This window comes from Lutibaculum baratangense AMV1 (assembly GCF_000496075.1).
Lineage (GTDB): Bacteria > Pseudomonadota > Alphaproteobacteria > Rhizobiales > Tepidamorphaceae > Lutibaculum > Lutibaculum baratangense.
Map to the genome: position 1 here is coordinate 221072 of NZ_AWXZ01000017.1, position 54979 is coordinate 276050.

Annotated in this window: 56 protein-coding genes (2 of these 56 cut by a window edge); 30 read left to right on the forward strand and 26 right to left on the reverse strand. The window is 68.7% G+C overall.

Features of this window, described 5'->3' with window-relative positions; translation table 11 throughout:
• A protein-coding gene (locus N177_RS06640) for a Bax inhibitor-1/YccA family protein (protein ID WP_023431505.1) crosses the window boundary here: on the forward strand, nucleotides 1-326 show its 3' end. Its footprint begins 412 nt before the window's first position; the window shows 326 of its 738 coding nt (coding positions 413-738); its start codon lies beyond the left edge, outside the window; the stop codon is at nucleotides 324-326.
• Nucleotides 327-431: 105 nt separating this feature from the next.
• Here N177_RS06640 and N177_RS06645 read toward each other — a convergent pair whose 3' ends face one another.
• Nucleotides 432-2714 carry an NADP-dependent malic enzyme gene (locus tag N177_RS06645; RefSeq protein ID WP_023431506.1) on the reverse strand — a complete coding sequence of 761 codons (2283 nt, stop codon included), beginning with the start codon at nucleotides 2712-2714 and terminating at the stop codon, nucleotides 432-434.
• Between the two features lie 248 nt (nucleotides 2715-2962).
• Here N177_RS06645 and infC point away from each other — a divergent pair, with 248 nt between their 5' ends.
• Together infC and N177_RS06655 are read left to right on the forward strand one after the other, a co-directional pair.
• The gene (infC, locus tag N177_RS06650; RefSeq protein ID WP_023431507.1) at nucleotides 2963-3487 is read left to right on the forward strand and encodes a translation initiation factor IF-3; all 525 of its coding nucleotides are present in this window, start codon (nucleotides 2963-2965) and stop codon (nucleotides 3485-3487) included.
• Between the two features lie 8 nt (nucleotides 3488-3495).
• Nucleotides 3496-4146 carry a methyltransferase family protein gene (locus N177_RS06655; protein ID WP_023431508.1) on the forward strand — a complete coding sequence of 217 codons (651 nt, stop codon included), beginning with the start codon at nucleotides 3496-3498 and terminating at the stop codon, nucleotides 4144-4146.
• Nucleotides 4147-4173: 27 nt separating this feature from the next.
• Here the strand turns inward: N177_RS06655 and N177_RS06660 are convergent, their stop codons facing one another.
• Nucleotides 4174-6264: a putative bifunctional diguanylate cyclase/phosphodiesterase gene (locus tag N177_RS06660; RefSeq protein ID WP_023431509.1), complete on the reverse strand. Its 2091-nt coding sequence runs from the start codon at nucleotides 6262-6264 to the stop codon at nucleotides 4174-4176.
• Nucleotides 6265-6526: 262 nt separating this feature from the next.
• Between N177_RS06660 and rpmI the strand changes: the two genes are divergently transcribed.
• The 5 genes from rpmI (at nucleotide 6527) to pheT (ending at nucleotide 11230) form a co-directional block, all read left to right on the forward strand.
• Nucleotides 6527-6769 carry a 50S ribosomal protein L35 gene (gene rpmI / locus N177_RS06665; protein WP_023431510.1) on the forward strand — a complete coding sequence of 81 codons (243 nt, stop codon included), beginning with the start codon at nucleotides 6527-6529 and terminating at the stop codon, nucleotides 6767-6769.
• 12 nt (nucleotides 6770-6781) lie between these two features.
• Nucleotides 6782-7138: a 50S ribosomal protein L20 gene (rplT, locus tag N177_RS06670; RefSeq protein ID WP_023431511.1), complete on the forward strand. Its 357-nt coding sequence runs from the start codon at nucleotides 6782-6784 to the stop codon at nucleotides 7136-7138.
• Nucleotides 7139-7293: 155 nt separating this feature from the next.
• Entirely contained in the window at nucleotides 7294-8376 is a 1083-nt protein-coding gene (pheS, locus tag N177_RS06675) for a phenylalanine--tRNA ligase subunit alpha (protein ID WP_040485316.1), read from the forward strand.
• Entirely contained in the window at nucleotides 8373-8813 is a 441-nt protein-coding gene (locus tag N177_RS21335; protein WP_152527850.1) for a hypothetical protein, read from the forward strand. Before pheS ends, N177_RS21335 begins: the two co-directional genes overlap by 4 nt.
• Entirely contained in the window at nucleotides 8810-11230 is a 2421-nt protein-coding gene (pheT, locus tag N177_RS06680) for a phenylalanine--tRNA ligase subunit beta (protein ID WP_023431514.1), read from the forward strand. Before N177_RS21335 ends, pheT begins: the two co-directional genes overlap by 4 nt.
• Before the next feature lie 74 nt (nucleotides 11231-11304).
• On the opposite strand, the gene N177_RS06685 is transcribed toward pheT, so the two are convergent.
• From N177_RS06685 to hisB, 8 genes are read right to left on the reverse strand one after another with little or no spacing between them, the layout of a single operon-like run.
• Entirely contained in the window at nucleotides 11305-11514 is a 210-nt protein-coding gene (locus N177_RS06685; protein WP_023431515.1) for a KTSC domain-containing protein, read from the reverse strand.
• A 10-nt stretch (nucleotides 11515-11524) separates the two neighbouring features.
• Nucleotides 11525-12523: a type I pantothenate kinase gene (gene coaA, locus N177_RS06690; RefSeq protein ID WP_023431516.1), complete on the reverse strand. Its 999-nt coding sequence runs from the start codon at nucleotides 12521-12523 to the stop codon at nucleotides 11525-11527.
• Nucleotides 12520-12846, reverse strand: coding sequence for a phosphoribosyl-ATP diphosphatase (locus N177_RS06695; protein ID WP_023431517.1), 327 nt, complete (start codon nucleotides 12844-12846; stop codon nucleotides 12520-12522). Before N177_RS06695 ends, coaA begins: the two co-directional genes overlap by 4 nt.
• A gap of 34 nt (nucleotides 12847-12880) precedes the next feature.
• Nucleotides 12881-13660: an imidazole glycerol phosphate synthase subunit HisF gene (hisF, locus tag N177_RS06700; RefSeq protein ID WP_023431518.1), complete on the reverse strand. Its 780-nt coding sequence runs from the start codon at nucleotides 13658-13660 to the stop codon at nucleotides 12881-12883.
• On the reverse strand, nucleotides 13657-14397 hold the full coding sequence (gene hisA, locus N177_RS06705) for a 1-(5-phosphoribosyl)-5-[(5-phosphoribosylamino)methylideneamino]imidazole-4-carboxamide isomerase (RefSeq protein WP_023431519.1): 741 nt from the start codon (nucleotides 14395-14397) through the stop codon (nucleotides 13657-13659). Before hisA ends, hisF begins: the two co-directional genes overlap by 4 nt.
• Nucleotides 14394-15041, reverse strand: coding sequence for an imidazole glycerol phosphate synthase subunit HisH (gene hisH / locus N177_RS06710; protein ID WP_040485317.1), 648 nt, complete (start codon nucleotides 15039-15041; stop codon nucleotides 14394-14396). The genes hisA and hisH overlap by 4 nt, the downstream gene beginning before the upstream one ends.
• The gene (locus N177_RS20520; RefSeq protein WP_160170914.1) at nucleotides 15041-15520 is read right to left on the reverse strand and encodes a DUF2628 domain-containing protein; all 480 of its coding nucleotides are present in this window, start codon (nucleotides 15518-15520) and stop codon (nucleotides 15041-15043) included. The genes hisH and N177_RS20520 overlap by 1 nt, the downstream gene beginning before the upstream one ends.
• 5 nt (nucleotides 15521-15525) lie before the next feature.
• Nucleotides 15526-16128, reverse strand: a complete 603-nt coding sequence (hisB, locus tag N177_RS06720; RefSeq protein WP_023431522.1) for an imidazoleglycerol-phosphate dehydratase HisB — start codon at nucleotides 16126-16128, stop codon at nucleotides 15526-15528.
• 167 nt (nucleotides 16129-16295) lie between these two features.
• On the opposite strand from hisB, the gene hslV reads away from it, so the two are divergent.
• Genes hslV through N177_RS21995 form a run of 3 tightly spaced genes read left to right on the forward strand, consistent with a single transcriptional unit; the run spans nucleotide 16296 to nucleotide 18548 of the window.
• A complete protein-coding gene (hslV, locus tag N177_RS06725) occupies nucleotides 16296-16850 on the forward strand; it encodes an ATP-dependent protease subunit HslV (protein WP_023431523.1) in 555 nt (184 codons plus the stop codon).
• Between the two features lie 31 nt (nucleotides 16851-16881).
• Nucleotides 16882-18189, forward strand: coding sequence for an ATP-dependent protease ATPase subunit HslU (hslU, locus tag N177_RS06730; RefSeq protein ID WP_040485319.1), 1308 nt, complete (start codon nucleotides 16882-16884; stop codon nucleotides 18187-18189).
• 11 nt (nucleotides 18190-18200) lie between these two features.
• Nucleotides 18201-18548 carry an AAA family ATPase gene (locus N177_RS21995; RefSeq protein WP_081718406.1) on the forward strand — a complete coding sequence of 116 codons (348 nt, stop codon included), beginning with the start codon at nucleotides 18201-18203 and terminating at the stop codon, nucleotides 18546-18548.
• Here N177_RS21995 and N177_RS06740 read toward each other — a convergent pair.
• From N177_RS06740 to N177_RS06755, 4 genes are all read right to left on the reverse strand, one after another.
• Nucleotides 18529-18792: a PepSY domain-containing protein gene (locus N177_RS06740; protein ID WP_023431526.1), complete on the reverse strand. Its 264-nt coding sequence runs from the start codon at nucleotides 18790-18792 to the stop codon at nucleotides 18529-18531. The two genes, N177_RS21995 and N177_RS06740, sit on opposite strands and share 20 nt — an antisense overlap.
• A gap of 88 nt (nucleotides 18793-18880) precedes the next feature.
• Nucleotides 18881-19462 (reverse strand): Smr/MutS family protein, encoded by a 582-nt coding sequence (locus N177_RS06745; RefSeq protein WP_023431527.1) that lies wholly within the window; start codon nucleotides 19460-19462, stop codon nucleotides 18881-18883.
• A 37-nt stretch (nucleotides 19463-19499) separates the two neighbouring features.
• Nucleotides 19500-20702 (reverse strand): murein transglycosylase A, encoded by a 1203-nt coding sequence (gene mltA / locus N177_RS06750; RefSeq protein ID WP_023431528.1) that lies wholly within the window; start codon nucleotides 20700-20702, stop codon nucleotides 19500-19502.
• A gap of 3 nt (nucleotides 20703-20705) precedes the next feature.
• Nucleotides 20706-21416 (reverse strand): Tim44/TimA family putative adaptor protein, encoded by a 711-nt coding sequence (locus N177_RS06755; protein WP_023431529.1) that lies wholly within the window; start codon nucleotides 21414-21416, stop codon nucleotides 20706-20708.
• 138 nt (nucleotides 21417-21554) lie between these two features.
• Here N177_RS06755 and N177_RS06760 point away from each other — a divergent pair, with 138 nt between their 5' ends.
• Entirely contained in the window at nucleotides 21555-22055 is a 501-nt protein-coding gene (locus tag N177_RS06760; protein ID WP_023431530.1) for an FxsA family protein, read from the forward strand.
• A 100-nt stretch (nucleotides 22056-22155) separates the two neighbouring features.
• Entirely contained in the window at nucleotides 22156-22686 is a 531-nt protein-coding gene (gene secB / locus N177_RS06765; protein WP_023431531.1) for a protein-export chaperone SecB, read from the forward strand.
• A gap of 27 nt (nucleotides 22687-22713) precedes the next feature.
• Here secB and dnaQ read toward each other — a convergent pair whose 3' ends face one another.
• Genes dnaQ through N177_RS06790 form a run of 5 tightly spaced genes read right to left on the reverse strand, consistent with a single transcriptional unit; the run spans nucleotide 22714 to nucleotide 26353 of the window.
• Entirely contained in the window at nucleotides 22714-23424 is a 711-nt protein-coding gene (gene dnaQ, locus N177_RS06770; RefSeq protein WP_023431532.1) for a DNA polymerase III subunit epsilon, read from the reverse strand.
• Nucleotides 23421-24062, reverse strand: a complete 642-nt coding sequence (gene coaE, locus N177_RS06775; RefSeq protein WP_040485321.1) for a dephospho-CoA kinase — start codon at nucleotides 24060-24062, stop codon at nucleotides 23421-23423. The genes dnaQ and coaE overlap by 4 nt, the downstream gene beginning before the upstream one ends.
• Nucleotides 24063-24067: 5 nt before the next feature.
• Complete coding sequence (locus tag N177_RS06780; RefSeq protein ID WP_023431534.1) at nucleotides 24068-24907, reverse strand: shikimate dehydrogenase; 840 nt, start codon at nucleotides 24905-24907, stop codon at nucleotides 24068-24070.
• The gene (locus N177_RS06785) at nucleotides 24904-25512 is read right to left on the reverse strand and encodes a Maf family protein (RefSeq protein WP_425280793.1); all 609 of its coding nucleotides are present in this window, start codon (nucleotides 25510-25512) and stop codon (nucleotides 24904-24906) included. The genes N177_RS06780 and N177_RS06785 overlap by 4 nt, the downstream gene beginning before the upstream one ends.
• Nucleotides 25502-26353 (reverse strand): pyruvate, water dikinase regulatory protein, encoded by an 852-nt coding sequence (locus tag N177_RS06790; protein ID WP_040485250.1) that lies wholly within the window; start codon nucleotides 26351-26353, stop codon nucleotides 25502-25504. The genes N177_RS06785 and N177_RS06790 overlap by 11 nt, the downstream gene beginning before the upstream one ends.
• Before the next feature lie 366 nt (nucleotides 26354-26719).
• On the opposite strand from N177_RS06790, the gene hemE reads away from it, so the two are divergent.
• From hemE to rho, 3 genes are all read left to right on the forward strand, one after another.
• Complete coding sequence (hemE, locus tag N177_RS06795) at nucleotides 26720-27748, forward strand: uroporphyrinogen decarboxylase (protein WP_023431537.1); 1029 nt, start codon at nucleotides 26720-26722, stop codon at nucleotides 27746-27748.
• A 5-nt stretch (nucleotides 27749-27753) separates the two neighbouring features.
• Complete coding sequence (hemJ, locus tag N177_RS06800) at nucleotides 27754-28185, forward strand: protoporphyrinogen oxidase HemJ (RefSeq protein WP_040485251.1); 432 nt, start codon at nucleotides 27754-27756, stop codon at nucleotides 28183-28185.
• 219 nt (nucleotides 28186-28404) lie between these two features.
• Nucleotides 28405-29670, forward strand: coding sequence for a transcription termination factor Rho (rho, locus tag N177_RS06805; protein WP_023431539.1), 1266 nt, complete (start codon nucleotides 28405-28407; stop codon nucleotides 29668-29670).
• A 91-nt stretch (nucleotides 29671-29761) separates the two neighbouring features.
• Here rho and N177_RS06810 read toward each other — a convergent pair whose 3' ends face one another.
• Nucleotides 29762-31129, reverse strand: a complete 1368-nt coding sequence (locus N177_RS06810; RefSeq protein ID WP_023431540.1) for a cytochrome P450 — start codon at nucleotides 31127-31129, stop codon at nucleotides 29762-29764.
• A 147-nt stretch (nucleotides 31130-31276) separates the two neighbouring features.
• Nucleotides 31277-33457: a PBP1A family penicillin-binding protein gene (locus N177_RS06815; RefSeq protein WP_160170915.1), complete on the reverse strand. Its 2181-nt coding sequence runs from the start codon at nucleotides 33455-33457 to the stop codon at nucleotides 31277-31279.
• A 339-nt stretch (nucleotides 33458-33796) separates the two neighbouring features.
• Between N177_RS06815 and N177_RS06820 the strand changes: the two genes are divergently transcribed.
• Nucleotides 33797-34102, forward strand: coding sequence for a DUF1236 domain-containing protein (locus N177_RS06820; RefSeq protein ID WP_023431542.1), 306 nt, complete (start codon nucleotides 33797-33799; stop codon nucleotides 34100-34102).
• A 191-nt stretch (nucleotides 34103-34293) separates the two neighbouring features.
• On the opposite strand, the gene N177_RS06825 is transcribed toward N177_RS06820, so the two are convergent.
• Entirely contained in the window at nucleotides 34294-36312 is a 2019-nt protein-coding gene (locus N177_RS06825; protein ID WP_040485253.1) for a thioredoxin domain-containing protein, read from the reverse strand.
• A gap of 49 nt (nucleotides 36313-36361) precedes the next feature.
• Here N177_RS06825 and mnmE point away from each other — a divergent pair, with 49 nt between their 5' ends.
• Genes mnmE through N177_RS06850 form a run of 5 tightly spaced genes read left to right on the forward strand, consistent with a single transcriptional unit; the run spans nucleotide 36362 to nucleotide 42011 of the window.
• Entirely contained in the window at nucleotides 36362-37699 is a 1338-nt protein-coding gene (mnmE, locus tag N177_RS06830) for a tRNA uridine-5-carboxymethylaminomethyl(34) synthesis GTPase MnmE (protein ID WP_040485254.1), read from the forward strand.
• Complete coding sequence (mnmG, locus tag N177_RS06835; RefSeq protein WP_023431545.1) at nucleotides 37700-39610, forward strand: tRNA uridine-5-carboxymethylaminomethyl(34) synthesis enzyme MnmG; 1911 nt, start codon at nucleotides 37700-37702, stop codon at nucleotides 39608-39610.
• A complete protein-coding gene (rsmG, locus tag N177_RS06840; RefSeq protein WP_023431546.1) occupies nucleotides 39607-40254 on the forward strand; it encodes a 16S rRNA (guanine(527)-N(7))-methyltransferase RsmG in 648 nt (215 codons plus the stop codon). The genes mnmG and rsmG overlap by 4 nt, the downstream gene beginning before the upstream one ends.
• Nucleotides 40255-40291: 37 nt before the next feature.
• A complete protein-coding gene (locus N177_RS06845; RefSeq protein ID WP_023431547.1) occupies nucleotides 40292-41086 on the forward strand; it encodes a ParA family protein in 795 nt (264 codons plus the stop codon).
• Between the two features lie 40 nt (nucleotides 41087-41126).
• The gene (locus N177_RS06850; protein ID WP_023431548.1) at nucleotides 41127-42011 is read left to right on the forward strand and encodes a ParB/RepB/Spo0J family partition protein; all 885 of its coding nucleotides are present in this window, start codon (nucleotides 41127-41129) and stop codon (nucleotides 42009-42011) included.
• Nucleotides 42012-42055: 44 nt separating this feature from the next.
• Here N177_RS06850 and holA read toward each other — a convergent pair whose 3' ends face one another.
• Genes holA through leuS form a run of 3 tightly spaced genes read right to left on the reverse strand, consistent with a single transcriptional unit; the run spans nucleotide 42056 to nucleotide 46286 of the window.
• Complete coding sequence (gene holA / locus N177_RS06855) at nucleotides 42056-43069, reverse strand: DNA polymerase III subunit delta (protein ID WP_023431549.1); 1014 nt, start codon at nucleotides 43067-43069, stop codon at nucleotides 42056-42058.
• Nucleotides 43070-43075: 6 nt separating this feature from the next.
• Nucleotides 43076-43699, reverse strand: coding sequence for an LPS assembly lipoprotein LptE (gene lptE / locus N177_RS06860; RefSeq protein WP_081718407.1), 624 nt, complete (start codon nucleotides 43697-43699; stop codon nucleotides 43076-43078).
• Nucleotides 43686-46286 (reverse strand): leucine--tRNA ligase, encoded by a 2601-nt coding sequence (gene leuS / locus N177_RS06865; RefSeq protein WP_023431551.1) that lies wholly within the window; start codon nucleotides 46284-46286, stop codon nucleotides 43686-43688. Before leuS ends, lptE begins: the two co-directional genes overlap by 14 nt.
• A 140-nt stretch (nucleotides 46287-46426) precedes the next feature.
• On the opposite strand from leuS, the gene N177_RS06870 reads away from it, so the two are divergent.
• A complete protein-coding gene (locus N177_RS06870) occupies nucleotides 46427-47125 on the forward strand; it encodes a YggS family pyridoxal phosphate-dependent enzyme (protein ID WP_040485255.1) in 699 nt (232 codons plus the stop codon).
• Nucleotides 47126-47233: 108 nt separating this feature from the next.
• On the opposite strand, the gene N177_RS06875 is transcribed toward N177_RS06870, so the two are convergent.
• The gene (locus N177_RS06875; RefSeq protein WP_023431553.1) at nucleotides 47234-47452 is read right to left on the reverse strand and encodes a hypervirulence associated TUDOR domain-containing protein; all 219 of its coding nucleotides are present in this window, start codon (nucleotides 47450-47452) and stop codon (nucleotides 47234-47236) included.
• Between the two features lie 135 nt (nucleotides 47453-47587).
• Between N177_RS06875 and dapF the strand changes: the two genes are divergently transcribed.
• The 7 genes from dapF to dnaJ all read left to right on the forward strand — a co-directional run.
• Nucleotides 47588-48445: a diaminopimelate epimerase gene (gene dapF, locus N177_RS06880; RefSeq protein ID WP_023431554.1), complete on the forward strand. Its 858-nt coding sequence runs from the start codon at nucleotides 47588-47590 to the stop codon at nucleotides 48443-48445.
• Between the two features lie 96 nt (nucleotides 48446-48541).
• On the forward strand, nucleotides 48542-49792 hold the full coding sequence (mtaB, locus tag N177_RS06885; protein ID WP_023431555.1) for a tRNA (N(6)-L-threonylcarbamoyladenosine(37)-C(2))-methylthiotransferase MtaB: 1251 nt from the start codon (nucleotides 48542-48544) through the stop codon (nucleotides 49790-49792).
• Nucleotides 49789-51093 carry a signal recognition particle-docking protein FtsY gene (gene ftsY, locus N177_RS06890; protein WP_023431556.1) on the forward strand — a complete coding sequence of 435 codons (1305 nt, stop codon included), beginning with the start codon at nucleotides 49789-49791 and terminating at the stop codon, nucleotides 51091-51093. The genes mtaB and ftsY overlap by 4 nt, the downstream gene beginning before the upstream one ends.
• The gene (locus N177_RS06895; protein WP_023431557.1) at nucleotides 51090-51686 is read left to right on the forward strand and encodes a septation protein A; all 597 of its coding nucleotides are present in this window, start codon (nucleotides 51090-51092) and stop codon (nucleotides 51684-51686) included. The genes ftsY and N177_RS06895 overlap by 4 nt, the downstream gene beginning before the upstream one ends.
• A 248-nt stretch (nucleotides 51687-51934) precedes the next feature.
• Complete coding sequence (locus N177_RS21615; protein ID WP_023431558.1) at nucleotides 51935-52078, forward strand: hypothetical protein; 144 nt, start codon at nucleotides 51935-51937, stop codon at nucleotides 52076-52078.
• A 214-nt stretch (nucleotides 52079-52292) separates the two neighbouring features.
• A complete protein-coding gene (dnaK, locus tag N177_RS06900; RefSeq protein ID WP_023431560.1) occupies nucleotides 52293-54212 on the forward strand; it encodes a molecular chaperone DnaK in 1920 nt (639 codons plus the stop codon).
• Between the two features lie 148 nt (nucleotides 54213-54360).
• Nucleotides 54361-54979 carry the 5' portion of a molecular chaperone DnaJ gene (dnaJ, locus tag N177_RS06905; protein WP_023431561.1) on the forward strand. It continues 512 nt past the right edge of the window, so only the first 619 of its 1131 coding nucleotides appear in the window; its start codon is at nucleotides 54361-54363; the stop codon falls past the right edge of the window.

Genomic DNA, 54979 nt, shown 5'->3' on the forward strand with positions numbered 1-54979 from the left:
CGCTGAGCCTCTACGGCTACACGACGGCGAAGGATCTGAGCGGCTGGGGCTCGTTCCTGTTCATGGGCCTGATCGGCATCATCATCGCCTCGATCGTGAACCTGTTCATCGGCTCAAGCGCCGTGCAGTTCGCGGTGTCGGTCATCGGCGTGCTCGTCTTCGCCGGCCTGACCGCCTACGACACGCAGCAGATCAAGGAGATGTACTACGAGGGCGACTCCGCGCTCGTCTCCAGCCGCAAGGCGATCATGGGCGCCCTGCGGCTCTACCTCGACTTCATCAACCTCTTCGTGATGCTGCTCAGCCTGTTCGGCAACCGCGAGTGAGCTGGCAGACCGATCCGAAGACCTGATCTTCAGGGGCCCCGGCGCGAGAACCGCGCCGGGGCCTTTTTCATGGGGCGGGTGCGAGAACGCCGCCCGCGCCGGCCGCTACCCGCCGATGTCGTAGGCCGCGATCGAGGCGATGTTCACGAGGTCGCTGTCGGTGGCGCCCATCGGCGCGATCTGCACCGCCCTGTCGAGCCCGACGAGGAGCGGGCCCAGCACCCGCGAGCCGCCGAGCGCCTTCAGGAGCTTCGTCGAGATCGAGGCGGAATGGATCGCCGGCATGACGAGCACGTTCGCCGGGCCCGAGAGGCGGCAGAACGGGTAGGACGCCATGAGGTCGGGATCGAGCGCCACGTCGGCGCCCATCTCGCCGTCATACTCGAAATCGACCTTGCGGCGGTCGAGGATGCGCACGGCCTCCCGCATCTTCTCCGAGCGCTCGCTGTCGGGGTTGCCGAAGGTCGAGTACGCCACCATCGCGACGCGCGGCCGGTAGCCGAGCCTCCTGGCGGCGGCGGCCGCCTCGACGGCGATCTCCGCGATCTCCTCGGCTTCGGGCATCTCGTGGATCGCGGTGTCGGCGACGAGGACGGTGCGGCCCCGCGCGACGATCAGCGAGACGCCGATGACCCGGTGGCCGGGCTTCTCGTCGATCACGAGGCGGACGTCGCGCACGGCGGCGGCGTAGTTGCGCGTGACCCCCGTCACGAGCGCGTCGGCGTCGCCCATCGCGACCATGGAGGCTGCGAAGACGTTGCGGTCGGTGTTCACGAGCCTCGTGCAGTCGCGCAGCAGATAGCCCTGCCGCTGCAGCCGGACGTAGAGCCGCTCGGCATATGCCGTGCGGCGGTCGGAGACGCGGGCGTTGACGATCTCGATTCCCTCGCGCGCCGACAGGCCCATGTGGTCCATCGTGCGCTCGATCTCCTCGTTCCGGCCGACGAGGATCGGCTGCCCGAGGCCCGCCTGGGAGAAGGCGGCGGCGGCCCGGATGACCTGCTCCTCCTCGCCTTCCGCGAAGACGACGCGCTTCATCGCCTGCCGGTTCGAGCCGCGGACCTGGGTCAGCATGCCGGCGAGCGGATTGCGCCGGACGGCCAGGCGCTCGTGATAGGCGTCGAAATCGTCGATCGGCTTGCGCGCGACGCCCGATTCCATGGCGGCCTTCGCAACCGCCGGCGGAACGGCGCTCAGGAGGCGCGAGTCGAACGGCGCGGGGATCAGATATTCGCGGCCGTAGCGGGGGCGCTGGCCGCGATAGGCCGCCGCCACCTCGTCGGGCACGTCCTCGCGGGCGAGCTCCGCCAGGGCCCGCGCGGCGGCGATCTTCATCTCGTCGTTGATCGTCGTCGCCCGCACGTCGAGCGCGCCGCGAAAGATGTAGGGAAAGCCCAGCACGTTGTTTATCTGGTTCGGGTAGTCCGAACGGCCCGTCGCCATGATGGCGTCGCCGCGGATCTCGGCGACCTCCTCCGGCGTGATCTCGGGATCCGGGTTCGCCATGGCGAAGATGATCGGGTTCTCCGCCATCGAGCGCACCATGTCGGCCGTGACCGCGCCCTTGACGGAGAGGCCGAAGAAGACGTCCGCCCCGTTCATGGCGTCCTCGAGCGTGCGCGCGTTCGTGTCGACGGCGTGCTCCTCCTTCCAGCGGTTCATCCCCTGCTCGCGGCCCTTGTAGACCACGCCCCGCGTGTCGCAGAGGAGGACGTTCTCGTGCCGGAAGCCGAGCGACTTCAGTAGCCTGAGGCAGGCGATGCCGGCCGCCCCGGCGCCGTTGCAGACGAGCTTCGTGTCCTCGATCTTCCGGCCCGTCAGCTCGAGCGCGTTCAGGAGCCCCGCGGTCGCGATGATCGCGGTGCCGTGCTGGTCGTCGTGGAAGACCGGTATGTCGAGCTTCTCGCGCAGGGCCTCCTCGATGACGAAGCACTCCGGCGCCTTGATGTCCTCGAGGTTGATCCCACCGAAGGACAGGCCCAGGAGCCGGACGCAGTCGATGATCTCCTGCGGGTTCTCCGAGTTCACCTCAAGGTCGATCGAATCGATGTCGGCGAAGCGCTTGAAGAGCACCGCCTTGCCCTCCATCACGGGCTTGGCGGCCAGCGCGCCGAGATTGCCGAGGCCGAGGATCGCCGTCCCGTTCGTGACCACGGCCACGAAGTTGCCCTTGGTCGTCAGCTCGAAGGCGAGGTCGGGATCGGCGGCGATGGCCTGCACGGGCACGGCCACGCCCGGCGAATAGGCGAGCGAGAGGTCGCGCTGCGTCGCCATCGGCTTCGTGGCCTGGATCTCGAGCTTGCCCGGCCGGCCGTGCGCGTGGAAGTTCAGCGCGTCCTGGTCCGTGAAGCTCGGCCGTTCGCGGCCGCCGGTCTTTTGCTGCGTCATCTTGGGGTCCCTCGCCTTCCGTCGCGTCGTGCTCATCAACCTCTGGGGGAGGCGGACGATATGGGGCGGGCGGACGCGGTTCAAGCTGGCGCCTTCGAAGGCGCCGAATTCCTTGACTTCCCTCACATCCCGAACGATCTTATTCACTGCGCCTCGCGGCAGCCGTCGCGGGCGCTTTTCGTCATGCCGGTCCCGAATGCCGGCATCGCCGCAACGGTAGAGGAGCTACAGCGATCGCCCGTCGTCCCATGAAAGCCGCGCCGGTCCAGAAGGAAGGGCCGCGCGTCAACGATGAAATCGACTCCCCGCGGGTCCAGCTGATCGACCACACCGGCGAGAACCACGGTCAGATCAGCATCCAGGAAGCGCTCGACATCGCCGCCGAGGCGGGCCTCGACCTCGTGGAGGTCGTGCCGAACGCGCAGCCGCCCGTCGTGAAGATCCTCGATTTCGGCAAGTACAAGTACCAGTCGCAGAAAAAGGCCGCCGAGGCCCGCAAGAAGCAGCGGACCGTCGAGGTCAAGGAAATCAAGATGCGGCCGAACATCGACACCCACGACTACGAGGTGAAGATGAAGGCTATGCGGCGGTTCTTCGACGAAGGCGACAAGGTCAAGGTGACGCTGCGCTTCCGTGGCCGCGAGATGGCGCATCAGGAGCTCGGGATGCAGCTCCTCCAGCGGGTGAAGGGCGAGACCGAGGAGTATGCCAAGGTCGAGGCCGAGCCGAAGCTCGAGGGCCGCCAGATGATCATGGTGCTCGCACCGCGCTGAGGTGTCCCGTGGCTGCGATACAGCCTCCGATCGCGGGCGGCGACGAGAGCGCCGCCCTTCAGCTTCTCCAGCGCCGCCGGAAGGTGTTTCTGGCTGGCCTGTGCACGGTAGCACTTCTCTTCTCCCTGCTCGGCGCACCCGGCATTCCGGCCGGGAGCTATCCGCACGAATGGATCGAGTATGGCGGGATGCTGCTGATCGGCGTCTGCATCCTCGGCCGTGTCTGGGCGACGCTCTATATCGGCGGACGAAAGAAGACGGAGCTCGTGCGACACGGGCCCTATTCGCTGTGTCGGAATCCGCTTTATCTGTTCTCCTTCCTCGGAGCCGCGGGCCTCGGCGCCCTCTTCGGCAGCCTGATCTTCAGCCTCGTCCTCCTCGCGGGCTGCTGGGCGGTGTTCCACCTCGTGACGATCCGGGAGGAGCGCTTCCTGCGGAGCCGCTTCGGCCAGGCCTACGAAGAGTATTGCCGGGAAGTACCGCGCTTCCTGCCGCGCTTCGCAGGGTGGCGGGATCTGGGGACGGTCGAGGCGAGCCCCCGGCTCGTCCTCGTGGCGATGCGCGACAGCTCGGTCTTCCTCGCCGCGGTGCCGGTGGCCGAGGGCATCGAGTATCTCCACCAGGCGGGCCTTCTGCCCACGCTCTTCCAGCTCGTCTGACGGCGGCTCGCGGCGACGCTCCCGCCTTCAGGCGGCGCCGCGGATGCCTGCCGCGGCGGGCACCGCCGACGCGACGCCCTCCCCCTCATCCGCAACGCGCCGAGGCCCCCCATGCGCCGGCAGGTCTTCGACCGGCATCGGGCGGCCCATGAGGAAGCCCTGCGCACCGTCGCATCTCTCCGCCTTCAGCAGATCGAGCTGCGCCTTCGTCTCGATCCCCTCCGCCAGCACCGCGATCGTCAGGCTGCGGCCGAGGGCGGTGACGGCGCGGACGATCGCGAGGGACTGGGCGTCGGTGCAGACATCCTGGACGAACGAACGGTCGAGCTTGATCTTGTCGAACGGGAAGCTCCGCAACGTCTCGAGGGACGAGTACCCGGTCCCGAAATCGTCGAGCGCCACGCTCACGCCGAGCGCCTTGATCTGCCGGATGGCGTGGAGCGAGCGCGCCCGGTCGCGGATGAGCGCCGTCTCCGTCAGCTCGAGCTCGAGGCGCGCAGGGCTGAGGCCCGAGGAGACGAGCACCTCGTGCACGAGGTGCGGCAGATTGGCGTCGACGAGCTGCACGGCCGAGAGGTTGACCGCCACGCCGTAGGGCGGGCTCCACCGCGCCGCGTCGGCGCAGGCCCGCCGGAGCACCCATTCGCCGAGCTCCAGGATCAGGCCGCTCTCCTCGGCGAGCGGAATGAACTCGTCGGGCGGCACCAGGCCGCGCACGGGGTGGCGCCAGCGCAGGAGGGCCTCGTAGCCCATGATCTCGCCTGTCTCGACCGAGGTCTGCACCTGGTAATGGACGGCGAGACTGTCGGTGTCGATCGCGGCGCGCAGGTCCCTCGCCAGCATCCGGCGCTCGCGCACGAACTGGCCCATCTCGGTGTCGTAGAAGCAGACGCTGTCCTGGCCGGCGCCCTTTGCCCGATACATCGCGAGGTCGGCGTTGCGCACCAGCACGTCCGCGTCCGCCCCGTCGCGGGGATAGACCGCGACGCCGAGGCCCGCCCCGAGCGAGACGCTGCGTCCGCCGACGTCGAGCGGCGTGGTGAGCATCGCCTCGATCTCCCGCGTCGCGCGGCGAAGCTCGTCCTGCGTGTCGAACGGCAGCGCCACGAAGAACTCGTCTCCGCCGACCCGCGCGAAGCACGCCTCCGCCCGCTCGAACTCGCGCATGCGCGCGGCAAGCGCGCACAGAGCTTCGTCACCGGCCTCGTGGCCGAACGTGTCGTTCAACTCCTTGAAACGGTCGAGGTCGATTCCGATCAGCGCGCAGGATGTCTGACCGGACCGGCAGTCAGCCACCAGGCGCTCGAGATGCGTCGCGAACTGCGTCCGGTTCGGCAGGCCCGTGAGCGGATCGTGGAGCGCCATGTGACGGAGCTGCTCGCTCGATTCCGCGCGCGTCCTGGACTCGATGAGCTGGCTCGTGATGCCGGTGCCGACGATGATGAAGCCGACGAGCGCGACCGCGAGCGCCATGGCGCGGAAGGCCTCGCTGTCCGCGCCGACACCCGCGCCGGGCAGCGGAGAGACCTCGAAGGCCGCCATGCCGGTGAAGTGCAGCGTGACGATCGCCGTGACGAGAAGGCCGGGCGCGACGTGGCGGGCCCACCCCCGCCGCAGGCGGGCGGCCGCGCAGGTGAAGGCGGCGCCGAAGCCGCTCGCCAGCGCGATCGACGCCACGACGTGGTCCGCCCGCCACGAGACGATGCCGTCGACCCGGTAGGCGAACATGCCGGTGTAGTGCATCGCCGCGATCGACAGTCCGAGGACCGCGCCGCCGACCGGAAGGAAGGCCGTTCCGCCTCGTCCCGCCGCGGCGAGAGCGAAGCCGGCGGAAGCACCGATCACCGCGACCAGAACCGACAGCACGGTCAGCGTCGCATCGAAGGTGACGGGCGCCGGAGGCGCGTAACCGAGCATCGCGATGAAGTGCGTCGACCAGATGGCCGAGCCGGCGCAGACGCCGGTCAGGAAGACCCATCCGGCCCGGGACAGGCCGCCGCAGCCGAATGCCTGACGGAAGAGACCCGTCGTCGCGAGAGCCCCGAGGAAGCAGACGAGCGAGGCGAGCGCGACCAGATAGAGGTTGTGCTCGTAGATGAGACAGCCGACGACACGCAAACCCTCTACTCCGGCGATCGGGGCCCTAAGTCGCAACAGCCGTAGCCCGGAACGGGTTAAGACGAGGTACCCGGCCCGTCGCCGGGCACGCGCCGATGTTGCGCTGGCCCTTCGCTCCCGCTATAAAGCGCGCCTCACTCGAGCGGTCCGGCGACCAAGGGCATGCCGTGGCTGCTCAGAATGCTCAAGCAATTCACGTTCGACGCGACAGCGCCTCGAAGGCGCCGCCTCCTCGGCGTGGCAGTTTCAGGAGACGAGCAAAATGCCCAAGCTCAAGACGAAGTCGAGCGCCAAGAAGCGCTTCAAGATGACGGCCTCCGGCCGGGTCAAGGCCCAGCCCGCTGGCAAGCGCCACGGCATGATCAAGCGCACCACGAAGTTCATCCGCCAGGCCCGCGGCACGTTCGTGCTGTCTGAGGCGGATGCCGGCATCGTGCGCCAGTTCATGCCCTACGCCCGCACGAAGCGTCGCAAGTCGACCGCTTCCGAGCCCAGCCAGGACTAAGGAGAGCCCGCCATGGCACGTGTGAAGAGGGGCGTCACCGCCCACGCGCGTCACAAGAAGGTCCTGAAGAAGGCCTCCGGCTATTACGGCCGCCGCAACAACACGATCCGCGTCGCGATGCAGGCGGTCGACAAGGCCGGCCAGTACGCCTATCGCGACCGCCGCAACAAGAAGCGCGTGTTCCGCAGCCTGTGGATCCAGCGCATCAACGCCGCCGCGCGCGAGAACGGCATGACCTACGGCCGATTTATCGAGGGCCTCGGAAAGGCCGGCGTCGAGATCGACCGCAAGGTGCTCGCCGACATCGCCGTGCACGAGCCCGCGGCCTTCGCGGCCCTCGTCGAGCAGGCGAAGAAGGCGATCGCCTGAAGCGAGGTCTCTCCGGCACTTCCGGGGCCAGCCGTCCGCGTGTAACCACTCACGCGGACGGTTTCGCTTTGGCCTCGAGGGATGATCGCCCCGACCTTTCCCCTCGAACGGCCGACAGACGCTGAACGACGGGAAAGACGGGAGACGTTTTGAAGATGTCCGAGATCGAGCAGCTCGAAGCCGATCTTAAACGACGCATCGACGGTGCCGACAGCGAGGCCGCGCTCGAGAAGGTGCGCGTCGAGGCGCTCGGCAAGAAGGGCTCCGTCAGCGAGCTCCTGAAGGGCCTCGGGAAGATGAGCCCCGACGAGCGCAAGGTCATGGGGCCGGCGCTGAACGGCCTGAAGGACCGGCTGAACGACGGGATCGCCGCCCGGCGGCAGACCCTCAAGGCCCAGGAGCTCGAGCGCCGGCTCGCCACCGAGACGGTCGACGTGACCCTGCCGGTGCAGGAGAGCGCGCTCGCCCTCGGCCGGATCCATCCCGTGAGCCAGGTGATAGACGAGCTGACGGCGATCTTCGCCGACATGGGCTTCGCGGTCGCCGAAGGTCCTCACATCGAGGACGACTTCCACAACTTCACCGCGCTCAACATCCCGGCCGACCACCCGGCGCGGGCGGAGATGGACACGTTCTACTTCCCCGCCAAGGAAGACGGCACGCGCAGGCTCCTGCGCACGCACACGAGCCCGGTGCAGATCCGCACGATGGTGCATCACGAGCCGCCGATCCGCATCATCGCGCCCGGACGCGTCTATCGCTCCGACTACGACCAGACCCACACGCCGATGTTCCACCAGGTCGAGGGCCTCGTCATCGACGAGAAGGCGCATCTGGGGCACCTCAAATGGGTCCTGCAGGAGTTCCTGAAGGCGTTCTTCGAGGTCGACGACGTGAAGATGCGCTTCCGCGCCTCGCACTTCCCCTTCACCGAGCCGTCGATGGAGGTCGACATCAACTGCGACCGCTCCGGCCGCGAGATCCGCATCGGCGAGGGCGACGACTGGCTCGAGATCCTCGGCTGCGGCATGGTCCACCCGAACGTGCTCAGGGCCTGCAAGCTCGACCCCGAGCGCTACCAGGGCTTCGCCTGGGGCATGGGGATCGACCGCATCGCCATGCTGAAATACGGCCTGCCCGACCTTCGCGCCTTCTTCTCCGGGGACCTTCGCTGGCTGAGGCACTACGGCTTCGCCACGCTCGACATGCCGTCTCTCGCCGGAGGACTGAGCCGATGAACGCGGCAGTCCTGACAGCACTAATTGCCCTTGTTTCATCCGTGGTGGGAGGTGCAATAGTTGCCGCAGTGAATCACCACTACTCTGTTAAAGAAGATTTGCATGCCAGGAGACTCGATCTGAGTGTCGACCGCTTGTCTGAGGCGTATATGTTCATGCTTCTTAATCTGACAATCGATAAAGATAAGCACCGAGAATATCAAATACATCTGGCTAACATACAGTTATTTGGAAGCCCTACCACAGTTTCACTAACTAACAACTTGATGCGGCGTCAAGCAGGCGAACCTGTAGATGTGACTACGGGAGCCCTACTTTCTGATATACTAAATTCTATTCGGAATGATCTGGGTCTTGATCGCATCGACACCGCCGATCTTGTGAGGTTGAACCTCGGGGACGAGGTCGACTTGCTCAAGAGGGAATCAAGTAAATGAAGTTCACCCTGTCCTGGCTCGAGGAGCATCTGGAAACCGACGCGAGCGTGGCGGAGATCGCCGAGAAACTGTCGCTGATCGGCCTCGAGGTCGAGGAGGTCGTCGAGCCCGCGAAGAAGCTCGCGCCGTTCCGGACCGCGCGCGTCGTCTCCGCCGAGCAGCATCCGAACGCCGACCGGCTGCGCGTCTGCGTCGTCGACACCGGCACGGAGAGGCTGCAGGTCGTGTGCGGCGCACCGAACGCGCGGGCCGGCATGATCGGCGTGTTCGCGCCGTCGGGCACGCACATCCCGGGCACCGGCATCGACCTGAAGCCGTCGAAGATCCGCGGCGTGGAGTCGAACGGCATGCTCGTCTCCGAGCGCGAGATGGGCCTGTCGGACGAGCATGCGGGCATCATCGATCTGCCCGAGGACACGGAAATCGGCGTGCCCTTCGCCGAGGTGCTGGGGCTCGACGATCCGGTGTTCGACATCGCGATCACACCGAACCGGCCGGACGCGCTCGGCGTCGCGGGGGTTGCACGCGATCTCGCGGCGGTCGGCCTCGGCCGCGTGAAGACGAAGGACGCGCCGCGCGTCCAGGGCTCCTTCCCCTGCCCGGTGAACGTGACCCTCGACCTCGGCGACGACCGCGATCTCTGCCCGGCCTTCGCCCTCCGTCTCGTGCGCGGCGTGCGGAACGGCCCCTCCCCGGACTGGCTGAAGCGGCGGCTCGAGGCGATCGGGCTGAGGCCGATCAACGCGCTCGTCGACATCACGAACTACATGACCTACGACCGCAACCGGCCGCTGCACGTCTTCGACGCGAAGAAGGTCAAGGGCGATCTCGTCGTCCGCCGCGGCGTCAGCGGCGAAAAGCTCCTCGCGCTCGACGAGCGGACCTACGAGGTCGACGAGGATGTCGTCGTGATCGCCGACGAGCGGGGCATCGAATCCCTCGGCGGCATCATGGGCGGCGAGGAGTCGGGCTGCGACGAGGGAACGACCGATGTTCTGATCGAATCGGCCCTCTGGGACACCGGCAACATCGCCCGCACCGGCCGGAAGCTGAACATCAACTCCGATGCCCGCTACCGCTTCGAGCGCGGCGTCGACCCGGCCTTCACCCTGCCGGGCCTCGACATGGCGACGCAGATGGTGCTCGACCTCTGCGGCGGCGAGGCGAGCGAGGTGACGCTCGCGGGCCAGATCCCCGACCCGTCGACGATCATCGCGTTCAGGCCGCAGGAGGTGAAGCGCCTGACGGGGCTCGACATCTCCTTCATCGAGATGCGGCAGATCCTGAGCGACCTCGGCTTCTGGGTCACCGGCGAGGCGGAGAACTGCCGCGTCGCGGTGCCGACCTGGCGGCCGGACGTGCACGAGCTCGCCGACCTCGTCGAGGAGATCACCCGCATCGTCGGCGTCGACCGCGTGCCGACCGTGCCGCTGACGCGGGCGCCGGGCGTGGCGAGGCCGGTGCTGACGCTGCTCCAGACGCGCGAGCGCCTCGCACGCCGGACGCTCGCGGCGCGCGGCCTCGTCGAAGCCGTCACCTGGTCGTTCATCGCGAAGCCGCATGCGGAGGCCTTCGGCGGCGGCAGCCCCGAGCTCGCCCTGTCGAACCCGATCTCGTCGGAAATGAGCGACATGCGGCCGAGCCTCCTGCCCGAGCTCCTGCTCGCCGCCCAGAGGAACGCCGACCGCGGCTCGGCCGACGCCGCGCTCTTCGAGGTCGGCGCGACCTATCGCGGCGACCGGCCCGAGGACCAGGAGGCGGTCGCCGCCGGCGTCCGCCGGGCGAGCGCGAAGCAAGCGGGCCGCGGCCGGCATTGGACGAATGGCGGCAAGCCTGCCGCGGTCGACGTCTTCGAGGCGAAGGCCGACGCCCTCGACGTGCTCCGCGAGCTCGGCGCTCCGGTGGAGTCTGTGCAGATCGAGGCCGGCGCCGCGGCGTGGTACCACCCCGGGCGCTCCGGCACGATCCGCCTCGGCCCGCGCGTGATCCTCGCCCAGTTCGGCGAGATCCACCCGGCCACTCTCGAGGTGCTCGACATCGCCGGGCCGGTCGTGGCGTTCGAGGTGTTCCTCGACCGGCTGCCCGCGCCGAAGGCGAAGCCGACGCGGGCGAAGGCGCCGCTCGACGCCTCCGATCTCATGCCGGTGACGCGCGACTTCGCCTTCGTGGTCGATGCGGGCACGCCCTCGGCCGAGATCCTGAAGGCGGCGCGCGGCGCCGACCGCCAGGTCGTGACCGCGGGCAGCGTGTTCGACGTGTTCGAGGGCGCCGCGATCGGCGAGGGCAGGAAGTCGGTCGCGATCGAGCTGACGCTCCAGCCGCGCGAGCGCAGCTTCACCGAGGAGGAGCTCGACGCGATCTCCGCGAAGATCGTCGCGGCCGTGGAGAAGAAGACGGGCGGCAGCCTCCGAGGCTGACGGCCCATCGCCGATCGTGCGACGAGGAACGGGCCGGGGCGACCACCCCGGCCGTTGCACCGTTCCGGCCGCGGTCAGCGCAGTCGCCGGAACTTGTAGGTGTCCTTGATGTGCTCGCTGTAGTAGGCGCCGGCCGACGGCGCCTCGAGCAGCGCCTCGTACACCTCGCGCGGCACGCGGAAATAGTCGTAGCGTCGGCCGCCATCGTGAAACCAGATCGTCAGCACCTGCGACTGGGGATCGTGCTCGACCTGGCTGATGACGGAGGAGTCGATCTCCGGCATTTGCTCCCTTTCAGAGTTTTCTGAGCCAGACTTCCTCGATGAGGTGGTCCGGCCCTTTTTTTAGGATCAGGTCCGCGCGCTGGCGGGTCGGCTGGATGCTCTCCAGGAGGTTCGGCAGGTTGATGCGGCGCCAGATGCCCGTCGCCGTCTCGACCGCCGCCTCGTCCGACAGTGATGCGAAACGATGAAAGTAGGCGCCCGGGTCCCGGAACGCCGTCTCGCGCAACGTCATGAAGCGCTGCACGTACCACTTCTCGAGCTCGTCGAGCTCGGCATCGAGGTAGATCGAGAAGTCGAAATAGTCGGAAACGAAGGGAATCGCCTTGCCGTCGCGCGGCGGGCGGCTCGTCTGCAGCACGTTCAGCCCCTCGACGATCAGGATATCAGGCCGGTCCACCGTCACGGTCGTGTCCGGCAGCACGTCGTAGACGAAGTGCGAGTAGAGCGGCGCTCGCACCGCCGGCTCCCCCGCCTTCACGCGCGCGAGGAACCGGAGCAGCGACTGGATGTCGAAGCTCTCCGGAAAGCCCTTCCGCTCCATCAGCCCCTCGCGCTCGAGATGGGCGTTCGGATAGAGGAAGCCGTCCGTCGTCACGAGGTCGACGCGCGGGGTGCCCGGCCAACGCGCCAGGAGCGCCTGAAGGACGCGTGCGGTCGTCGACTTCCCCACCGCCACGCTGCCGGCGACGCCGATGACGTAGGGCACCTTGTGCCCCGCCGTGCCGAGGAAGTTCTGGGTCGCCTCGAACAGGCGCTGCGTCGCGCGCACATAGAGGTTCAGGAGGCGCGACAGCGGCAGGTAGATCTCCACGACCTCCTCGGTCGAGAGCCGCTCGTTCAGGCCGCGCAGCCGTTCGATCTCCCGCTCCTGGAGCGGCTGTGGCGTGTCGGCGCGCAAGGCGGCCCAGTCGTCGCGGCGGAAGACACGGTACGGCGAAAGCTCGCCGTTCGTCGCCGCGATCGACTTCAGGGCCCGCCCGGCCGTGCCGCCGCGGGGTCTGCGGCTCATGCCTTGCGGGCCGCCTTCTCGGCCAGACCCGACATGGCGCGCCGGCGGCCGAGCTCGGCATAGACGTCGTCGAGCGTCACGCCGGCCGCTTCGAGCAGCACGGCGAGATGGTAGAGCACGTCGGCCGCCTCCGCCTTGACGTTCGGCCGGTCTTCCGCCGCGGCCGCGATGACGAGCTCGACGGCCTCCTCGCCGAACTTCTTCGCACACTGCCGCACCCCCCGATGGAGGAGCTGCGCCGTGTAGGAGGCGTCGGGACTCTCACCGCGCCTCGAGGCGACGGTCGCCACCAGATCCTCGATCGTCACCCGTTCTTCGCTCACGCGGGCCTTCTCCCTGAGGTCATTCTTCTTCTTGTCAGTTCTCGAGCCGCATCGGCAGCCCGGCGCGGGCCATGTGCTCCTTCGCCTCGCCGATCGTATGCTCGCCGAAATGGAAGATCGAGGCGGCGAGCACGGCGCTCGCATGGCCGTCGCGCACGCCGGCCACGAGGTGATCGAGATCGCCGACCCCGCCGGAGGCGATCACCGGCACCGGCACGGCATCCGCCACCGCGCGCGTCAGCTCGAGGTCGAAGCCAGACCTCGTGCCGTCCCGGTCCATCGAGGTGAGCAGGATCTCGCCCGCGCCGAGCGCCACGACCCTCTTCGCGAACTCCACGGCGTCGATACCGGTGGCGGTGCGGCCGCCATGTGTGAAGATCTCCCACCGCGCGGGCTCGCCGTCTGCGGACACGCGCTTGGCGTCGATCGCGACGACGATGCACTGCGCCCCGAACTTCTCGGCCGCCCGGCGCACGAAGTCCGGATCCTTCACGGCGGCCGTGTTGATCGAAACCTTGTCGGCGCCGGCCTTCAGGAGCTCGCGTATGTCCTCGACCGTGCGGACGCCGCCGCCGACCGTCAGCGGCATGAAGCAGCGCTCCGCCGTCCGCCTGACGACGTCGAGCAGGATGCCGCGGTCGTCGCTGCTCGCCGTGATGTCGAGGAAGCAGAGCTCGTCCGCTCCGGCAGCGTCATAGGCCGTCGCGGCCTCCACGGGATCGCCGGCGTCGCGCAAGCTCACGAAGTTCACGCCCTTGACGACGCGGCCGTCCTTCACGTCGAGACAGGGGATGACGCGGGGGGCGAGGGTCACGGCGTCACCTCCGCCCCGGCGATCACCCGAAGCGCTTCGGCGGGGTCGATGCGCCCGTCATAGAGGGCGCGGCCGGTGATCGCGCCCTCGAGGATCGCGGCGTCGGGCTCCATCAGCCGCTTCACGTCGTCGATCGAGGCGAGCCCGCCCGACGCGATGACGGGGATCGACACGGCGCGGGCGAGGCTCAGCGTCGCCTCGATGTTGAGGCCCGTGAGCACGCCGTCGCGGTCGATGTCGGTGTAGACGATCGCCGCGACGCCCGCATCCTCGAAGCGCCTCGCGAGGTCCTCGGCCTCGAGCTCGGAGGTTTCCGCCCAGCCCTCCACCGCCACCTTGCCGCCGCGCGCGTCGATGCCGACGACGATGCGGCCCGGAAACCGGCTTGCCGCCTCGATGACGAGGGCGGGGTCGCGCAGGGCCACCGTGCCGAGGATGACGCGGCGTATGCCCTTGCCGAGCCAGGTCTCGATGCCGGCCATGTCGCGGATGCCGCCGCCGAGCTGGACGGGGATCGTCACGCTCTTCAGGATCTCGTCGACCGCCGCGCCGTTGACGCTGCGGCCCTCGAAGGCGCCGTTCAGGTCGACGACGTGGAGATGGCTGAACCCCGCCCTCTCGAAGGCCGCCGCCTGGTCGCCCGGGCTGTCGGAGAACACGGTGGCGGCCGCCATGTCGCCCTTAACGAGGCGGACGCACTGCCCGTCTTTGAGGTCGATCGCGGGAAAGAGGATCATGGATTCCACTTGAGGAAGTTCGAGAGAAGCTTGAGCCCCACCCTCTGGCTCTTCTCCGGGTGGAACTGGCTGCCGATCATGTTGTCGCGCGCGACGATCGCGGTGACCGGCCCGCCATAGTCGACGGTCGCGACGACGTCGCCGGGGTCGCGGGCCTTCAGGTGGTAGGAATGGACGAAATAGGCGTACGCGCTGCCGCCCGCGTCGAGCCCGTCGAGAATGTGGTGTTTCCCGTGAAACACGAGCCGGTTCCAACCCATCTGCGGGATCTTCAGCGACACGTCCGCCGGCTCGAGCCTGACGACGTCGCCGCCGATCCAGCCGAGGCCGTCGCTCGTCTCGTGCTCGAGCCCGCGCTCGGCCATCAGCTGCATGCCGACGCAGATCCCCAGGAAGGGCCGGCGCTTGCCGCGCACCGCCTCCTCAAGCGCCTCGCGGAGGCCCGGGACGGCCGCCAGGCCGCGCATGCAGTCGGCGAAGGCGCCGACGCCCGGCAGCACGATGCGGTCGGCGGCCGCCACCGCGTCCGGATCGTCCGTGACGGCGATCGACGCCCCGATCCCCGCCTCGGCGGCGGCGCGCTCGAGCGCCTTCTCGGCCGAGCGGAGGTTGCCCGAGCCGTAGTCGACGACGGCCAGTTTCATCATCGGCCGGCCTCCGGGAACAGGCCGCCGACCACGGGAACCCCACGTGCACGCCGGCCGGCGCCGTGGGGGGAGGCCGCGGACGTGAACGGCACGGCCGTCTCCGCCCGGCGGAAATGCGAGAGCTCCGCCTGCCAGCGATCCTCGCCGCTGACGATGTCGACGATCTCCCAGCCCTTGCGGCCGAGGCTCCAGCGCCGGAGCGCGTTCGCCTCGAAGGCGAACCAGATCGAGACGAGGATGGTGACGATCGTGACGCTACCCTCGTGGGCCTCGCCGAGCCACGAGCCGAGGACCCCGATCAGCACCGTCACGGCGAGCCAGGCGAGCGTGACGAGCCACATCCGCCGGAAGAGGAGCCAGATCAGCGGAAAGAACAAGGCGGGCCAGTTGAAGCCCTCCTTCACGAGGATGATCCGCGCCTCCTCGTCGTCCGACGAGAAGGCGTCGCGGCGCCGGTGCACCGTGTAGGTCTTCATGCCCATCAGCCTGCGAGCGAGCCCTTGGTCGAGGGGATGCGGTCTGCCTCCCGCGGGTCGATCGTGATCGCCGCCCGCAGGCAGCGCGCCAGGCCCTTGAAGCAGCTTTCGGCGATATGATGCGAGTTGACGCCGTAGAACGTCTCGACGTGCAGCGTGATGCCGGCATTCATCGCGAAGGCCTGGAACCACTCGCGGAAGAGCTCGGTGTCCATCGCCCCGACGGTGGCGGAGGGGAAGTCGACCTTCCAGACGAGGAAGGGCCGCCCCGACACATCGACGACGAGCCGGGTCAGCGTCTCGTCCATCGGCAGGTGCCAGACCCCGTAGCGCGTGATGCCGCGCCGCTCGCCCAGCGCCTCGCGCACCGCCTGGCCGAGGACGATCGCCACGTCCTCGGTCGTATGGTGCATGTCGACGTGTAGGTCGCCCTTCGCCTCGACCTCGAGGTCGATCAGGCCGTGCCGCGCGAAGAGCTCGAGCATGTGGTCGAGAAAGCCGATGCCCGTCGATATCTTCGCCGCGCCCGTGCCGTCGAGGTCGAGCGCGACGGTGACGGTCGTTTCCGCGGTCTGGCGGGACTGGCGCGCCGTCCGGTTCTGTGCCACCGGCCTTACATCCTGCAGAGACAAAGTGTTGCCGAAGGGGGCTATCTAGCACCGCCGGCCCGCGCATGCCAGCGGCAGCCTCTCGCGTTGAACGGCGCCGGCGAATGCATACATGGGTCAGCGACCCACAAACGAAATCAGCATTTCCCCCGGAGTTCATGAGAGCCGTGGAACGCGAGAAGCAAGCAGGCTGGCACGCCACGACCATCCTGACCGTCCGCAAGGGCGGCAAGGTGGTCATTGCCGGCGACGGACAGGTGTCGATGGGCGACACGGTGGTGAAGAACACGGCGCGGAAGGTGCGCCGCATCGCCGACGGCTCGGTGATCGCGGGCTTCGCCGGCGCCACCGCCGACGCCTTCACGCTCTTCGAGCGGCTGGAGAAGAAGCTCGAGCAGTATCCGGGCCAGCTCCTGCGCGCCTGCGTCGAGCTCGCGAAGGACTGGCGGACCGACCGCTACCTCCGCCACCTGCAGGCGATGCTGATCGTCGCGAACAAGGAGATGACGCTCCTCGTCTCGGGCAACGGCGACGTGCTCGATCCCGAAGGGGGGCTGGCGGCGATCGGCTCGGGGGGCAACTATGCGCTGGCCGCCGCCCGGGCGCTCTACGACACGGACATGGACGCAGACGCGCTCGCCCGGAAGGCGATGAAGATCGCCGCCGACATCTGCATCTACACGAACGACAACATCGTGGTCGAAACGCTCGAGGAAGCCTGACAGCGCCATGACCTCCACCGAGACAGAGCACATGACCGACTTCTCTCCGCGCGAGATCGTCTCCGAGCTCGACCGCTACATCGTGGGCCAGGCCGAGGCGAAGCGCGCCGTTGCGATCGCGCTCAGGAACCGCTGGCGGCGCCAGCAGCTCCACGAAGCGCTGCGCGACGAGATCCTGCCGAAGAACATCCTGATGATCGGCCCGACGGGCGTCGGCAAGACGGAGATCTCGCGCCGCCTCGCCAAGCTCGCGAAGGCGCCATTCCTCAAGGTCGAAGCGACGAAGTTCACCGAGGTCGGCTATGTCGGCCGCGACGTCGAGCAGATCGTCCGCGATCTTCTGGAGATCGCGATCGGCCTCGTGCGCCAGGCGAAGCGCAAGAGCGTCGAGGCGAAGGCGCACCTGGGCGCCGAGGAGCGCGTGCTGGACGCGCTGGTGGGCCCGGGGGCGGGGCCGCAGACCCGCGAGGCCTTCCGCAAGAAGCTGAGGAACGGTGAGCTCGACGACAAGGAGATCGAGATCGAGCTGCGGCAGACCGCCGGCGGCCTCGGCCAGATGGACATTCCGGGAATGCCGGGCCAAGTCTCGATGATCAATCTCGGCGAGATGTTCGGCAAGGCGTTCGGCGGCCAGAAGAAGGCCCGCCGCACCACGGTGAAGGACAGCCACGACCTCCTGATCGCCGAGGAGAGCGACAAGCTCCTCGACGACGAGCAGATCGTCCAGGAGGCGATCTCGCTCACCGAGAACCACGGCATCGTCTTCCTCGACGAGATCGACAAGATCACCGCGCGCTCGGAGCAGGGCTCGGGCTCGATCAGCCGCGAGGGCGTGCAGCGCGACCTCCTGCCGCTGATCGAGGGCACGACGGTCGCGACGAAGCACGGCACGGTGAAGACCGACCACATCCTCTTCATCGCCTCGGGCGCGTTCCACGTCGCGAAGCCTTCGGACCTCCTGCCCGAGCTCCAGGGCCGCCTGCCTATCCGGGTCGAGCTGAAGCCGCTCACGGAGGAGGACTTCCGCCGCATCCTCACCGAGACCGAGGCGAGCCTCATCAAGCAGTACGTGGCGCTGATCGGCACGGAGGGCGTGGCACTCGACTTCACAGACGACGCGATCTCGGAGATCGCGCGCCTCGCCGTGGAGGTGAACTCGAACGTCGAGAACATCGGCGCCCGCCGCCTGCAGACCGTGATGGAGCGGATCCTCGACGACATCAGCTTCGAGGCGCCCGACAAGGCGCCGGGCGAGGAGCTGACGATCGACGCGGCCTATGTGGAGAAGCATGTCGGTGACCTCGCCCGGAACGCCGATCTGAGCCGCTTCATCCTGTAGGCGAAGGCCCCGTGGCCTCAGCCTCCGCCAGCCGCCCGGGCGCCGGAAACAGGTTCCTCATCATCTCCGGCTGCTCCGGCGGCGGCAAGTCGACGCTCCTGTCCGCCCTCTCCCGGCGCGGCCACGCGGTGATCGAGGAGCCCGGCCTGCGCATCGTGCGGAAAGAGACCTCCTCGGGCGGTGGCGCACTGCCCTGGAGGACCGGGTGCGCGCCCCGGCGATCGGCGGCACCGTCTTCTTCGATCGTGGCCTGGTCGACATGGCTGAGGCGGGGAGGCCTGTGCGGAACGGCCTCCCCTTCGGGTTCTTGGCCGATCCGCACCGGGGCGGATCCCGGTGTCAGTCCTCTTCCTGCTTGAGGATCTCGAACGTCTCGGGCGCCAGGTGCAGGTCGTATTCCTTGCCGTCCGCACCGACCGCGTCGTCGACCTCCCAGTAGCCGTCGTCGTCGAACTCGATGTCGTCCCAGGAGGTGAAGCCGTGGCCGCGCAGCGCGTCCTCGACGGCGGTTCGCTCCTCGGGCGTCGGGTCGCGATCGGCGAGGGCGGGCGCGGTGGCGAAGGCGGCCGCGACGACACCGATGACGAGGGTCCGGGTATTCATGGTCTTCAGTCTCCGATCGTGAAAGGGACACGAGGCTAACCCCTGGACCTTCCTCCTGTTCCCCACTGCGGCGGGAGGTCGCCCCTCCTCAGCCCTTGCGCCGCCTGATCTGGATGTAGAGCGCCCCCTCACCGCCCTTGCGGTGGACCGGGCTCTCATAGGCGGAGACGAGGTCGCGGAACGGCGGGGTCTCCAGCCAATGAGGGACGCTGCGCCGGAGGATGCCGGCCGGCGCGTCCCACCAGTCGCGCTCCTCGATTGCCTGGGGGCGGCCTTTCCCCGTAACGACGAGGACGACGCGCAGGCCCTGTGCCTGGCTCGAGCGCAGGAAGCCCAGGAGTCGGTCATGCGCCATGCGCTGGGTCAGGCCGTGCAGGTCGATCACGGCCTCGGCCCGGCGCTGGCCACGGTCGAGGCGGCGCTTCGTCTTGCGGTCGAGCGCGGCGGGCCGCGGCTTGGCGAGGGCCTGCGGCGCGGTCGCGGCGGCCGGCGGAACCGGGCGCGCGGGCTTCGAGGGCGTCTCCGGCTGCTCCGCCGGAGGCTCCGGCGCCTGATCGTCGAGCACGGTCTCCGGCCCGGCCCGCGCCTTGAGCGGGCTCACCGTCCTGGCGACCCGCTTCCACAGGGCCAGGTCGTCCGGGTCGAGCTCTTTCTTGCGGCGGCGGACCACGGCTGGCCTTTCCCGTTCCTTCTTCGCGACGTCGTATCTAGAGCGGCAGGAGCGCCACGAAACGGGCGGGTGCCTGGATCTGACCCGCCTCCTCGCCCGCTTCGGGTCCCGTGCCCCAGAAGATGTCGCCGCGCGCCACGCCCCTGATCGCGCTGCCGGTGTCCTGCGCGATCGTCAGCTGCCGAAACCGGCCGAGCGGCCCGAAATCGGCGTCCACGAAGATCGGCAGGCCGTAGTCGTAGAGCGTGTCGTCGACGGCGATCGATCGTTTCGCCGTCAGTGGCACGCCCTCCGCGCCCACCGGGCCGAGTTCGTCGGAGAGCCCCTCCACCTCGCGGAAGAATATGAAGGAGCGGTTCACCGCCATGATCTCCCTTCCCTCTTCCGGATGGGCGAGGAGATAGCCGCGAAGGCCCGTCATGCCGAGCCCGCCCGGCGGCTCGATCCCCGCCTCGCGCATGTGCCGCCCGATCGACGTGTAGGGGTGGCCCGTCTTGCCGGCATAGCCGATCCGCATCGTCGATCCGTCCGGCAGTGCGATCCGCGTCGAGCCCTGCACGTGGACGAAGAACGCCTCGACCGGGTTCTCGAGCCAGACGAGGGGCTCCAGCTCGTCCGCCAAGGCACCGGCCTCGATCTCTCCCCGCGTCGGATAGGCCACGATGCGGTCGCCTTCCTCCCGTCCGGCGACGAGGGCGGGATCGAAGTCTTCCGGACGGTTCCCGTCGGTGACGACGACGTGGCCCTGCGGCAGGCGGTAGAGCGGCGTCGTGAAGCGCTCAGTCCGCTCCCGCGAGCCGGGAATGACGGGCTCGTAGTAGCCGGTCAGGAGCCCCGGCGCGCCTTCGTTGCCCGGCGGCTCGAGGGCGAAGGGCGCGAAATTGTGCTCGAAGAACGATCTGGCGGCGTCCCGTTCCGCGTTGGCCGGCACCTCGGCAAGCCGCCGGCAGACCCTGTGGAACGGCGTGCCGTCGCGGGAGGCGCCATCGAGGCACGAGCGGCGAAGGGTTTCGAGCGCAGCCCCGTGATCGTCCTCCTCCCACCCTTCGATTTCGGAGAACGCGAGCGGAGTGAGGCCCACGCCCGTCGTCTTGAGCGGTGCCGGCGGTGGGACGGTCAGGCGGGCGTGCAGGAACAGGGCGGCGGCCACGACGACGGCGAGGCCCAGGAGGGCACCGGCAACCGCCCGCGGCCCGAGCCTCGCCCCGCCCCCGGGCGGTCGACCCGGAGCGGCCGGCATGGGCTAGTCCGCGCTCGAGGTTTCCACGAGCCTCCAGTTCGGATCGCGCGACGAGGTGTCGCGCGCGAAGGTCCAGACATCGACCGTCTCGTCGACGCGCTTCGGGTCGCCTGCGATGATCTCGCCGTCCCTGTCGCGCGTCACCGTCACGAGCTCGGAGACGAAGCGGACGGTCACGAAGGCGTCGCGCCCGCTCACGCCCGCGTCCTTGATCTCCGCCTTGTCTATCCCGACGAAGGACGACGACATCGTCTCGCCGCGGCTCTCGCGGTCGGTGATCGCCCGCTCGAAGTTCTCGTAGACCTCGGGGCTGAGCAGGTTCTTCAGCGTCTTGCGGTCGCCCTCGGCGAAGGCCGTCACGATCATCTCGTAGGCCGCGCCGGCACCCTGCAGGAAGCCCTTCGGGTCGAAGGTGCGGTCAGCGGCGTGGATCGCGTCGAAGCCCTTCGCGAGCGGCGTGCCCGCCGGCGCGAACTCGCCCCAGTCGTGGCGCGCCGCCGCGGCGTCGCGGCTCGCGGGCCGGGTGTCGCCCTGCCGCTGCGGCAGCGTCACGACCTTGTCGTTCGACGCCGGGGCTTCGGACGTGCGGGAATAGGGGTCGAAAGGCGGGCGCTCTTGGCCCGTTCGACGGCCGAGCACGCTGCGCAGCCGCAGGAAAACGACCACCGCCAGGACGAGGAATAGGAGGGTATAGATGTCGAAGAAGCCGTTCATCGGTGCTCGCTGTCGGAATTTTTTTGCTTCGGGAATGCGTGTCCTGGCTCCCGTCCCTACTATGTAAGAACGATCGCCGAACGGTCTAGACCGAAACCCCCGGACGAGCCCCGACATAGCGGACCGGACCCTAACAGAATGCGCCTCATCCCCTTCCTTCTCTTTCTCGTGATCCCGGTCATCGAGATCAGCCTGTTCATTCTCGTCGGCCAGCATATCGGCGTTTGGCCCACGATCGGCATCATTCTGATGACCGCGCTCATCGGCGCGACGCTGGTCCGCCATCAGGGCCTGGCCACCCTCGCCAGGCTGAGGTCCGAAGTCGAACGCAACGAGATGCCGGCGAGGACGCTCGCGGAGGGCGCGGCGATCCTCGTCGCCGGGCTCCTTCTCGTGACGCCCGGCTTCCTGACCGACACGATCGGCTTCAGCCTCCTCGTGCCACCGGTCCGGCGCGGCCTTCTCGACCGGATCGGCAAGGGCATCATGCGCTTCGTGCGGGTGGTCGACGTCGGGGGGACGGCGGCCGGGCCGCGGCGCCAGCCGCCCGGGCAGGGCCCGGTCATCGAGGGCGAGTTCGTCGAGGTCAGCGAGGAGGAGACACGCGAGCGCGACCCGAACTCGCCCTGGCGGGGCTAGCCGCCCCCAGCACGGGCTTCGCAACTTGCCGCTCATGGGCCGCCGTGCTAGCCGTCCTGCACCTACGTACACGGACTATTCTGGCAATCCGGAGAAGATGATGGCCGACCAGGGAACGAACGGCGAGGGCACCGCGGCCGCCGCGCCGCAAGAGGGGCAGCAGCAGGCTGCGCCGTCGATCAACGTCGTCGGGCAGTACATCAAGGATCTCTCCTTCGAGAACCCGCGCGCGCCGAACTCCTTCCAGCGCAGCGAGAAGACGCCGCCCCTCAACGTCACCGTCAATGTCGGCGCGAAGCCGATCAACGAGACCGACGTCGAGGTCGAGCTGAAGATCGACGCGAAGGCCGGAGAGGGCGAGGAAGTGATGTTCGCGGTCGAGCTGCTCTACGGCGGCATCTTCCGGGTGCGCAACGTGCCGCAGCAGCAGCTTCACCCCTTCATCCTGATCGAGTGCCCGCGGCTGCTCTTCCCCTATGCACGGCAGATCATCTCCGAGACGGTCGCGGCAGGCGGCTTTCCGCCGCTGATGCTCGACCCGATCGACTTCGTCTCGCTCTACCGGCAGCGCCAGCAGCAGGCGCAAGCCGCACAGGCTGCGCAGGGCGGCCAGACGCCGGGCCAGGCCTGATCCGACGGCGTTTCGCCGTCACGCCGCCTATGCCGGGAGACCCTGAGGGGCCTCCTGGTACTTCTTCCAGAGGGCGCCCTCGCCGATCGTCTCGACGAAGGCCGCGTGCGCCTTCTCCTCGGCTTCCGAGATGAGGCTCGGAAGCGGCTGCGGTCGCACCTGCGGCCGCCGCGCGACCGACGCCCCCGCATCCGACACCGCCTCGACGAGACCGAGAGCGGTCTGGCGGCCGCCGATCAGCTCGATATAGACCTCGGCCAGAAGCTCGGCATCGAGAAGCGCCCCGTGCAGCGTGCGGCGCGAGTTGTTGATGCCGTAGCGGCGGCAGAGATCGTCGAGATTGGCGGGCGCGCCGGGGTTCTTCTTCTTCGCGAGCATCAGCGTGTCGATCGCCCGCGCCGCCGGCAGGACCGGCCGGCCGCACAGCCCGAACTCGTGGTTCAGGAAGTTCATGTCGAAGACGGCGTTGTGGATGATCAGCGGCGCGTCGCCGATGAAGTCCAGGAACTCCTCGACGAGCTCGGGAAAGCAAGGGTGAGAGGACAGGAACTCCGCCGAGAGCCCGTGCACCGCGAAGGCCTCGGCCGGCATGTCGCGTTCCGGGTTGAAGTACTTGTGGAACGTGCGCCCGCTCGGGACGTGGTTCAGGAGCTCGACGCAGCCGATCTCGACGAGGCGGTGCCCTTGCGTCGGCTCGAGGCCCGTGGTCTCGGTGTCGAGCACGATCTCGCGCTTCATGCCGCAGCTCCGTGTCCGTCGCCCATCTGCCTCGCATAGGCGCTGCCGGGCCGCCCCGCAAGGGCCAGCACCACGTCTTCCACCTGTTTGGCGGTGACGGGAAGCGCGGCGCCCGTGTCGATCACGAAATGCGCCCTTCGCCTCTTCTCGCCGTCACCGATCTGGCGCGACAGGATCTTCATGAACTTCGCCTCGTTCATCTCCGGCCGCGCCAGGACCCGCGCCTTCTGCACCTCGGCCGGCGCCGAGACCACCGCCACCGCGTCGCAGCGCAGATCCGCCCCCGTTTCGAGGAGCAGCGGGATCTCCAGGATCGCCAGCCCGCTGCGCGCCGAGAAGGCCTCGGCGAGGAACGCCGTCTCCGCCCTCTGCACGAGCGGGTGGACGACGGTCTCGAGCCGCCGCATCGCGGTCTCGTCGCCGACCACCTTCGAGGAGAGTATCCTGCGGTCGACAGCGCCGTCGACGACGGCTTCCGGGTGGAGCGCGGCGACCGGAGCCACCGCCGCACCGCCCTCGCCGTAGAGGCGATGCACCTCCGCATCGGCGTCGTGCACGGGAACGCCGAGGTCGCGGAACATCCCGGCGACCGTCGACTTGCCCATGCCGATCGAGCCCGTCAGGCCTAGAACGAACATCGCGCTCATCGAGCCTCGAGGGTCGCGACGACGCGGCGCCTGAGCTCCTGGTCGACCTGCGGCCGCACGCCGAACCAGCGCTCGAAGCCCGGCACCGCCTGGTGCAGCAGCATGCCGAGGCCGTCCACCGTGCGCAGCTCTCGCGCCCGCGCCGTGCGCAGGAGCTCGGTCTCCAGCGGAACATAGACGATATCGCTCACGACCGCCCGCGGCGGCAGCTCCGAGATCGACATCTCGAGCGACGGCTTGCCCTCCATGCCGAGCGACGTCGTGTTCACGAGGAGATCGGCGTCGACGAGGAGGGCCTGGACGTCGCCCCAGCCCGCCACCTCGACCGGACCGGCGACCTGGCTCGCAAGCTCGTTCGCGCGTTCTGCGTTGCGGTTGACGACGCTGATGCGCCGCGCGCCGCGGCCCGAAAGGCCGTGCACGATCGCCCGGGCCGCCCCGCCGGCCCCGAGAACGACGGCATGGGCGAGATCCTCGTCCCATCCCGGCGCGCCCTCGTCGAGACTGGCGAGGAAGCCGTAGCCGTCGGTGTTGCCGCCGACGAGCTCGCCGTCCTCCCGCCAGATCGTGTTGACGGCGCCGAGCGCCTGCGCGGCCTCGTCGAGCCGGTCGACGAGGCTCGCGGCGGTGACCTTGTGGGGCACCGTCACGTTGCAGCCGCGCCACGGCTCCTCGCGCAGCCCCCGCACGAAGGCGGCGAGGTCGTCCTCGGCCACGTCCTCGGCGGTGTAGCTGCCCTGGAGCCCGTGCCTTTCGAGCCAGTGTCCGTGGATGACCGGCGAGCGCGAGTGCCGCGCCGGCCAGCCGATCACGCAGGCCTTGGGTGCCGCCGTCATGCGACGAGCAGGTCGCGGCGCCTGAGCTCGTCCATCAGCGGGATGAGCGGCAGGCCCTGGATGGTGAAGACATCCCCCTCGATGCGGGAGAAGAGCTGCACGCCCGGCCCCTCGATCCGGTAGCAACCGACGCTGCCCAGGACGTCCTCGCCCACTTCGTCGACATAGGCGCGCAGGAACGTGTCGGAGAAGTCACGGACGGTCAGCCAGGCCGTCTCGAGCGTCGACCACACCGTCTCGCCGTCGAGCGCGAGCGCCACAGCGGAATGGAGGGCGTGGGTGCGGGCGCGCAGTTGGCGCAGGGTCATGATGGCGCCCGCCAGGTCCTCCGCCTTGCGGAACAGCGCGCCCTCGAGCTCGAGCGTCTGGTCGGCGCCGATGACGAGGCGGCCCGGCATCGCGGCCGAGACGGACTGGGCCTTGGCCTCTGCGAGTATCGCGGCGACGTCGGCGGGCGGCGGGCGGTCGCCGTCGATCGAGAGCGCGTCGATCACCGCCCCCTCGTCGGTCGCCGGCGGCACGAGGTCGATCGCCACTCCCGCGTCGTTCAGCACCTTGCGCCGCGTCTGGCTGGACGACGCCAGAACGAGACGGTTACGGCTCAAGTCCACCATCGTCGGCAGTCCTCTTTTCCCTGTAGAGCGCCATGATGGCGGCAGCCGTCTCCTCGATCGAACGCCTCGTGACGTCGATCATCGGCCAGCCGTGGCGGGCGCACAGCTTTCTCGTGTAGGCGATTTCCTCGGCCACCGCCGCCTTGTCGACATAGGCGCCGAGGTCGGCGGCACCCATCGTGAGGACGCGGTTCTGGCGGATCTGGACGATCCGCTCGGGGCTGGCGAGCAGGCCGACCACCAAGGGCCCACGCAGCTCCTCGAGCTCGGCCGGCACGGGGATGGACGGGATGAGCGGAACGTTCGCCGCCTTGATGCCCCGGTTGGCGAGGTAGATCGAGGTCGGGGTCTTCGAGGTCCGGCTGATCCCCGTCAGGACCACGTCGGCGTCCTTGAGCCCGTGCAGGTTCTGCCCGTCGTCGTGGACGAGCGTGTAGTTGAGCGCGTCGATGCGACGGAAATAATCGCTGTCGAGCACGTGCTGGCCGCCGACGCGCGGCGTCGATTCCGTGCCGAGATAGGAGCGGAAGATGTTCAGCACGGGCGACAGGACGGAGACGCAGGGAGCGCCGATCGCCTCGCAATGCTGCTCGAGCCTTTCGACGAGCTCCGGGCTCACCAGCGTGTAGAGCACGATGCCGGGCGAGATCTCGATCTCGTTCAGGACACGCTCGAGCTGCTTCGTGGAGCGGATCAGCGGATAGACATGCTCCACCGCGCGCACCGAGACGTATTGCGCGGCCGCCGCCCGGCCCACCGCGATCAGGGTCTCGCCCGTCGAATCCGAGATGAGATGGAGGTGAACGTAGCTTTTCACACGGTCGCGCGTCATCTGTGGACGGATGTGGAAGGAATGGACCGCCAGCTGCCCCGGCTCGCATTCATGCGCCCATCTAGCCCGTCATGCACAGGGGCTTCAACAGATTGCCTCTCGGGGGACGTCCAGATCCACAAATGCGAGTCATTTGAATCGATTAGCCAGCCTTCCGAGCAGGCGCGGCAGCGCCGATCGTTAACGCATCCTTAACGATTCCGGCACCCGGGAGGGGCGTTGCCCTGCCGCATCCCGGGCCGGGAAAGCCACGGGAGAAGCGCGGGACGACGTTGTGGAGAAAGCGGAATCCCGGTAGTTCGCCCCCTAAGAGAGTCAGAGTCGAAGACAAGATAGATTCTCTCTTTGGAGGCGGGGTGTGGATTGATGGCCGAGCGAAAGATGCTGACGGTGCTGGGCGGGCAGACATGCGACGTGCCTCCCATCTGGCTCATGCGGCAGGCAGGCAGATACCTGCCGGAGTATCGCGAGATCCGTGCCCGCTACCCGTCCTTCCTCGACCTATGCTACGCCCCGGAGTCGGCTTGCGAGATAACGCTCCAGCCGATCCGGCGGTTCGACTTCGACGCCGCGATCCTCTTCTCCGACATCCTCGTCGTGCCCGACGCCCTCGGTCAGGACGTGAGGTTCGAGGTCGGCGAGGGACCGAGGCTTCAGCCGATCACCACCGAGGCACATCTCAGCACCCTCGATCTTAACGGGGCGTTAAGGCGCCTCAGCCCGGTGCTGGAGACCGTCGAGCGGGTTCGGGCGGCCCTCGCCCCCGAGAAGACCCTTCTGGGCTTCTGCGGGGCTCCCTGGACCGTTGCGACCTATATGATCGCCGGCCATGCAACGCCCGACCAGGCGCCGGCCAGGATGCTCGCCTACGAGAACCCTGGCTTCCTCGAGCGGCTCCTCGACATGCTCGTCGAGGCCTCCGCGCAATATCTCGTCGCCCAGCTGAAGGCGGGCGCGGATGCCGTTCAGATCTTCGAGAGCTGGGCCGGTCCGCTGCCGGAGCGCGAGTTCCATCGCTGGGTGATCGAACCGACCCGCGCGCTCGTGCGCCGGGTCCGGGCGGAGGTGCCGGGCGCCAGGATCATCGGCTTTCCCCGCGCCGCGGGCCTGAGGCTCGAGCCGTATCTCGACGGTGTGGCCCCCGACATGGTGGCGCTCGACTGGACGGTGCCTCTCGAATATGCGCAGCGCATCCAGTCGCGCATCCCGATCCAGGGCACGCTCGATCCGCTGGCGCTGCTCGTCGGCGGCGAGGCACTCGATGCGGAGGTCCGTCGCATCCTCGGCGTGCTCGGCGGCGGCCCCTTCGTCTTCAATCTCGGCCACGGCATCATCAAGGAGACGCCGATCCCGCATGTCGAGCGGCTGGTCGCGCTCGTGCGCGGAGAGGCGTGAAGGCAATGGACCTCTATCCCTGGATCAAGACGGCCCACATCCTGTCGCTCATCGCCTGGATGGCGGCGCTGTTCTACCTGCCCCGGCTCTACGTCTATCATGCCGACGCATTGCAAGGCGGCGAGGCGTCGGAGACCTTCAAGGTGATGGAGCGGCGGCTGCTCCGGGCGATCGCCAACCCGGCGATGATCGCGACCTGGATCTTCGGACTCTGGCTCGCCGTCGCCTATGTCGGCTTCGCCGGCAATGGCTGGCTGCACGCCAAGATCTTCCTCGTCGTCCTGCTGACCGGCTACCACATGATGCTCGCCCGCTGGCGGCGCGGCTTCGCCGGCGACGCGAACGAGAGGAGCGCGCGCTTCTACCGCATCATGAACGAGGTGCCGACGCTCCTCCTGATTGCCATCGTCATCCTCGTCGTCGTGAAGCCGTTCTGAGCGTCTCCGCGCTTTTACGGGCTTGTCTCGCCACGGCGAGGCGTCTATATCTGTCTTGCCTACCTTCCGTGGTGGCAGGCTAGAACGCGCCTGCGTCCGCTCCCGACCCGCGAGTTTGAAACGATATCCTCGACGCGTATGAGCGAGGAGCGGGCTCGTCACAGCACCATCTTCCCCGATATCCGACAATCGCCAGACAGGGCACGTGAGGAATTCCCGATGAGGGAAATCAAACTCCAGGAACTCAAGGCCAAGAGCCCGGCCGATCTTCTCGCCTTCGCCGAAGAGCAGGAAGTCGAGAACGCGAACTCGCTCCGCAAGCAGGAGTTGATGTTCGCGATACTGAAGCAACTCGCGGCGCGCGACATCGACATCGTCGGCGAAGGCGTCGTTGAGATCCTTCAGGACGGGTTCGGCTTCCTGCGCTCGCCGGATGCGAACTACCTGCCGGGCCCGGACGACATCTATATCAGCCCGAGCCAGATCCGCCGCTTCTCCCTGCGCACCGGCGACACGGTCGAGGGGCACATCCGCAGCCCGAAGGAGGGCGAGCGGTACTTCGCGCTCCTGAAGGTCGGCCTCATCAACTTCGAGGAGCCGGAGAGCGCCCGGCACAAGATCCACTTCGACAACCTGACGCCGCTCTACCCCGACGAGCGACTTCACATGGAGCTGCAGGCCCCGACGGGCCGCGACATGTCGCACCGGGTGCTCGATCTCGTCGCGCCGCTCGGCAAGGGCCAGCGCGGGCTGATCGTCGCGCCGCCGCGGACCGGCAAGACGGTGCTCCTGCAGAACATCGCCCACTCCATCACCTCGAACCACCCCGAGTGCTACCTGATCGTCCTCCTGATCGACGAGCGCCCGGAAGAGGTGACCGACATGCAGCGCTCGGTGAACGGCGAGGTCGTGTCCTCGACGTTCGACGAGCCGGCGGCCCGCCACGTGGCGGTGGCGGAGATGGTGATCGAGAAGGCCAAGCGCCTGGTCGAGCACGGCCGCGACGTCGTCATCCTGCTCGATTCGATCACCCGCCTCGGCCGCGCCTACAACACCGTCGTGCCGTCCTCGGGCAAGGTGCTGACCGGCGGTGTCGACGCGAACGCCCTGCAGCGGCCGAAGCGCTTCTTCGGCGCGGCGCGCAACATCGAGGAGGGCGGCTCGCTCACGATCATCGCCACGGCGTTGATCGACACCGGCAGCCGCATGGACGAGGTCATCTTCGAGGAGTTCAAGGGCACCGGCAACTCCGAGATCATTCTCGACCGCAAGGTCTCCGACAAGCGCATCTTCCCCGCCCTCGACGTCACCCGCTCCGGTACCCGCAAAGAGGAGCTCCTGGTGTCGGGCCCGCAGCTCAAGAAGATGTACGTCCTCCGCCGCATCCTGAACCCGATGGGCACCGTCGACGCGATGGAGTTCCTCCTCGACAAGATGCGCCAGACGAAGAACAACGACGAGTTCTTCGACTCGATGAACACGTGATCGGGGCGGGCTGAAACCGTCGCCGTTCTCTCAGATGTCCGGAAAGGGTCCGCTCGCGGGCCCTTTTCTTTTGGATCGAGGCCTGGCGGCGTCACCCGGTGGCGTCACGCGGGCTTGCGGTCTCGCGCAGCCGGAAGCGCAGGGCGAAGTTGTCGAGCGTGCCGGGCAGGGGATGGTCTGGGTGGAGCGTGTCCGGCTGGACGAGCTCGAATCCGGACGCACTCAACAGTTCCGCCAGCATGAGGCTGCCCACGGTCGGCACGAGGTTGCGCGCGGGGCAGATCGCGGGGCCGCCGCTGAACGGTATCAGCGGCCAATCTCCCTGCCTTTGCGGATTAAGCCAGATGTCGGGCTCGAACCGGTGCGCGAAGGGCAGGTTCTCGTCGTCGCGATGGAAGAACGGCGCGTAGATGAAGACGCCCGTGCCGGCGGGCATCGTGCCGGCGTCCCACTGCGTGTCCCGCGTCGTCTGGCGCAGCACGGCCGGCGTTGTCGGCCAGAGGCGCAGCGATTCGAGGATCGTGGCGCGCAGGAATGGGAGGTCCAGCTTCTCCGTCGCTGCCCGGTCCGCGGCCTCGTCGCGGGCGCGGGCCTCGGCGGCCCGGTGGCTCGCGAGAAGGACCAGCGCCCTCGCGGTCGCCATTCCCGCCGGGCCGAAGGCGAAGAGCCATTGCGCGACCTGGTGGGATGGCGCTGTTTCAGGTTCCTGCGGCGTCCGGGCGATGGTCTCCGCGAGGCTGCCGCTCTCCGCCCGGTCGAGATGATCCTGCACGCGCTGATGAAAGCGCGCGCGCATCGTCCTGTCCTTGGGGGCCAGAAACGCCCAGTTGGCGCGCGAGCGGAGCGACGTCATCATGTCGGACAGGGCGGTGTCGTCGGCTGCTCCATCGCCGAAGATCACGCGTCTCACGATGCGGCCCCAGGAAGCCACGAAATCGTCCCAGCCGAGCTCTCCGGCCGGCGCGACATTCGCCATGAGCCTCTCGGCCTCCTCGGCTACGATCCTCGCGAAATGTCCTGTCTGCCGGTGCACCGGCCGTTCCGCTTCCAAAGCGCGCTCGTTGAACTGCCGGCGCTCAGCCCTCTTCGCGCCTTGGGAGACGAGGGCGTTCTTCGGCTCGAAATGCGACAGGGCGGCCCGCTTTTCGCTCGAGGCGGTGGCGAAGGGCTCCGGCGACTCGTCGAGCACCCGGCGGACATGCTCCGTGCCGAGCACGATCGCCTGGTTCCTGACCGGAAGCCTCAGCAGAAGCGGACCGTCGCCATACTTGCGTCGCAGCGCCTGCATCTGCCTGACCGCCCGCTCGTCGAGGCGTGCGCGCTCCGCCAGCGCGACCGCTCCCGGCCGGCGGACGATGAGGCCCTTAGACCAGGTGGGCAGGGCCACCTGCGTGGCGAAGGCCACGCTGTCGGCGATGCTCGCCTGGGGCAGTGAAGCTGCCTTGTTCCGCTTGGCCATGTGCTGCTCCTGTTCCACACCGCCATTGCGGGGGCCGCTATGTCCGGGGAATGCCGGGCACGGCGGGTAGGCCACCTAGACGCGGTGGCCTTCGCGACGGTTCCGCAGACGCGGCGGCGGGGGCGTCGGCGCCCTTTGGAACCCGATCTACCGCTCGCAGAGCTTGCGGGGTCCCCGGTAGGGCTGGAAGGTGCAGTCGGCCGCGCGGAACGAGCGATAGGCACGGGAGCAGGCGCGAATATTGCAGGTCGGCCCGTCCGTCCGTGCCGCCGGCCGCGCGGCGAAGCCCGCGCGCGCGGGCACTTCCTCCAGGGACACCGTCACCTCTCCCTCTTTCGCGGGCGGGCCGTCGTCGCGCGGCATCGGCTGGCTTTCGAGGTCGCGCAAGACTGTGTCGGCACCCGTCATGAAGCGCCGCCAGATCTCAGCCGGCAGCGTCCCGCCGGTCACGCCGTTCATGGGGGAATTGTCGTCGTTGCCCAGCCACACGCCGGCGACGAGCTGTCCGTTGAAGCCGATGAACCATGCGTCCCGGTACTCCTGGGTGGTTCCAGTCTTGCCAGCGGCCGGCTCGCTCAGGCGCGCCGCCTGCCCCGTTCCTTCCTCCACGGCGAGCATGAGCAGTTGCGTGAGTGGTCGCTGAAGCGCGCCGAGGGGCTCGGAATCCGCCTGGGTGCCGATCCCGAAATACTGTCCGTCCTGCATGCTGAACCCTGCCAGCCCGTGGGCCTCGATCGGCGCTTTCCCGGCGCGGATGGCCGCATAGGCCTCCGTCATGTCGAGAAGCGTAACCTCCGAGGCGCCCAGCGCGAGGCTGGGCGTGGCGGTGAGGTCGGATTCGATGCCGAGCTCGCGCGCGGCCTCGATCACGGCGTCCAGCCCGACATCCATGGCGACATTGACCGCCGCTGCGTTGAGAGATTTCGCGAAGGCTTCGGCGACGGTGACCCTCCCCGAATAGCGCTCGCCGAAGTTGTTCGGGACGTAGCCGTCGTAGTCCACCGGCGCATCCTCGATGACGCTGGCCGGCGCCAGTCCCGCCTTCAGCGCGGCGAGATACACGAAGAGCTTGAACGTGGAGCCGGGTTGGCGCCGTGCCTGTACAGCCCGGTTGAACTTGCTTCCGGCATAGTCTCGGCCGCCGACCATGGCGACGACGGCGCCGTCCGGACGCATCGCCACGAGTGCCGCCTCCGTCGCTTGGGTCTCGGCCCCGAACTCGTCGAGCACCGCGTTCACGGCATCTTCCGCGACCGCCTGCAGCCGTAGATCGAGTGTCGTGCGTACCGTCACGGGTCCCCTGAAAGTACCGGCGACCTCGCGTGCGGGAACGATCGCCCAATCGGCAAACCAGTTCCCGCCGCCAGTGGAGGGGACGGCCGGCTGGAGCCGCTCGATCTTCGCCACGGCTTCTTCAGCTTCTTCCGGCCTAAGGTGCCCCTCTTTCGCCATGACGGCGATGACGGTCTTCGCGCGCTCCTGCGCCGCCTCGAGGTTTACCAGCGGGTTGAGGCGGGCCGGCGCACGAATGATGCCGGCGAGCATGGCGCTCTCATCGACCCCGAGATCTGCGACCTCCTTGTCGAAGTAGCGCCTCGCTGCGGCGGGCAGACCGTGTGCGCCGGAGCCCATGTAAATTTCGTTGAGGTAGCGCTCCAGGATTTGTGGCTTGCCCATCCGCTTCTCGGCAAGGAAGGCGAGAACGGCTTCCTGCACTTTGCGCCGGAATCTCCGTTCCGGCTCGAGGTGGCGAATCTTGACGAGTTGCTGGGTGATCGTGCTGCCGCCCTCGACCACGCGCCCGGCCCACAGATTGTTAACCGCCGCCCGGGCGATGCCCCGCCAATCGATCCCGAGATGCTCCCAGAACCTCCTGTCCTCGATGGTCAGCACGGCCTGGATCGTGTGCTGTGGAAAGGTTTCGAGAGGGGCATCCGGTGCCCTGAAGGCGCCGTCGCGCAGCAGGAGTTCGCCGTCGGATGCTTCGAGCACAACCACGGGAGAGGCGCCCGTACCCGTCAGAGCCTCGTAGGAAAGATCGTGCAGCGCCCAATAGGCCGATCCTGCCAACGCCGCCGCGGCGGCGATCAGGACGGCAGCCGGGCCGTAGACCCAATATGCTCGGGAGCGGGTCTGGCCTTGGGCAGGTGATGTGCGGGGATCCGCCGACCGCCGGTCGATGTTTCTGGAGCTCCACTGCAAAGGTCGCGGAAGCCTGAGCTGCAACGGCCGCGTCGATTTGGGAATTGAATCCAGAATAGATTCAAGACACGCTTTTCCTCGACCTAACAAGTACATGATATCGCGGCCAGTGGATGCGAAGAACATCTTGAGAGCCCGCGCAGTGTGGCTTCTGTGTCTTCGCATGCCGACCGTGTCTACGGGTTCCGAGCGATTGCCGTGTCCCTCGGGGGCAGCCATGGTGGTGGGTATCTCCGGCCGTGTTGTCGCGATCCGCCGCAGTTGTGGATGCCGGAGGGAACGGGTCCGACGGGAGAAAGATCCAGCGGCTGGTCGCGTTCTTCCGCCGCGATCTTCTTTGGGGGCGACGCCGGAGTCGGATGGGGAGACCGGCGGCATTTGCGGCGAGTCAGGAACCGCATCTTCCAGCGGGGCGTTCTCCGACGCGGGCGGAGGGCTCAAACCATTGTACTGGAGATCCCCGACATGAAGATGCATGTCCTCGCCGTTGCTGGCGCTCTTGCGATCGGTGCTCCCGCACTGGCTCAGACCGTCGTGATCCAACCCGAGCAGGAGACGGTCATCCGCGAGTATGTCACGACGCATCAGGTCCAGCCGATCGAACCGCCAGCCGATGTGCAGATCGAGGTGGGCGCGACGCTGCCGGACACGGTGGAAGTGTATCCGGTCGAAGCTCAGGATCTCGACAGGGACTACAGCTACGTGGTGGTCGGTCAGCGCACGGTGCTGGTCGAGCCCGAGACGCGCCGGGTCATTCACATCATCGAGTGACTGCTGGTGATCGCCAGCCTCGTGCGGTGAGGCCGGGGCTGGCGGTTTCCATCCAGCGAGTCAGCTCTGGTCGTTGACCGCCGTTCAGACGCTTGAGCAGGGGCAGGAGCAGGACCTCTGTCCAACCGCCGAATGACGCCTCTCGCCAGCAGGGAGGATGCGAGCCGCCGCACCATGAGCGGCCGTGGCCGTTAGCGGACGGCTTGCGGGTTCTCCAGCGCCTCTCGGAGCGCCGCCGGGTCCTGGAGCGGAAGCGAACATGTCGTGCCGCGGCAGACGAAGGCTTGCGGCGCGCCGTCGGAGGCCTTGCCGTTCGCGGGGTGACCGGCGGGCAACTCGTGGCCCGCGCCGATGACCTGGAGGACGAGGTTCGGGTCTGCCACGCTCCGGGCGACACGTTCGAGCTCATCGCGCTCCGGGCCTTCCGGTCCCACGACGACGATCTGAAGCGCGCCGATCCTCAGGTCGAGCGCGGCGACCAGGGAGGCGTGCGCGAACGGGTTCTGCATGATCGCGGGCGTCAGCACTTCGAACAGCCTGTCGGCCCGCTCAAGCCACCTCCCCTCGCCCGTCGCGTGGTAGAGCCTGATCATCGCCTCGGCCGCGAGCCCGTTCGCGTTCGGCACGGCGTCGTCTGCCGCGGAGCGGATGCGCATCGTCACGTCGTCCGCGTCGTCGGCTGCCATCACGTAGCCGAAGCCCTCCACCCAATGATGCGCGTGCAGGTGGTCGAGCCATCGCGCCGCGTCCCCGAGAAAGGCCTGAGCGCCCGTCGCCTCGCGCAGGTGCAGGGCGGCCCGCGCCATGGCGGCGTGGTCGCCGGCGATGCCCGGGAAGACGAGGGCGCCGTCGCGGTAGGAATGGCCGAGGCGCGTTTCACGTGAAACGGCGTCCGAAATGAACCGGTAGGCCCTGAATGCGGCCTCGAGCCAATCGGGCCTCTCGAAGGTCATGGCCGCGTCGGCGAGGGCCGCGATCATCAGCCCGTTCCAGTCGGCGAGAACCTTGTCGTCGCGCCCGGGGCGCACCCTTTCCTCGCGACGGGCGAAGAGCCTGTGCCGCATCCGGTCGAGCAGCGCCTCTTCGCCGGGCAGCCCGGGAAAGGGATCGCCGAGCCGGTTCGGGATGTTGTGGCCCTCGAAGTTGCCGCCCTCGGTGATGTCGTAGGCCCGCGCGAAGAGCGGCGCCTCGTCGCCCAGCACCTCGGTCACCTCGTCGAGGCTCCAGACGTAGAACTTCCCCTCCTCGCCTTCCGAATCGGCGTCCAGGCTCGCGGCGAAGGCGCCGCCCTCGGCGATCATCTCCCGGAGCAGCCAGTCGACCGTCTCCTCGACGGCGCGGCGGAACACGGGCTCGCCCGAGCGCAGGTAGGTGCGGGTCAGGAGCTCGACGAGCTGCGCGTTGTCGTAGAGCATCTTCTCGAAATGCGGCACGAGCCAGCGCTCGTCGACGGCGTAGCGCGCAAACCCGCCGCCGATGTGGTCGTTGATCCCGCCCCGGCAGATCTGGCGCAGCGTGTGGTGCAGCGCGCCCAGCATCCGCTTCTCCCCCGTCGCGTGGCCCGCATGCTCGAGGAGTTCGAGGATCGAGCATTGCGGGAACTTCGGTGCGCCGTTAAGGCTCCCGTTCACGGGATCGAAGGCCTGCAGCAGGCGCTCGCCCGCAGCCGCGATGATGCGCGGGTCGAGCTGGGGCTTTCCCTCCGGCGCCTTCGGCGCCAGCGCCTCGGCGATCGCGGCCGTGTTGTGCTCGACCCGCCCGCGCTCCTCGCGGTAGAGGCGGGAGATCTCGGTCAGCACCTGCACGAAGCCGGGGCGGCCGTAGCGCGGCTCCTTCGGGAAGTAGGTGCCACCCCAGAAGGGCTTGCCGTCGGGCGTGAGGAACATGGTCAGCGGCCACCCGCCCTGCTCGCCCAGCGAGTGCAGCGCCTGCATGTAGAGCTGGTCGATCTCCGGCCGTTCCTCCCGATCGACCTTGATATTGACGAAGCCTTCGTTCATCACCGCGGCGACGCCGTCGTCCTCGAAGCTCTCATGCGCCATGACGTGGCACCAGTGGCAGGCGGCATAGCCGACCGACAGGAGGATCGGCTTGTCGAGCCGCTGAGCCTCTTGAAGCGCCTCACGCCCCCAAGCCCGCCAATGGACCGGGTTTTCGGCGTGCTGCAGGAGGTAGGGGCTCTTCTCGTGCCTGAGGAGGTTCTCGCTCATGTCGGGGCTCCGTGCTGCTGCTCGACCGAAGTGAACTAGGGGAACAGTCTTGACCGGGAACGGGTCCGGCACGCCAGACACGATTTTTGCAGCCGCCACGCCGTTCGGCCGCTCCGCCATCGGCGTCTTACGCCTGTCCGGGCCGGCTTGCCGGGCAGTGTGCGAGAAGATCGCCGGCAAGGTGCCGGAGCCGCGCCGGGCAGCCTTCCGCCGGCTGCGCGACGAAACGGGCGAGGTGATCGACGAGGCACTCGTCCTGTTCTTCGCCGGCCCGAACAGCGAGACCGGCGAGGACTGCCTGGAACTCCAGGCCCACGGCAGCCCGGCCGTGCTCCAGCGCCTGGCCGCGCTCCTCGGCGACTTCCCCGGCTGCCGGCCGGCCGAGCCCGGCGAGTTCGCGCAGCGCGCCTTCCTGAACGGCAAGGTCGATCTCACGGCCGTCGAAGGCCTGGCCGATCTCGTCGATGCCGAGACGGAGGCGCAGCGGCGCCTCGCCGTGCGCCAGATGGGCGGCTCCCTGCGCGACCTCTACGAGGGCTGGCGCACCCGCCTCGTCGAGATCCTGGCGCTCGCCGAGGCCGGCATCGACTTCGTCGACGAGGGCGATGTCGGCGGCGACATCGGCCACACGATCGCGCCCATTCTCGAGGAGCTGAGGCGGGAGATCGAGGCCCACCTCTCCGACGCCCGCCGCGGCGAGCGCATCCGCCACGGCGCGGTCGTCACGCTGGCCGGGTCGCCGAATGTGGGCAAGTCGTCGCTGATGAACGCGCTGGCGCGGCGCGAGGTGGCGATCGTCACCGACGTGCCCGGCACGACGCGGGACCGGCTCGAGGTCAGGCTCGACCTCGACGGCATGGCCGTCACCGTCATCGACACGGCGGGCCTGCGCGAGACGGCCGACGTCGTCGAGCGCGAGGGCGTGCGCCGGGCGCGGCTCGCCATAAAGGAGGCCGACCTCGTCCTGCTCCTCGGCGCCGGCGGCCCGCCGATCTCGACTCACGACGGCGAGGTCGAGACGTGGCGGGTCGAGAGCAAGGTCGACCTCACCGGCTCGCTCCCCGGCCGCCGCGACGACGGCACGTTCGGGATCTCGGTGAAGACGGGCGACGGCGTAGCCGACCTGCTCGACGCCCTCGCGGAACGGTTCCGCCACGACGTGGCGTCGAGCGGCGACGTGCTGTTGACGCAGGCCCGACACCGTCGCCATCTCAGCGAGTGCGTCGACGCGCTGGCGGCGGCGGTGCGCATCGGCTACGACGGCGAGCCCGACCTCTTCGCCGAGGAGTTGCGGCGCGCGGCGAGGAGCCTCGGCCGCATCACCGGCCGCGTCGACGTGGAGGAGGTGCTGGGCGCGATCTTCGAGCGGCTCTGCATCGGGAAGTAGATGTTTCACGTGGAACAGGACCGGAAGCCCATGGACGGCAAGAGCTTCGACAGCTTCGACGTCGTCGTGATCGGCGGCGGCCATGCCGGCTGCGAGGCGGCCGCGGCCGCGGCGCGCACCGGCACGGCGACCGCCCTCGTCACGCTGAAGGCCGACGCGATCGGCGTCATGTCGTGCAACCCGGCGATCGGCGGCCTCGGCAAGGGCCACCTCGTGCGCGAGATCGACGCGCTCGACGGCGTGATGGGCCGCGTGGCGGATGCCGCAGGCATCCAGTTCCGCCTCCTCAACCGCCGCAAGGGCCCGGCCGTGCGCGGGCCCCGTGCCCAGGCCGACCGGGCGATCTACCGCCGCGAGATGCAGGGCGCCCTCCGAGCCCGGCCGAACCTGGAGATCGTCGAAGGCGAGGCGGCCGATCTCGTGGTGGAGGAGGGACGCGCCCGCGGCGTCGTCCTCGCCGATGGCCGCACGCTCCGCACAGGTGCGGTGGTGGTCACCACGGGCACCTTCCTGCGCGGCCTCATCCATCTGGGCGAGCGTTCCTGGGCCGCCGGCCGCATCGACGAGGCGCCGAGCGTCAGGCTCGCCGAGCGCTTCGAGGCGATCGGCTTCGAGATGGGCCGCCTGAAGACCGGCACGCCCCCTCGCCTCGACGGGCGCACGATCGACTGGCAGGCGCTCGAGGAGCAGCCGGGCGACGCAGAGCCGGAGTTCTTCTCCTACCTCACCTCTTCCGTGCAGGCGCGCCAGGTGCCCTGCCACATCACGCGCACGACGCCCGAGACGCACGAGATCATTCGCGCTAACCTCGAGCGCTCGGCCATGTGTTCCGGCCGCATCTCCTCGCGGGGCCCGCGCTACTGCCCGTCGATCGAGGACAAGATCGTCCGCTTCGCCGACCGGGAGAGCCACCAGGTCTTCCTCGAGCCCGAAGGGCTCGACGATCCGACCGTCTACCCGAACGGCATCTCGACCTCCCTGCCGGAAGACGTGCAACTTGCCCTCGTGCGCTCCATGCCGGGCCTTGGACGGGTGGAGATCCTGCGGCCGGGCTACGCCATCGAATACGACTATGTCGACCCGCGCGAGCTCGACCCGACGCTCGAGACGCGGCGCATGGCCGGCCTCTTCCTCGCCGGCCAGATCAACGGCACGACGGGCTACGAGGAGGCGGCGGCGCAGGGCCTCGTCGCCGGCCTCAACGCGGCGCGCCGGGCGGGCGGGCTCGACGGCGCCGTCTTCGACCGGTCGGAGGCCTATCTCGGCGTGATGATCGACGACCTCGTCACGCGCGGCGTGTCGGAGCCCTACCGCATGTTCACCTCGCGCGCCGAGTACCGTCTCAGCCTGCGGGCCGACAATGCCGACCTCCGCGTCACGGCGAAGGGAGCCGGCCTCGGCCTCGTCGGGGCGGAGCGGCTCGAAGCCTTCGCGCGGCGCGAGGACGCGCTGCGCGCGGCCGAGGACGTGGCGCGCTCGCTGACGATCACGCCGAAGGATGCTAACGCGCGCGGCCTTTCGGTGAACCAGGACGGAAAGCGCCGCTCGGCCTACGAGCTCCTCTCCTATCCCGACATCGGCTTGGATGATCTTTCGGAGGTCTGGCCGGAGCTCGCCGCGCTCGACCCGGCGACGGCGCGCCAGCTCGAGATCGAGGCGTCCTACGCGGTCTATCTCGACAGGCAGCAGGCGGACGTCGCGGCGTTCCGGCGGGAGGAGGCGATGGTCATCCCGGCAGACTTCGACTTCGACGCCCTGAAGGGCCTGTCGAACGAGGTGCGCGAGAAGCTGAAGCGTGCGGGCCCCCGCTCCCTCGGTCAGGCGTCGCGTCTGGACGGTGTGACGCCGGCCGCCATTCTCCTCCTCGCCGCGCGGCTGCGCGGCATGGCGCCGGCGCGTCGTTCGGCATGAGCGACCGCGCAGAGGGCGAGAAGCTGCTGCAGCAGCTGACGGGCGGTGTTTCACGTGAAACGCTGGAACGTCTCGAAGCCTATGTCGAGACGCTGCGCCAGTGGCAGTCGGTGAAGAACCTCGTCGGGCCGGAGACGCTGGCGCATATCTGGACGCGCCACGTGGCGGATTCCGCGCAGCTCGTTCCCCACATCCCGCCGGGTGCCCGCATCGCCGATCTCGGCAGCGGGGCCGGCCTGCCCGGCCTGGTGCTGGCCTGCTGCCTCGAAGGCACCGGCGCCCACGTCACGCTCGTCGAGGCGAACGGCCGCAAGTGCGGCTTCCTGCGCGCCGCCGCCCGCGCCGCCGGCGTCAAGGTCACGGTCGTGAACGCGCGCATCGAGGACGCTCTGGCAGCACCCGATCTTTCTGTGGATATCGTCACGGCGCGCGCGCTGGCGCCGCTGCCGGAGCTTCTGCGGCTGGCATTTCCGCTGCTCGCGCAAGGTGCTATCGGGCTCTTCCACAAGGGCCGAGATGTTGATGAAGAATTGACCGACTCCGCAAGATATTGGAGTATCGAGCATGAGCTCCTGCCGAGCGGCACCCACGAGGACGGCAGGCTGCTCCTGATCCGCGGCTGCCGGCCGAGATCGGCCGCATGAGCCTGCGACGCGACCTGCCAGAGGAGGCCCGAGAGCGGTGAGCCCGCGCGTCATCACTGTTGCCAATCAGAAGGGTGGCGTGGGCAAGACGACCACCGCCATCAATCTCGGCACGGCCCTGTCGGCCGTCGGCCAGCGGGTGCTCGTCGTCGACATGGACCCGCAGGGCAACGCGTCGACGGGCCTCGGCGTCGGCCGTGCCGACCGCTCGACCTCGATCTACGACGTCTTGAGCGGCGACATGGGGCTCGACGAAGCTGCGGTCGAGACGGCCGTGCCGCGGCTCCACGTGGTCCCGTCCACGCTCGACCTTCTCGGGTTCGAACAGGAGGTGATGGGCGCACGCGACAGGGCCTTCCGGCTGAAGCGGGCCGTCCAGGCGCTCGGTCCGGCCGAGACGGGCCCTTACGACTACGTCCTCGTCGACTGCCCGCCCTCGCTCAACCTCCTCACGATCAACGCGCTCGCCGCCGCCTCCTCGGTGCTCGTGCCGCTCCAGTGCGAGTTCTTCGCCCTCGAGGGTCTGAGCCAGCTCCTCCAGACCGTCGACCACGTGAAGGAGACGCTGAACCCCGAGCTCACCATCCACGGCATCGTGCTGACCATGTTCGACCGCCGCAACAACCTGTCGACGCAGGTGATGGAGGACGTGCGGGAATATATGGGCGGTCGGGTCTACGAGACGGTGATCCCGCGCAACGTGCGGCTCTCCGAGGCGCCGTCCTTCGGCAAGCCGGCCCTGCTCTACGACATCAACTGCACCGGCAGCCAAGCCTATATTCGCCTGGCCTCCGAAATCATCCAGCGCGAGCGCAGCCTCCGCGCTGCGTGATCGACCGCTCGGCCGGAACCGTTAGGGATAGGTTAACCACATGATTTCGCAGGATAAAGCGCCTTCTCGCCTCGGCCGCGGCCTCGCCGCGCTGATCGGCGACGCCGACGCGACGGAGCTTCAGGCGGAGCCCCGGCCGCGCGGCCAGAAGCGCGTGCCGATCGAGCACCTGACGGCGAACCCACGAAATCCGCGCAAGGTGTTCGACGCCGACGAGCTCGCCGATCTCGTCGCCTCCGTGAAGACGCGCGGCGTGATCCAGCCGATCCTCGTGCGCCCTGCCCCGGGCCAGAGCGGCCACTACGAGATCATCGCCGGCGAGCGCCGCTGGCGCGCCTCGCAGGCCGCCGGGCTGCACGAGGTGCCCGTCGTCGTCATCGAGGCGGACGACCGGCTGGCGCTCGAGATCGCGATCATCGAGAACGTCCAGCGCACGAATCTCAATCCGGTCGAGGAGGCGGAGGGCTTCCAGCGGCTCGTCGACGAGTTCGGCTACACCCAGACCGAGCTCGCCCAGTCGATCGGCAAGAGCCGCAGCCACCTCGCGAACACGCTGCGCCTCCTGAAGCTTCCGACCTCCATCCGCGCGCACCTGGCCGAAGGGCGGCTGTCTGCCGGGCACGCCCGCACGCTGATCAATGTCGAGGATCCCGAGCGCCTCGCCGACGAGATCCTGAAGAACGACCTGAGCGTGCGCGAGGCGGAGAAGCTGGCGCGCGATCCTGCGAAGCCGGTGCGGGCGAAGTCGGCCACCGCGCAGGGCAAGGACGCCGACACCCGTGCGCTCGAGCGGCAGCTGGCCGAGCTCCTGGGTCTTTCGGTCGATCTGCGGCACGACCAGTCAGGCTCGGGCGAGCTGCGCATCCGCTACAGGTCGCTCGAGCAGCTCGACGATGTGGCGCGCAGGCTCGGCTACCGCTCCTGAGGGAGCCTTCCTGTCAACTTCTTTAGCCGACGAAGCTTTGGCGTTCAGCGCCGGCTCGGCACGCTGGCGACCGCCATGATCAGCCGGCTAACGATCTCGGTCGAGATCTCGGCCCTCAGACGCGTGTCGGCCTCCGCCCGGCTCATATGCGGCAGCATGCGACCCAAAGCATCGGCCGACCAGAGGCTGAGTTGTCGGCGGAAGGAGGGCTGCCGCTTGAAGAAGACGGGCGGCCGGAGTTCCCGCATGGCTGCATCGGCCGTCGCACCGCCGTCGATCCTCTCGCGCGCGACCATCAGCTGCATGAGGTGACGCGTCAGCCCCCCGACGATCGAGGCGGGCGCGACGCCGGCCTCGAGCGCCCGGTGCAGGCCGTGCTCGGCGCTTCTCACGTCGCCGATGAAGGCGGCGTCGGTAATCTCGTCGAGCTCCAGAGCGGAGGCGTCGCCGCACACCGCGACGACATCGGCGAGCTCGATCGTCTCGGACCCCATGCAGTAGGTCGCGAGCTTCGCGAGTTCGCCGCGCGAGGCGAGCCGGTCGCCGCCCAGCAGGTGGCGCAGCGCCGAACGGGCCTCATTCGCAACCCTCAGACCCGCGGCCTCGGCCTCCTGCGTGATCAGCCGGTCGACCGCCGCCTCGTCGTCGACATAGCAGGGCAGGGCGACCGCCGCGTCCGACGCCTCGACCATCTTGCGCAGCGGCGCCGACGGCTTGAGGTCGCCCGCCTCGAACACGACGATCGTCTCGGCCGGTGGCTGGCCGAGGATCGCGGCGAGGGCGGGGGCGATATTCTTCGAGGTCGGCGTCACGCGGATCGCCTGCCGGCCGCCGAACATCGGCACCGAATGCGCCTCGTCGACGAGCTTCCCGGGATCGCCCGACAAGCTGTCGCCGTCGATCACCACCCGGCCCATGTCGTCGCCGCGGAGGTGCTTCTTCACGAGAAGGCCCGCCCGCTCGGTCACGAGTCCGGTGTCGGGCCCGTAGACGAGCACCACCATTCGGTCCGGCCGGTCTAGGAACCTGTCGATCGCGGGGCCTTTCAGGGCGACCATGCGCCGTCAGTCCCAGTCGGTTCCGAGATCCGTCTCGCCGATGTCGACGCCGATCGCCCTGCCCGAGCGGTTGATGATCGGCGGGCTCATCTGTGGCGTCGCGTTCGCCCCTTGCGCGAAGAACGCGGCGAGCCGGACCCGGATCTCCTCGGCAACCTCGGCCGCGGCGCGCTCCCGCGCATCCTTCTCCGCGCGGTCGTTGGCGAAGCGCTGGTTCGTCCACTCATATGTAGCCTGGCGGGTGACCGAGCCCTGGAAGATCGGCTGGGAAAGGTCGTCCCGCCTGAAAAGCACGAACTCCGCCCGCACGTTGAGGAGGCGTCCCTGGGGCTCCCCGCCGACGAGGCGCACGATCACGTCGCCCGTCGTGGCGTTCGCCCTGAGCCGCAATTCGTAGGCGTTGCCCTCCTGGCCGCCGCCATTCAGCAGGAAAAGCAGGTCGTTTCGGATGATCTGGCCCATCCGGCCGGGCGCCGGAGCTACGTAGATCGAGGTCAACTCGGCGGTCAGCGGCGCGCCGCTCGCCGATGTCGCCTGATAGAGCGGCTGCACCTGGCAACCCCCTAGAAACGCTGCGATTCCGAGAACCGCGAGCCCCGCCCGCAGGCGGTGCCGGTCAGCCGACGACATTCACGATCCTCCCCGGTACCACGATGATCTTCCGCACCGGCCGGTCGCCGAGCGCGCGCTTGACCGCGTCGAGCTCGAGCGCCGCCTTCTCGACCGTCTCCTGGTCGGCGTCGGCGGCGACCCGCAACTCGTCGCGGCGCTTGCCGTTGACCTGCACCGGCAGGACGATCTCGTCCTCGACGAGGAGCGCGGCCTCGGCCTGCGGCCAGGGGGCCAGCGCGAGGAGCCCTTCTCCGCCCAGCGCCTCCCAGGCCTCCTCCGCGAGATGCGGCACCATGGGCGCGGAGACGCGCACCACAGTCTCCGCCATCTCCCGGAGCGCATAGGCCATGTCGGGGCCGGGCGCGCCATGGAGCTTCGCGACCTGGTCGCCCCAGGCGTTCACCGCCTCGTGCACCCGGGCGATCGCCCGGTTGAACCTCAGCTGCTCGATGTCTTCGGACACCGCGGCGATCGTCTTGTGCGCCACCCGGCGCAGCGCCAGGGCCTCGTCCCCGAACTCCGCAGGCTGCGCGATCTTCTCCGGCACCAGTTCGATCACCTGGCCGACGAGGCGCCAGACGCGCTGGGTGAAGCGCCACGCGCCCTCGACGCCCGATTCCGTCCACTCCGAATCGCGCTCGGGCGGCGTGTCCGACAGCATGAACCAGCGCGCCGCGTCGACGCCGAAGGTCTCGAGGATCGTCTCCGGCGAGACGACGTTCCGCTTCGACTTCGACATCTTCTCGGGCGCCCCGACCTTCGCGGGCAGCCCCGTCGCCTTCACGATCACGCTCCCGTCGGCCTGCCGCTCGACATCCTCGGGGAAGAGCCACCTGCCGTCCGGGTCGCGGTAGGTCTCGTGGGTGATCATGCCTTGCGTGAAGAGGCCCTTGAACGGCTCCCTGATCGCGCCGAAGCCGACGCGGCCCATCGCGCGGGTGAAGAAGCGCGAGTAGAGGAGGTGGAGCACGGCGTGCTCGACGCCGCCGATATACTGGTCGACCGGCAGCCAGGCATCCATCAGCGCGCTATCGACCACGTCGTCGGCCGCGGGGCTCGCGAAGCGCGCGAAGTACCACGAGGAGTCGACGAAGGTGTCCATCGTGTCCGTCTCGCGCCGGGCGGCACCACCGCATTTCGGGCACGACACGTCTTTCCAGGTCGGATGGTGGTCGAGCGGGTTGCCCGGCCGGTCGAAGGTCGCGTCGTCGGGCAGGAGGATCGGCAGCTGATCTTCAGGCACCGGCACGATGCCGCAATGGTCGCAATGGACCATCGGGATCGGGCAGCCCCAGTAGCGCTGGCGCGAGATGCCCCAGTCCCTCAGGCGGTAGTTCACCTTGCGCTCCGCCCGGCCCGAAGCCTCCATGCGACGGGCGATCTCCTCCTTCGCGTCCGGCACGGAGAGGCCGTCGAGAAACTCCGAGTTCACGAGCCGGACGGCATCGCCTTCCGTGTCGGTGAAGGCCTCGTCGCCCACCTCGAGGTCCGGCTCGTCCTTCGGCGCGACGACCGGGAGCACCGGCAGGCCGTATTTCCGTGCGAAGTCGAGGTCGCGCTGGTCGTGCGCCGGGCAGCCGAAGATCGCGCCCTCGCCGTAGCCCATCAGCACGAAATTCGCGACATAGACCGGCAGGCGCGCGCCCGTGAACGGGTGGACCGCGTATAGCCCCGTCGCCACGCCGCGCTTCTCCGCCCGCTCGATCGCTTCCTCGCTCGTGCCGAGCGCGGCGCAGTCTCGGCGGAACTGGGCGATCTCCTCGTTCCGCGCGCCGAGATCCTTCGCCAGCGGGTGGTCTGGCGACACGGCGCAGAAGCTCGCGCCGAAGATCGTGTCGTGGCGCGTCGTGAAGACGGTGAGGTTCTCCTCCATCTGCACGCCCTCGCCGTCCACGAGGTCGAACGAGAACTTCAGGCCCTCCGATCGGCCGATCCAGTTGCGCTGCATCAGCCGCACCTTGTCGGGCCACTGGTCGAGCGTCCCGATCGCGTCCAGAAGATCATCCGCGAAGTCGGTGATCTTGAAGAACCACTGGGCGAGCTCGCGCTTCTCGACGACGGCGCCCGAGCGCCAGCCGCGCCCGTCGACCACCTGCTCGTTTGCGAGCACCGTGTTGTCGACCGGGTCCCAGTTGACGAGCGAGGTGCGCCGCTCGACGAGCCCGGCTTCGAACATCTTCACGAAGAGCTTCTGCTGCCGCGAATAATAGGCGGGGTCGCAGGTCGCGAGTTCGCGGCTCCAGTCGAGCGAGAGGCCGAGGAGCTTCAGCTGCTCGCGCATCGCCGCGATGTTGTCGTAGGTCCAGCCCTTGGGGTGGATGCCGCGCTCGATCGCGGCGTTCTCGGCCGGCAGGCCGAACGCGTCCCAGCCCATCGGGTGCAGCACGTTGAAGCCCTTGGCCCGCTTGTAGCGCGCCACCACGTCGCCCATCACGTAGTTGCGGCCGTGCCCGATATGGATCTTGCCGCTCGGATAGGGGAACATCTCCAGCACGTAGTATTTCGGCCGGGGGTCCTCGTCGATCGCCTTGAAGACCTCCCTCTCGTCCCACACGCGCTGCCAGCGGGCCTCGGTCCGGCGGGGGTTGTAGCGTTCGATGGCCATCGCGTGATAATCGCTCTTGAACTTGAAAAAACGCGGGAAACGCGGGGCGTAGATGGCCCCGAAAACGGGCGGTGGTCAACAGCGCCGGCCGGCCCGCCCCCCGTTCCCTTTCCCTCACAGGCGAAGCGTAGACCGTGACCATGACCGACGACCAGCGCGACGAGGCCACACCGGCCGGGCTAGACGAGGTGCGGGCGAGGATCCGGGCGGCCGAGGAGGAGGCGGGGCGCGAGCCGGGCTCCGTCACCCTCGTCGCCGTGTCGAAGACCTTCGAGGCCCCTGACATCCGCCCGGTGCTCCAGGCCGGCCAGCGTGTCTTCGGCGAGAACCGCGTGCAGGAGGCGATGGGCAAGTGGCCTGAACTTCGCGAGGAATTCCCCGACATCGAGCTGCAGCTCATCGGGCCGCTGCAGACGAACAAGGCGAAGGAGGCGGTCACCCTCTTCGACGTCATCTCCTCGGTCGACCGGGAGAAGCTAGCCGGTTCCCTTGCGAAAGAGATCGAAAAGCAGGGCCGGGCGCCCCGCCTTCGGGTGCAGGTGAATATCGGCGAGGAGCCCCAGAAGGCCGGTATCCCCCCCGCCGAGACGGAAGAGTTCGTGAGGCGCTGCCGCGAGGAGCACGGGCTAGAGATCGAGGGCCTCATGTGCATCCCCCCCTTCGACGAGGCGCCCGCTCCGTTCTTCGCGCTGCTGGCCAAGCTCGCCGACCGGCTCGACCTGCCCGTCCGCTCGATGGGCATGAGCGGGGATTTCGAGATCGCCGTGGCGCACGGGGCGACCGAGGTGCGGGTGGGGAGCGCGATATTCGGGGGGCGGCCGCCGCTGAAGAGCGATTAGCGGCCGCCAGCCGTAAGGTTCCCCCGTGCCGCCCCTGGGCCCCGGCTCGGAGGCCGGGGCACGCCAAATGTGGCGCGGCCGGCGGGAAGGTCGCGGACCGCCCCCCCCTCACGCCTTCTCCACCTCGCCGTGCGACTTCAGCACGCGGTCGCCGTCGTCCTGCTCGATCAGGTAGGCGGGATCGTCGGCGGTGGCGTTGCGGGTGATCTCCTTGCCCTTGATGGTGCGGGTCACGCGCTCGCGGAAGATCTCGGTCACCTTGCCCTCGCCGGTGCCGTTGCCCCAGTTCCACTTGACGCGGCTGCCCTTGCCGAAGGATTGCGCCATTCTTCCAGGCTCCCGAGAGGTTGCGGTGCGGCCGGGGCGCGGGGGATCCGTTTCGGGTGCTCTCTTGGCGACGGCGGCCGGGAGAGAGCATATACTGCGCATCGACGCGTTTTCGAGTCCGGCCGCGAGTGCCCCATGACCACGATCCCCTTCCGCAAGATGAACGGCCTCGGCAACGAGATCGCGGTGGTCGACCTCAGGCAGGCGAAGGCGCGGCCGCAGGCGGTGGTGGGGGCGCTGTCGGCGAAGGCCGGGCTCGCCTTCGACCAGGCGATGGTGCTTCTGCCGCCGAAGGCGCAGGGGACCGACGCCTTCGTCGAGATCTACAATTCCGACGGCTCGAAGGCCGGCGCCTGCGGCAACGGCACGCGCTGCATCGCCGACCACGTGATGGCGGCGACCGGCCGTGACAGCGCGGTGTTCCAGACCGCGGGCGGCCTCCTCGTCTGCCACCGCAACGAGGACGGCTCGATCTCGGTCGACATGGGGGCGCCGCGTTTCGAGTGGCACGAGATCCCGCTGTCGGAGAGGTTCGCCGACACGCGCTTCATCGAGTTCGAGGTCGGCCCGCGCGGCGCGCCTGTCATGCACTCGCCGGCGGTGGTGAATGTCGGGAACCCGCACGTCGTGTTCTTCGTCAACGAGCTCGAGGCGATCGATCTCGGCCGGATCGGGCCGATGATCGAGTATCACCCGATGTTCCCGGAGCGGGTGAATGTGGGCGTGGCGGAGGTCGTCTCGCCGGAGCGGCTGAGGCTCAAGGTGTGGGAGCGCGGGGCGGGGCTGACGAAGGCCTGCGGCTCGGCCGCCTGCGCCGCCGCCGTGTCGGCCGCCCGCAGGCGGCAGACGGGGCGCTCGGTCCATGTCGAGCTGCCGGGGGGCGAGCTCCACATTCTCTGGCGCGAGGACGACGACCATATCGTGATGACCGGCCCCGTCGCCCACGAATATGACGACGAGGTGGAGCTCGACGCCACGCCAGCCGGGGCGTGAGGCGCGCCGCTCGAGCCCCCGCACTTTGCGGCCAGGGCGCCGGGCGCGTATAGGGACGGGCGAAAGCAAGCCGCCCCGCACCACCGGAACGCCGATATGCCAGACGTCGTCACCTTCGGATGCCGGCTCAACATCGTGGAATCGGAAGCGATGCGGAAGGCCGCCGATGAGGCGGGCCTTCACGACGCGGTGCTGATCAACACCTGCGCGGTGACCGGAGAGGCCGTGCGCCAGGCGCGCCAGGCGATCCGCCGCGTCGCCCGCGAGCGGCCGGGCGTGCGGATCGTCGTGGCGGGCTGCGCGGCGCAGACCGAGCCGCAGACCTTCGCGGACATGCCGGAGGTCGATCTCGTGCTCGGCAACCGCGAGAAGACGCGGCCCGCGAGCTACCGGCCGGAGGCGTTCGACCTGCCGCGCCACGAGCGGGTGCGGGTCGCGGACATCTTCGCGGTGGAGGAGACGGCGGGGCACCTCGTCGAGGGCTTCGAGGGGCGCACGCGAGCCTTCCTGCAGGTGCAGAACGGCTGCGACCACCGCTGCACCTTCTGCGTCATCCCCTATGGCCGCGGCAACTCGCGGTCGGTGCCGATGGGCGCGGTGGTCGACCAGGCGAGGGCGCTCGTCGAGCGGGGCTATGCCGAGATCGTGCTGACGGGGGTCGACCTCACGGCCTACGGCGCCGACCTGCCGGGGACGCCGCGGCTCGGCACGCTCGTGCGCCAGGTCCTGCGCCACGTGCCGGAGCTGAAGCGCCTGAGGCTCTCCTCGATCGATTCCGTCGAGGCGGACGCCGACCTGATGCGGGCCCTGCGGGACGAGGAGCGGCTGATGCCGCATCTCCATCTGTCGCTGCAGCACGGGCACGACATGATCCTGAAGCGCATGAAGCGGCGGCACAGCCGGGCAGACGCGGTTTCCTTCTGCGAGGAGGCGCGGCGCCTGCGGCCGGAGATCGTGTTCGGCGCCGATTTGATCGCCGGGTTTCCGACCGAGACGGAGGAGATGGCGGCCGAGAACCTCTCCGTCCTCGAGGCCTGCGGGATCACGAGGCTTCATGTCTTTCCGTTCTCGCCGCGGGCGGGGACGCCGGCCGCGCGGATGCCGCAACTTCCCCGCCACGTCGTGAAGGCGCGGGCCGCCGCCTTGCGCGAGGTGGGAGAAGCGCGCCTGAAGGCCCATATGTCCGGTGAGATAGGCCGCAGGCGGATGGTGCTCGCCGAGCGCGGGGGCCGCGGCCGCACGGAAGATTTCACGCCGGTGCGGATCGAGGGCGTCGAGGCAGGCACGCTTCTGGCGGCCACGATCACCGGCCATGACGGCAGGAACCTGGAGGCAAGCCCGGCATGAGCGCCGAGGAGAAGAAGCGCGGCTGGTTCGGCCGGCTGTTCGGAGGCGGCAGGCCCGAGGAGGCCGAGCCCGCGCCGGAGGCCGAGGAGCCGGCGGAGGAGAGCGCTACCGGGGAGCCGGAGGCGTCCGGCGAGGAGGCGCGTCCGGCGGAGGCCCCCGCCTCCCGCGACGAGGCGGCAGCGGCCGCGGCCGAGGCGGAGGCGGAGGAGCCCCTCGCGCCGATCGACGCCATTCCGTCCGCGCCGGAGCCCGAGACCGGGCCCGCGCTCGACGTCGAGCCTGAGGCGGAGCCCGAAGCCGAACCGCAGCCCGAGCCGGTCGCGGTCGCGCCGGTTGCGCCCGAAGCGCCCGCCGAGCCGAAGCAATCCTGGTTCCAGCGCCTGCGGGCCGGGCTCTCGCGCTCCTCGAGCGCGCTCGGCCAGTCGATCACCGGGCTCGTGCGCAAGCGCAAGCTCGACGACGAGATGCTGCAGGATCTCGAGGACGCGCTGATCCAGGCCGATCTGGGCGTTGACACGGCGATGCGCATCACCGAGGAGCTCGCGCGCCGCCGCTACGACAAGCAGGTGACGGCGGACGAGGTGCGCAGCGTGCTCGCCGAGGAGGTCGAGAAGGTCCTGAAGCCGGTGACGAAGCCTCTTCAGCCCGATTTCTCGCATAAACCCCACGTCCTCCTGATGGTGGGGGTCAACGGCTCCGGCAAGACCACGACGATCGGCAAGCTCGCGGCGAAGTTCCGAGCGGACGGCCGCAAGGTCGTGATGGGGGCGGGCGACACGTTCCGCGCCGCCGCGATCGAGCAGCTGAAGGTCTGGGGCGAGCGCACCGGCGCGACCGTCGTCGCGAAGGCGCAAGGGTCGGACGCGTCGGGGGTCGCCTGGGAGACGCTCGATGTGGCGAAGCGCGAGGGCGCGGACATCGCCCTCGTCGACACGGCCGGGCGGCTCCAGAACAAGGCGCATCTGATGGACGAACTGACGAAGATCGTTCGCGTGATCCGCAAGCACGACGAGACGGCGCCGCACGACGTCATCCTCGTGCTCGACGCGACGACCGGGCAGAACGCGATGCAACAGGTCGAGATCTTCCGGCAGGTCTGCGGCGTGACGGGCCTCGTGATGACGAAGCTCGACGGGACGGCGCGCGGCGGCATCCTCGTCGCCATATCGGACAAGCACGAGCTGCCGGTCCATGCGATCGGCATCGGCGAGGGGGTCGAGGATCTCGAGGCGTTCGACGCCGGCCAGTTCGCCCGGGCGATCGCCGGCGTCGCGGAAGCAAGCACGGAGGAGCGGGCATGAGCGAGACCACCACCACGACCGCCGCGAAGCCGCAGCCGGAGTGGCTTCAGCCGCTTCTCGAGATCGGCCCGCTCGTGATCTTCTTCATCATGAACTGGCAGCTCGGGATCTACTGGGCCACCGGGGGCTTCATGGCCGCGATGGTCGTGTCCGTCTCGGCGTCGCTCTTCATCATGAAGCGCCTGCCCGTCATGCCCATCTTCACCCTCGTCGTCGTTCTCCTGTTCGGGTCGCTGACCCTGTGGCTGCAGGACGAGACCTTCATCAAGCTGAAGCCGACGATCACGAACCTCGCCTTCGCCCTGATGCTGTGGGCCGGCCTCGCCTTCGACCGGCCGCTCCTGAAATACGCGTTCGGAACGGTCTTCAACCTCACCCGCGAAGGCTGGCGCATCCTCACGTTCAGGTGGGCGCTGTTCTTCGTTTTCCTGGCGTTGGTGAACGAGGTCGTCTGGCGCAATTTCTCGACGGACACGTGGGTGGCCTTCAAGGTCTTCGGCATCATGCCGATCACCATGATCTTCGCGATGGCGCAGCTGCCGGTTCTCAATCGCCACGCGCTGGCGGAGGACGGCGGCGAGCGCCCGTCCTGATCAGCCCCGCGCCTCGCCGGTGCTGGAAGGGGCAGGCGACGCGGACCCCGAATCGGTCACTGCAGGGCTTCGGCCGAATCCGCCGGAGTCTCAGCGGCTTGAGCTTTTCGTCCCGCATTTGTTCCCGATTGAGTCACGGTGAACGAATCGGGATTCATAAAGCCGAGTCGGATCAAGCACTTAACAAGCGGTAAAATCGCGGGCGGCGCCCCGGCGGCGACGCAACGCGCCCGCCCGCCGGAGCCTGGATGAACGAGTGCGGCACGACGGCGTTGATCTCCGGCACGGTCAAGCACGCCATCCGGCTGAAAAGGAGATACGCCATGCTGCGCCGACTGGTGAAACTTCTGCTGCTCCGCAAGGGAATCCGGTTCCTCAGGCGCCGCCTGTAGGCCGGGGAGCCCCCGTTTCCCGCGCCTGCGGTCCCGCGACTTGCGGCCCAAAATCGACCTTCTTATATACGCTGCAGCCAGCCGGCCCTTCCCGGCGCCGGCCTGAGAATTCAGTGATTTCGAGGGGGCCGTTCCAGACCCCTGTCACCAGTACCCTGGGCCGGGTGCCTCCTTGGAGGGCCCGGACGGCCTGCCACAAGAAAGGTTCGAAGATATGGGCAAGGTAATCGGTATCGATCTCGGGACGACGAACAGCTGCGTCGCCGTCATGGACGGGAAGAACCCGCGCGTGATCGAGAATTCCGAGGGCGCCCGCACCACGCCCTCGATGGTCGCCTTCACCGAAGAAGGCGAGCGGCTCGTCGGCCAGCCGGCCAAGCGCCAGGCGGTGACGAACCCGGAGAACACGTTCTTCGCCATCAAGCGCCTGATCGGGCGCACCTTCGCCGACCCCATGACGGAGAAGGACAAGGGTCTCGTTCCCTACGAGATCGTCAAGGCCGACAACGGCGACGCCTGGGTCGAGAGCCGCGGCGAGAAATTCTCGCCCTCGCAGATCTCGGCCTTCATCCTGCAGAAGATGAAGGAGACCGCCGAGGCCAATCTCGGCCAGAAGGTCGACCAGGCGGTCATCACCGTCCCGGCCTACTTCAACGACGCCCAGCGCCAGGCGACCAAGGACGCCGGCAAGATCGCGGGCCTCGAGGTGCTTCGCATCATCAACGAGCCGACAGCGGCCGCGCTCGCCTACGGGCTCGACAAGAAGGACGGCAAGACGATCGCCGTCTACGACCTCGGTGGCGGCACGTTCGACATCTCGATCCTCGAGATCGGCGACGGCGTCTTCGAGGTGAAGTCGACGAACGGTGACACGTTCCTCGGCGGCGAAGACTTCGACAACCGCCTCGTCGGCTATCTCGCGGACGAGTTCAAGAAGGAGCAGGGCATCGACCTGCGCGGCGACAAGCTCGCCCTCCAGCGCCTGAAGGAGGCCGCTGAGAAGGCCAAGATCGAGCTGTCGAGCGCGACGCAGACCGAGATCAACCTGCCCTTCATCACCGCCGACCAGACCGGCCCGAAGCATCTGACGATGAAGCTGACGCGCGCCAAGTTCGAGGCGCTGGTCGACGACCTCGTGCAGAAGACGGTCGGCCCCTGCAAGGCGGCTCTCAAGGACGCGGGCCTCTCGGCCGGCGAGATCGACGAAGTCGTCCTGGTCGGCGGCATGACCCGCATGCCGAAGATCCAGGAGAGCGTGAAGCAGTTCTTCGGCAAGGAGCCCCACAAGGGCGTGAACCCGGACGAGGTCGTCGCGATCGGCGCCGCGATCCAGGCGGGCGTGCTGCAGGGTGACGTCAAGGACGTCCTGCTTCTCGACGTGACGCCGCTGTCGCTCGGCATCGAGACGCTGGGCGGCGTGTTCACCCGCCTGATCGACCGCAACACGACGATCCCGACGAAGAAGTCGCAGACCTTCTCGACCGCGGAGGACAACCAGACCGCGGTGACGATCCGCGTCTTCCAGGGCGAGCGCGAGATGGCGGCCGACAACAAGCTGCTCGGCCAGTTCGATCTCGTGGGCATCCCCTCCGCGCCGCGCGGCATGCCGCAGATCGAAGTGACGTTCGACATCGACGCCAACGGCATCGTGAACGTCTCGGCGAAGGACAAGGCGACCGGCAAGGAGCAGCAGATCCGCATCCAGGCCTCGGGCGGCCTGTCCGACGCCGACATCGAGCAGATGGTGAAGGACGCCGAGAGCCACGCCGAGGAGGACAAGAAGCGCCGCGCCCTCGTCGAGGCGAGGAACCAGGCCGAGGGTCTCGTCCATTCGACGGAGCGCCAGCTCCAGGAGCATGGCGACAAGCTGCAGGCCGCCGACAAGCAGGCGATCGAGACGGCGATCGCGGAGACGAAGACCGCGCTCGAGGGGGAGGATCCCGAGGCGATCAATGCCAAGGCCCAGTCGCTCGCGCAGGTCGCGATGAAGCTCGGCGAGGCGGTGTACCAGTCGCAGTCCGGTGAGGCCGGCGCGGAGGGTGCCGATGCCGAGGCGTCCGCGGAGAAGGACGAGGACGTGGTCGACGCCGACTTCGAGGAAGTCGACGACGACGATCGCAAGAAGTCGGCCTGATCGGTCCGATCCGACACGAGCATGTCATCCCCGGCCCGCGAAACGGCCGGGGATGATGGTTAAGAAAATGGAAACGGGACGGATGCGACCTTCCGCGCGCGAAGCGAACCCGCTTCGTGCCCACCGCACGTGAGGTCCCCGACGCACCATGGCAAAGCGCGACTATTACGAGACACTGGGTATCGAACGCGGTGCCGGCGACGCGGATGTGAAGCGGGCCTTCCGCAAGCTCGCGATGCAGTGTCATCCCGACAAGAACCCGGGTGACGCGGAGGCCGAGCACCGCTTCAAGGAGATCAACGAGGCCTACGAGGCCCTGAAGGATCCCCAGAAGCGCGCGGCCTACGACCGCTTCGGGCACGCCGCCTTCGAGAATGGCGGAGCCGGCCCGCATGGCTTCGGCAACGACTTCGCCTCCTCCATGTCTGACATATTCGACGATCTGTTCGGCGACATGATGGGCCGCCGCGGCGGAGCCCGCAACGCGCGCCAGCGCGGCGCCGACCTGCGCTACGACATGGAGATCACGCTCGAGGAGGCCTTTGCCGGCAAGGCCGCGGAGATCCGCGTCCCCTCCAGCGTCACATGCGACATCTGCACCGGATCGGGCGCCAAGCCCGGCACGAGCCCGAAGACGTGCCCGACCTGCGGCGGCGCGGGACGGATCCGGGCGCAGCAGGGCTTCTTCGCCATCGAACGCGCCTGCATCAGCTGCCAGGGCCGCGGCGAGGTGATCGAGGATCCCTGCACCGGCTGCGGCGGCACGG

What these genes read in the sequence shown, in the direction of transcription:
- N177_RS06645 (WP_023431506.1), bottom strand. Translation starts at nt 2,714, where the DNA reads ATGACGCAGCAAAAGACCGGCGGCCGCGAACGGCCGAGCTTCACGGAC.
- infC (WP_023431507.1), top strand. Translation starts at nt 2,963, where the DNA reads ATGAAAGCCGCGCCGGTCCAGAAGGAAGGGCCGCGCGTCAACGATGAA.
- rpmI (WP_023431510.1), top strand. Translation starts at nt 6,527, where the DNA reads ATGCCCAAGCTCAAGACGAAGTCGAGCGCCAAGAAGCGCTTCAAGATG.
- rplT (WP_023431511.1), top strand. Translation starts at nt 6,782, where the DNA reads ATGGCACGTGTGAAGAGGGGCGTCACCGCCCACGCGCGTCACAAGAAG.
- pheS (WP_040485316.1), top strand. Translation starts at nt 7,294, where the DNA reads ATGTCCGAGATCGAGCAGCTCGAAGCCGATCTTAAACGACGCATCGAC.
- N177_RS21335 (WP_152527850.1), top strand. Translation starts at nt 8,373, where the DNA reads ATGAACGCGGCAGTCCTGACAGCACTAATTGCCCTTGTTTCATCCGTG.
- pheT (WP_023431514.1), top strand. Translation starts at nt 8,810, where the DNA reads ATGAAGTTCACCCTGTCCTGGCTCGAGGAGCATCTGGAAACCGACGCG.
- N177_RS06685 (WP_023431515.1), bottom strand. Translation starts at nt 11,514, where the DNA reads ATGCCGGAGATCGACTCCTCCGTCATCAGCCAGGTCGAGCACGATCCC.
- coaA (WP_023431516.1), bottom strand. Translation starts at nt 12,523, where the DNA reads ATGAGCCGCAGACCCCGCGGCGGCACGGCCGGGCGGGCCCTGAAGTCG.
- hisA (WP_023431519.1), bottom strand. Translation starts at nt 14,397, where the DNA reads ATGATCCTCTTTCCCGCGATCGACCTCAAAGACGGGCAGTGCGTCCGC.
- hisH (WP_040485317.1), bottom strand. Translation starts at nt 15,041, where the DNA reads ATGAAACTGGCCGTCGTCGACTACGGCTCGGGCAACCTCCGCTCGGCC.
- N177_RS20520 (WP_160170914.1), bottom strand. Translation starts at nt 15,520, where the DNA reads ATGAAGACCTACACGGTGCACCGGCGCCGCGACGCCTTCTCGTCGGAC.
- hslU (WP_040485319.1), top strand. Translation starts at nt 16,882, where the DNA reads ATGACCGACTTCTCTCCGCGCGAGATCGTCTCCGAGCTCGACCGCTAC.
- N177_RS06740 (WP_023431526.1), bottom strand. Translation starts at nt 18,792, where the DNA reads ATGAATACCCGGACCCTCGTCATCGGTGTCGTCGCGGCCGCCTTCGCC.
- mltA (WP_023431528.1), bottom strand. Translation starts at nt 20,702, where the DNA reads ATGCCGGCCGCTCCGGGTCGACCGCCCGGGGGCGGGGCGAGGCTCGGG.
- N177_RS06755 (WP_023431529.1), bottom strand. Translation starts at nt 21,416, where the DNA reads ATGAACGGCTTCTTCGACATCTATACCCTCCTATTCCTCGTCCTGGCG.
- N177_RS06760 (WP_023431530.1), top strand. Translation starts at nt 21,555, where the DNA reads ATGCGCCTCATCCCCTTCCTTCTCTTTCTCGTGATCCCGGTCATCGAG.
- secB (WP_023431531.1), top strand. Translation starts at nt 22,156, where the DNA reads ATGGCCGACCAGGGAACGAACGGCGAGGGCACCGCGGCCGCCGCGCCG.
- dnaQ (WP_023431532.1), bottom strand. Translation starts at nt 23,424, where the DNA reads ATGAAGCGCGAGATCGTGCTCGACACCGAGACCACGGGCCTCGAGCCG.
- coaE (WP_040485321.1), bottom strand. Translation starts at nt 24,062, where the DNA reads ATGTTCGTTCTAGGCCTGACGGGCTCGATCGGCATGGGCAAGTCGACG.
- N177_RS06780 (WP_023431534.1), bottom strand. Translation starts at nt 24,907, where the DNA reads ATGACGGCGGCACCCAAGGCCTGCGTGATCGGCTGGCCGGCGCGGCAC.
- N177_RS06790 (WP_040485250.1), bottom strand. Translation starts at nt 26,353, where the DNA reads ATGACGCGCGACCGTGTGAAAAGCTACGTTCACCTCCATCTCATCTCG.
- hemE (WP_023431537.1), top strand. Translation starts at nt 26,720, where the DNA reads ATGGCCGAGCGAAAGATGCTGACGGTGCTGGGCGGGCAGACATGCGAC.
- hemJ (WP_040485251.1), top strand. Translation starts at nt 27,754, where the DNA reads ATGGACCTCTATCCCTGGATCAAGACGGCCCACATCCTGTCGCTCATC.
- rho (WP_023431539.1), top strand. Translation starts at nt 28,405, where the DNA reads ATGAGGGAAATCAAACTCCAGGAACTCAAGGCCAAGAGCCCGGCCGAT.
- N177_RS06810 (WP_023431540.1), bottom strand. Translation starts at nt 31,129, where the DNA reads ATGGCCAAGCGGAACAAGGCAGCTTCACTGCCCCAGGCGAGCATCGCC.
- N177_RS06815 (WP_160170915.1), bottom strand. Translation starts at nt 33,457, where the DNA reads ATGTTCTTCGCATCCACTGGCCGCGATATCATGTACTTGTTAGGTCGA.
- N177_RS06820 (WP_023431542.1), top strand. Translation starts at nt 33,797, where the DNA reads ATGAAGATGCATGTCCTCGCCGTTGCTGGCGCTCTTGCGATCGGTGCT.
- N177_RS06825 (WP_040485253.1), bottom strand. Translation starts at nt 36,312, where the DNA reads ATGAGCGAGAACCTCCTCAGGCACGAGAAGAGCCCCTACCTCCTGCAG.
- mnmG (WP_023431545.1), top strand. Translation starts at nt 37,700, where the DNA reads ATGTTTCACGTGGAACAGGACCGGAAGCCCATGGACGGCAAGAGCTTC.
- rsmG (WP_023431546.1), top strand. Translation starts at nt 39,607, where the DNA reads ATGAGCGACCGCGCAGAGGGCGAGAAGCTGCTGCAGCAGCTGACGGGC.
- N177_RS06850 (WP_023431548.1), top strand. Translation starts at nt 41,127, where the DNA reads ATGATTTCGCAGGATAAAGCGCCTTCTCGCCTCGGCCGCGGCCTCGCC.
- holA (WP_023431549.1), bottom strand. Translation starts at nt 43,069, where the DNA reads ATGGTCGCCCTGAAAGGCCCCGCGATCGACAGGTTCCTAGACCGGCCG.
- lptE (WP_081718407.1), bottom strand. Translation starts at nt 43,699, where the DNA reads ATGTCGTCGGCTGACCGGCACCGCCTGCGGGCGGGGCTCGCGGTTCTC.
- leuS (WP_023431551.1), bottom strand. Translation starts at nt 46,286, where the DNA reads ATGGCCATCGAACGCTACAACCCCCGCCGGACCGAGGCCCGCTGGCAG.
- N177_RS06870 (WP_040485255.1), top strand. Translation starts at nt 46,427, where the DNA reads ATGACCGACGACCAGCGCGACGAGGCCACACCGGCCGGGCTAGACGAG.
- N177_RS06875 (WP_023431553.1), bottom strand. Translation starts at nt 47,452, where the DNA reads ATGGCGCAATCCTTCGGCAAGGGCAGCCGCGTCAAGTGGAACTGGGGC.
- dapF (WP_023431554.1), top strand. Translation starts at nt 47,588, where the DNA reads ATGACCACGATCCCCTTCCGCAAGATGAACGGCCTCGGCAACGAGATC.
- mtaB (WP_023431555.1), top strand. Translation starts at nt 48,542, where the DNA reads ATGCCAGACGTCGTCACCTTCGGATGCCGGCTCAACATCGTGGAATCG.
- ftsY (WP_023431556.1), top strand. Translation starts at nt 49,789, where the DNA reads ATGAGCGCCGAGGAGAAGAAGCGCGGCTGGTTCGGCCGGCTGTTCGGA.
- N177_RS06895 (WP_023431557.1), top strand. Translation starts at nt 51,090, where the DNA reads ATGAGCGAGACCACCACCACGACCGCCGCGAAGCCGCAGCCGGAGTGG.
- N177_RS21615 (WP_023431558.1), top strand. Translation starts at nt 51,935, where the DNA reads ATGAACGAGTGCGGCACGACGGCGTTGATCTCCGGCACGGTCAAGCAC.
- dnaK (WP_023431560.1), top strand. Translation starts at nt 52,293, where the DNA reads ATGGGCAAGGTAATCGGTATCGATCTCGGGACGACGAACAGCTGCGTC.